Below are 56,132 nucleotides of genomic sequence, written 5' to 3' on the forward strand. Positions count from 1 at the left end.
GCCATTGGTGTTGATCTCGTCCCTGATATCTTGTGCGCGATAATCCGTCTGCGCGAGGAAGCCGCCGAACCTTTCCTCGGGGTAGTCGATGAAGACCGGCATCAGGATCTCGCCCTTGTAGGAAACGAGAATCGGCCGGTCGTTGGCGATGAATTCTGCTCCAAGGCTGAGAACGAACAGAATCAGGAACAGCCAGAGGGACCAGTAACCGCGACTGTTCGCCTTGAAATTCTGCCAGCGGCGAACGTTGGTCGGGGAAAAGAGGCCCCGGCGCGGCGGCTTTATCGTTGTCGGGGTTGACTTGGTTGCTGCATCCATCAGACATCCCTCCGCTCGAAATCGATACGCGGGTCGATCCAGGTATAGATCAGGTCCGAAATCAGGCCGACGACAAGGCCCAGCAACGAGAAGATATAAAGCGTCGCAAAAACGATCGGATAATCGCGTTGGACGACGGAGAGGTAGCTGAGGCGGCCGAGACCATCGAGCGAGAAGATGTTCTCGATCAGCAGCGAGCCGGTGAAGAAAGCGGAGATGAAAGCGCCAGGGAAACCGGCAATGACGATGAGCATGGCATTGCGGAAGACATGGCCGTAAAGAACCCGCCGCTCGCTCAGCCCCTTGGCGCGGGCCGTGATGACATATTGCTTCTTGATCTCCTCGATGAAGGAATTCTTGGTCAACAGCGTCGTGGTGGCAAAGGCGGCGAGCGACAGCGAAATCAGCGGCAGGACAAGGTGCCATAGATAGTCGATGATCTTCTGCCACCAACTGAGATCGGAAAAATTGTCGGAGACAAGGCCGCGGAGCGGAAACCAATCGAAGAAGGAGCCGCCTGCGAAAAGCACGATCAGCATGATGCCGAAGAGGAAGCTTGGAACGGCGTAGCCGATGATGATGACACCTGATGTCCAGACATCGAAGGTCGATCCATCCTGTATCGCCTTGCGAATGCCGAGCGGGATGGAGATGGCGTAGGAAAAAATCAGGATCCAGATACCGAGCGAGATCGACACCGGCAGCTTCTGCCCGATGAGATCGATCACCGTCGTATTGCGGAAGAAGCTTTCGCCGAAATCGAAGCGGATATAGTTCCACATCATCTGGCCGAAGCGCTCGAGCGGCGGCTTGTCGAAGCCGAACTGCTTGTCGAGCTTGGCGATCAGCTCCGGATCGAGCCCCTGGGCGCCGCGATATTTCGAACTACTGTCATCGGCGGCCTGCTGGCCGAGCAGATCTGTGCCGCCCGAGAGGCGGCCGGTAGCATTGTCGGCCTGGCCGGTCAACTGCGCGATGACCTGCTCGACGGGGCCACCGGGCGCAAATTGCACGATGGTAAAGGAGATCGCCATGATGCCGATGATGGTCGGGATCATCAGCAGCAGACGTCTGAGTATATAGGCGCCCATCAGCCCGTCACTCCCTCATCGAGGAATATGCCTGCTCTCGCCTCAACCCATCTGTCGTTCAAGTCGCTTGTTCCCTTCGGCCGGATACAGCCGGCGCAGTCATTTCATGCTGAAATTGCCGAATCGGCATCGCGCATTTGGAGCCCAGCCTGTTCATCATTGCAAGAGCCGCTCACTTGCCCGCGTTCTTCGACCACCATGTCTCGGGAAAGCCCATCGAATATTCTGGAAGGTTGGCTGGATGTTCGAATTTGTCCCAATAGGCGATGTGGAAGCTGGTGGCATAGAACAGCGGAACGACATAGTGGTGGGCCAGCAGCACGCGGTCGAGCGCCTTCGCCGAGGCATCTTTCTCGGCAACGTTCTTGGCAAGGATGACCTTGGTGATCAGCGCATCAATGCCGGGATCGACGATGCCGGCATAGTTGCGGGAGCCTTGGCGGTTGGCGGAAGACGAACCCCACATGTCGATCTGTTCGTTGCCCGGATTGAGTGTCTGGGCCCAAACACTCCAGATCATGTCATAGTCGAAGCTGCGGACGCGATTGATATATTGCGATGAATCGACCGTTCTCACCCGTGCGTCGATGCCAATTTTCTTCAGGTTCTGCACATAAGGCAGCACCCACTTTTCCACGAAGGGGCTGCCGAGAAGGATCTCGATGGTAAAGGGCTGTCCGGTCTTTGCGTTGACCATCTGGTTGCCCTTGATGACATAGCCCGCATCCTTGAGAAGTGCGATCGCCTTACGAAGATTGTCGCGAGACTTCTGCGGATCGCCTCCTACAGGATTGCTGTACGGGGTCGTAAAGACCTCGGGCGGCACCTTGTCCTTGATCTCGTTCAGAATATTCAGCTCTTCCCCCTCGGGTAGGCCGGAGGACGCAAGCTTGGTGCCGAAGAAATAGCTGTCGTCGCGCCGATACACGCCATAGGCGACCGTGCGGTTGATCTCCTCGAAATCGAAGGCATAGTTGAGCGCTTCGCGTACCCGCTGGTCCTTGAACTGATCACGGCGCATGTTCGGAACCAGAGCCTGCATCACGCCCGTCGCGCGCAGCGGATTGGGCAAGTCTTCGCGCTTGATGCGGCCATCCTTGGCAGCGGGGAAATCATAGCCCGTTACCCAACGGCTGGCCATGTTGTCCTGCCAGAAATCAACGTTGCCGCCGCGAAAGCCTTCGAATTCCACATCGTCGTCGCCGTAATAGGCGTAGGAGATCACTCCGAAATTGTTCTCGCCGACGTTCACGGGCAGGTTCTTGGCCCAATAGTCGTCCCGCAACTCATAGCGGATGGTCGAGCCTGGGGCGACGGCCGCGATCTTATAGGGGCCGGAGCCCATGACCGGCTCCAGTGTCGTGCGCGAAATATCACGCGGCTTTCCGTCCGGCCCGGTGCCTTCCCACCAATGTTTCGGCACGATGGGAAGAAGCTGCCCCAGGATGAACGGCAGTTCGCGATTATTCTTCGCGTCGAATGTGAAGGTCACATCGCGGTCGCCGGTCTTTTCAGCCCGCAACACGTGCGCGTAGTAGCTCGTCATAAATGGATTGAGTTCTTTGCCCTTCTCGAAGCTGAAGATCACATCTTCGGGGGTCACCGGCGTTCCGTCGGCCCATTTCGCCTCCGCCCGCAACCGGAACGTCGCCTTCGATATGTCGTCCGGATAGGATACGCCTTCCGCCAGCAGCCCATAGGACGAGGCGACCTCGTCGTCGGCCGATTTCAGCAAGGTGTCGAACACCAGTCCTATGCCGGTGACGGGGTTGCCCTTCAATAGAAGGGGATTGAGCGTGTCGAACGTGCCGTTGCTCGAAAGCTTCAGCTCGCCGCCCTTCGGCGCGTTGGGATTGACATAGTCGAAATGCTTGAAGCCAGGTTGGTATTTCAAGTCACCGAGAATGGCCGTCCCGATCCTGAACTGCGGCTCGTCGGCGTGGGACGGCGCCGGCAGGGCCAGCAGGCACAAAAGAGAAACAACCAAGCCTGCTTTCAAACGCGACAATGCCATCAATGGTCCTCTGATGATGTGGTTGGAATCAAGCATAGGCTAAATGAGGGCGAAAAACAGGACGGAATTGCTCATCTCTTCGCGAACCGGCCGATTTCCGTTCCCTGAAATCAGGCCTTTGCCGCCGCTTCTTCGAGGCGCTTGCGCAGCATCAGGCGCAATTCGCGAACAAGGCGCCGATCTGAAGCCGCTTCCGGCTCGTTGGCGGCGACGACCGCTATGCGTAGCAGTTCGAGAACGATCGCCGACATCAAGACTACGTCGTCCGTGATCGGTGGCTCGGCCCGCCGCAGGATGGCGGAAATCAGCGCCTTCAGCTCCGCTCGCGAACGCATCTTGCGATCCTTCGGCACGTCGCGGCGGGTCGCAAGCACCGGATATTCCGGAAACTCTTTGATGAAAGCCCCGAGCCTATCGAAGATCGCCTCGCCGCTATCGGCAGCAGAACGGCCGCCGCTCTTTTCCGCGATGTCCTGAAGCACCGCTTTCAGCCGCTCAAGCCGATCGATATGCAGCGCTTCGGCGAGCAGCGGCTTGGTGGGAAAGAATTGATAGAGCGAGCCAATCGACGAGTGCGCTTCAGCGGCGATCTCCGTCATCGTCGCGGCGTCATAGCCCTTCTGAACAAAGATTTTCGCCGCCGCTTCCAAAAGAACAGCAACGCGATCACGACCGCGGCGACGCTTTGGAATACGCGTCTGCGGCTCCTCGCTTGATTTTTGCGAGGATTCTCTCATATTTGTCATTGTGAGGATACCCTCATATATTCCGGAGCCCCCTGATGCCTCTTTACGATCCCCAAACTACCGCACTCATCTCCATCGATCTGCAGGGCCTTGTTCTCAGCCGCCCGCTCGCACCCCACTCTGCGCAGCAGATCGTCGAGAACACGGCCGCCATCGCCAGGAAACTGAAAGCCGACGGCGGAACCACAGTCTTTGTGACCGTTGGATTTTCCTCAGACTATGCTGACGCTGTCAACCAGCCTGTGGACGAAAGCTTCAGCTTTCCGGAGGGAGGTTTGCCGCCAGCTGCTCTGGCAGCCCCTGCCCAAATTGCTGCGATGACGCCTGACGTCGCCATCGTAAAGCGCCAATGGAGCGCCTTTTACGGCACCGAACTCGACCTGCAATTGCGCCGCCGCGGCGTCAAAACGGTGATCCTCACGGGTGTCGCGACCAATTTCGGTGTCGAATCAACAATTCGCGATGCCTACGCAGCCAATTATGCCGTCCTCGTCGCCGAGGACGCGGTGACGACCTTTTCGCAGGAAATGCAGGATTTCGCCTGCACAAAGGTGTTGCCGCGGCTATCACGCATCCGCAAGACGGCGGAAATTCTGGCCAACTGATCATGCGCTTAGCGGTCCGGGCAGGCAAAATGCGGCGGTTCATTAGCATCAAGCGATAGAACACGGATTCACCAAAATCGCCTTTCAAGGTAGATTGGCGCGGAAATCATTTCGGCCACCGCCGACAGCCATTCAAGGAACCACATGATTCCCCTCCTGGTTCGGACCCTCAACACCCTCAGCAAATATGCCCTCGCCGCGACGATCGGCGCGGGTCTCGTCAGTAGCGAGGGAGCGGCACAGCAAGTGACCCCGACGCCAGGCAGCGCCAAAGCAATTTTCGGGGCTGTGACACTGCCCACCCAGGGACCGCCGCTATCGATCGGCTTCTACGCCAAGGGCTGCCTTTCCGGGGCCGTGGCGCTGCCGGCCGATGGACCGACCTGGCAGGCAATGCGCCTGTCGCGCAACCGCCGGTGGGGACGGCCGGAGATGATCGCGCTCATCGAACGCCTGTCGCGCGACGCCGCCAAATATGACGGCTGGCCGGGTCTTCTGGTGGGCGACATCTCACAGCCGCGCGGCGGGCCGATGTTCAACGGCCATGCCTCGCATCAGATCGGTCTCGACGCGGATGTCTGGCTGACGCCGATGCCGGCGCGGACGCTGACCACGGCCGAGCGCGAAAGCCTGCCTTTCACCACCATGCTCGAAAAGAACAAGTTCCTGACGGTCGACGACAAGGTTTGGACCACATCGCGCGCCCGCCTCCTTATGCGCGCCGCCAGCTATCCCGAAGTCGAACGCATTTTCGTCAATCCGGCAATCAAGAAGAAAATGTGCGAGACTTGGACTGGCGACCGCGCCAATCTCGGCAAGCTTCGCCCGGAATACGGCCATGACTCACATTTCCATATCCGCCTCCGTTGCCCCACCGGTTCCGCCGGCTGCAAGCCACAGCCACCTGTTGCCGCCGGCGATGGCTGCGACAAGCCGCTCGCCTGGTGGTTTACGCCCGAGCCGTGGGCCAAGCCGAAGCCCGGTGCAAAGCCACCGGCAAAGCCGCGCGAGGTCATGGTTTCCGATCTGCCGAAGGCCTGCCAGACGGTGCTCGACGCATCTCCCGTCGCCTCGGCCGCTGTGGCTACCTTCGGCGCCAAGGCCGCTGCGGGGCCGGCCGCTACCAGCGCAATACCGGTTTCCAGCGCCGGAACAGGCAGCACACCGCCCGACAGCATCCCGCAGCAGTAATGGCGGCAGGGCCGTTGCAACCGGCTTGACCCGTCTTTCAAAGGGGTGATTCTTGGTATAGAAGGCGGATAAATCGATTATAGGTCTATTGCGTTAAAAGTCTGGGGCGGAGTGGGAGTTCATGGCCGGCGGCAAATGCATCGCGCTGATCGCGCATGATCAGAAGAAGGATGCAATGGCGGAATTTGCGCGCCGCAATCAGGATTCGCTCGCGGATTCGCATATCGTTGCCACCGGCACCACCGGCGGTCGCGTCCTCGATGTTTGCCCCGGCCTCAAAGTCACCCGCATGAAAAGCGGTCCGCTCGGTGGCGATCAGCAGATCGGCGCCATGATCGCGACCGGCGAGATCGATATGCTCGTCTTCTTCATCGACCCGCTCACCCCGATGCCACACGATGTCGACGTCAAGGCATTGACGCGGCTGGCCGTTCTCTATGACATTCCAATGGCTCTCAACGAAGCCACCGCAAAACGCCTGATCAAAACACTGAACCATTAATCCGCCTTACGGCGGCTGACCACGGACCTCGCCATGCCCAAGCTCAATCACAGCGAAGCCCCTATGCCCTTTCCTATCCTGATCGGCGATATCGGGGGAACCAACGCGCGCTTTTCCATCCTCGTCGATGCCTATGCAGAGCCAAAGTATTTCCCGAATGTGCAAACCGCCGATTTCGAGACGATCGACGAGGCGATTCAACAGGGCGTCCTCGACAAGACCTCAATAAAGCCGCGTTCGGCGATCCTTGCCATGGCCGGGCCGGTTCGGGGCGATGAAATTCCGCTGACCAATTGCGACTGGGTGATCCGCCCGAACACCATGATCGCCAATCTCGGCCTCGAGGACGTGCTCATCATCAATGATTTCGAAGCCCAGGCGTTGGCGATCGCTGGCGTGTCCGAGGAGCATCGTGCGACCGTCGGCGAAACATCGGAAGACATGATCGCCTCTCGCGCGGTACTCGGGCCGGGCACCGGCCTCGGCGTCGCCGGCCTCATCCATGCCCAGCATACCTGGATCCCCGTGCCGGGCGAGGGCGGACATATCGATCTCGGACCGCGCAGCCCGCGTGATTTTCAGATCTGGCCGCACCTGGAGCCCATCGAGGGCCGGATCTCCGCCGAGCAGATCCTTTGCGGCCGTGGACTGCAGAACCTCTATCACGCGATCTGCAAGACCGACGGCATAGAACCTATGCTCGCCCAACCCGCCGATATCACGACCCATGCGCTCGCCGGCACCAACGCTCAGGCCGAAGAGACCGTGACACTGTTCGTCACCTATCTTGGTCGCGTCGCCGGCGACATTGCCTTGATCTTCATGGCGCGCGGCGGCGTCTATCTTTCCGGCGGCATCTCGCAGAAGATCCTGCCGGCGCTGCACAAGCCGGAATTCCGCGCCGCTTTCGAAGACAAGGCGCCGCATAGCGCGCTGTTGAAATCGATCCCGACGCATGTGGTTACCCATCCGCTCGCCGCACTAGCAGGCCTCTCCGCCTATGCCCGCATGCCGGCCAATTTCGGCCTGGCGACCGAGGGCCGCCGCTGGCGGCGTTGATCCAGAGTACAGCACCACATCGCTACACACGGCGATGGGTTTCGATTCAGGCTTCCTGAACGACGAGCATGCGCCGCTGCTGGCGTACCGCAAGGGCTACGTCGATTGGCACGGTGCCGAATGGCGCCAGCCGGCGGACCCTGCCCGATGGATCGAATATTCGGTGGTCTGGTTCTCGCAGCAGGTAACGCATGTGCTCGGTATGGACCGAGCTGCACGACTACGCGGTTAAGTTTCGGTACGGCAATGCCGACTTCTCGGGCGCCCCCGGAAAGAACAATGGGCTCGACCACGTCTGGATCGGCTCTTCACTGAAGATTTCCCCACTCGAACAGACCGCCTTTCTCGGAAAGCTCGTCTTTCGACAACTGCCGGTGAGCCCACAGGCTTTCGACGTGACAAAGCGGATCATCGAAGTTGCACCGCTGAGCAACGGCTGGGACATTCACGGCAAGACTGGTTCGGCGCGTCCCGGGGGAGCCGCCGATAAAGCCTATCCTTACGGACGGTTCGTCGGATGGGCGGAGAAGGGCGATCGCCGGCTTGTATTCGCGCGGCTCACCCAGGACGAAAAGAAGGAGCCGCAGACACCCGGAGTACGAGCACGTGACGCCTTTTTGAAGGAGCAGCCTTCCCTTATAATGCAGGTGGCTCCTTGACCTGCCTCTTAACCAGAGCGGCAAGCCATAACTAGCCAAAGCCGTCCTAACTCTTTATAGACCCGCGGTAACAGTGCCATATACGGCCGCTTGGTTTGAGACAGGAAGCCGATTTTTGAAGTCGCCCGACACCAAAAACATTAGCGTCGACAGCGAAGCCATTACCGGCATGCTAAAGCGCATCATTGCCGAGAACGGCCGCGATCACATTCGTGGCTATGCTACCGCGATCACCTGTCTGATCGTTGTAGCACTGTCGACGGCCTATATCGGCTATATCGTCAAATCGGTTATCGACAGCGCCTTTATCGCGCGCAACATCGTGGACGCCTGGCGAATTTGCTTCAGCATTTTCATCGTTTTTGTCTTGCGCGGTTTTGCGGGATATTTCCAATCGGTCATCCTGTCCAAGATCGGCAACAATATCATCGCCCGCTATCAGCGTCGCCTCTACTCACATCTGATGACCCTGTCGATTGGCTTCTTCAGCGAAGCCCGTTCCGCGCAGCTTGCGGCCCGGATCAGCCAGAACGTTTCGGGCATTCGTGACGTCATGAATCTTACGATCACGTCGACGGCGCGAGACTTACTGACCTTCGTGTCGCTGCTTTGCGTCATGGTCTTCCAGGATCCGGTGCTCAGTATCGCGTTTATTGTCGTCGCACCGCCGCTCTTCCTGACGCTACGCTATATTTCCAAGCGCCTGCGCGCTGCCACGCGCGATGCGATCGTCCTGAATAGCCATGTCCTGGGTGCGATGCAGGAAACCATACAGGGCATTTCCATCGTCAAGGCGTTCACGATGGAAGAGGAGCTGGAGAACAAGATCAGCAAGCTGATCAACGCAGCCGAGCACCGGCAGAACCGCATCGCACGGCTATCGGAACGCAACGGGCCGCTCATCGAGACCGTCGCCGGATTTGCGATCGCCAGCCTCTTTGCCTATGCCGCCTATCGGTCAATTTATGACAATGTCTCGCCGGGTGTGTTTTTTTCCTTCGCCACCTCGCTGCTACTCGCCTACGATCCGGCTCGCCGCCTCGCCAAGCTGCAGGTGCAGCTAGAACGTGCCGTAGTCAATGCACGCATGATCTATGAACTGCTCGATTTGGAACCACGCCAGCGCGACCTACCGGATGCGAAGCCGCTCGCCATCACCGAGGCCCGCATCGAGTTTCGCGACGTTGACTTCGCCTATGGCGACGAGACTGTTCTATGCGGCGTGAGTTTCATCGCCGAGGGCGGCGAGACGACGGCATTGGTCGGCCCTTCCGGTGCCGGCAAGTCCACCGTCATCAATCTTATTCCACGCTTCTACGATCCCAAGGCCGGCAGCATTTTCATCGACGGGCAGGACATCGCCCATGTCACGAAGCAGTCGCTGCGCGAACAGCTCGCCTATGTCTCGCAGCAGCCCTACCTCTTCGAAGGTACGATCCGCGACAATATTCGTTACGGCCGCCCAGAAGCGACGAATGCCGAAGTGGAGGAAGCAGCCCGCCTCGCCTACGCCCACGATTTCATCCTGGCGCAGCCCCAGGGTTACGACACGCCGGTCGGAGAAAACGGCGTGACCCTTTCCGGCGGCCAGCGCCAGCGCCTGTCGATCGCCCGTGCGTTGGTGCGCAATGCGCCGATTCTGCTTTTGGACGAAGCGACATCGGCGCTCGATACCGAATCGGAAGCAGCCGTGCAGAAGGCGTTGGACGAAGCTATGAGCGGCCGCACCGTCGTCGTTATCGCCCATCGCCTGTCGACGGTGGTACGGGCGGAAAAGATCATTGTGATGCAGTACGGGCGTATCGTCGAAGAGGGCAACCACGAGACGCTTGCGACGGCCGACAATGGCCTTTACGCTCGCCTCAACAACCTCCAGCGGCCGGCCGTTTCCAGCAATTCCCGCAAATAAGACGATTGAGAAGACATGAGTGATGACGCGATGAAGCTGGTGGTGGTTGGCGCGGCGGGCCGTATGGGCCAGGCCCTGATCCGCCTTATCCACACCACCGAGAGTGCCACGCTGCACGCCGCCATCGCACGTCCCGGTTCTGCCTTCATCGGCAAGGACGCGGGCGAGATTGCCGGGTTGGGCCTGATCGGCGTTCCGGTCACCGACGATCCGCTTTCAGCCTTCCTGCATGCCGAAGGCGTGATCGACTTCACCACACCGGCAACCAGTGTCGCCTTCGCGGGCCTCGCCGCGCAGGCGCGCATCGTCCACATCATCGGTACGACCGGCTGTTTGGCGGCAGACGAAACCAAGTTCAAGGCAGCCTCGCGCCACGCCCGCATTGTCAAATCGGGCAATATGGGCCTCGGCATCAACCTCTTGAGCGTCCTTGTCGAGCAGGCGGCCCGAGCGCTTTCGCCGGCCGATTGGGACATCGAAGTCCTGGAGATGCACCATAAGCACAAGGTCGACGCGCCCTCGGGAACGGCGCTTCTGCTCGGCCAGGCAGCGGCAAAGGGGCGCGGCATCGATCTCGGCGAAAATTCTGTGCGCGCGCGCGACGGCCAAACCGGTCCTCGCCCCACCGGTACGATCGGCTTTGCGACCCTGCGCGGCGGCGGCGTGATCGGCGACCATTCGGTCATCTTTGCCGGCGAAAGCGAGCGTCTGACGCTCTCTCACAGCGCCGGCGATCGTTCGCTATTTGCCCGCGGGGCGCTTCAGGCCGCCCTTTGGGCGCGCGACAAGAATCCCGGCCTTTATTCCATGCTCGACGTTCTCGGGCTTTCCACACGTTGATCCCATCCTATCAAGGAGGAATATTTTATGAGCGGTACTCTCGTCCTCGTTCGCCATGGGCAGAGCGACTGGAATTTGAAGAATCTCTTTACCGGCTGGAAGGACCCCGACCTGACCGAGCTCGGCATCGAAGAAGCCAAGACCGGCGGCAAGGCACTTGCCGAGTACGGCATCAAGTTCGACATCGCCTTTACCTCCGTACTGGTCCGGGCCCAGCATACGCTTGACATCATCCTCGACAGCGTCGGCCAGACCGGCCTGAAGACCATCAAGGATCAGGCGCTGAATGAGCGCGACTACGGCGATCTTTCGGGCCTGAACAAGGATGACGCCCGCGCCAAATGGGGTGAGGAACAGGTGCATATATGGCGCCGCTCCTACGACGTTCCGCCGCCCGGCGGCGAAAGCCTGCGCGACACCGGCGCCCGCGTATGGCCTTATTACCTGACAGAAATCCTGCCCCGCGTTCTTGCTGGTCAGAAAGTGCTGGTCGCCGCCCACGGCAACTCGCTACGCTCGCTGGTCATGGTCCTCGACCGCCTCAGCAAGGAACAGATCCTCGCGCTCAACCTCGCAACCGGCGTGCCGATGGTCTACAAGCTCAACGCCGACTCCACCGTCGCCTCCAAGGAAGTGCTCGGCGACATGTCGAACGCGCACTGAGCGCCGATAATTTGCGAAATGCCCCTCACCCTAGCCCTCTCCCCGTAAACGGGGCGAGGGGACGATTTCTTCTGCGGCGAGCTCTCGCTCCTTCGAAACCTCAATTCTCGATGGTAAAGCGCACCCTGTCGGCAGCGAAGCGTGAAATTGAATATTGCACCGGAACATTGTCGAGATCCGAATTGAGCGCCCGTGTGACGAGCACGATGGCGCCCGGGGATAGTTGCAGGTCAGCCAGATCGCCTTCGTCGGCATGCGTCGCGGTGATCTCTGTGGTGACGCGCACATAATCCGGCACGCCAAGCTCTCGAAATGCCTTGGTGATCGATCCGGTCGTCCTATAAACCTCGGCAATAGCGCCGAAGCGATCCGCCGGGAACCAGCTTGTCGCACGCGACACCGGACGATGATCCGCCTGACCGATCGTTTCCAGACGCACAAGCCGCGTGCCGTTCTTGATATTGAGCTGTCGAGCCAATTCCGTGCTCGCTGCCTCCTCTGTAGCGGCAAGTAGGACACTGCGTGTCTCGCGCACCTGATCGCCAATGCCCTGCGAAAATCGCGTCCGCTTCGAAATCGGGAAACTCAGGCGCTCCTTGCGCTCGATCAACGTTCCACGCCCCTGCACGGCCCTGACGATCCCTTCCTGCGCCAGTGCCGCAAGCGCGCTTCGGATCGTGTGCCTGTTGACCCCAAACTGTAGTGCCAGCACCGTTTCCGGCGGCACCATGCCCGTGTCGTCGAAATCGCCATGATTGATCGACGTGCGAATCCGGTCGGCGATCTGCCGCCAGAGCGCCACGCCCGTCTGTCTTTGTACCTTCTGTCCCGCCATATTATCCGCTTGCTGTGTCACACGCTTGTCATGTCCTACCAATAAAGATAAAACTACCTTGTATGGTTGTCTATATCAATAGACATTTTGAGGATAACGCGATGAATTCAGCACAGAGGCAAGAGGCGGAGGCGCAGGAGCGCCGCGAACGCAAGCGCGCCACCGATCTTTTGGCCCGGGCCGAACGCGACGAGCTCGATGCGGCCTGGGAAGCACTGCTCAACAAGCCGACGGTTCAGCCAGTACGCGGGCCGGAAACCGGGCTCGTCATGGTGCGCGGGCGCATCGGCGGCGGCGGTTCGCCCTTCAACCTCGGGGAGGTTACGGTGACGCGTGCCACCGTCAAGCTTGCCTCAGGCGCGGTCGGCCATGCGCATGCACTCGGCACTGACCGCGAAAAGGTGCGGCTTGCGGCGATCTTCGATGCACTTTGGCATCAGCCTGCCACCAAGGAATACGTCGAGAAGACGATCCTGCTGCCGGTCACCGATCGAATTGCCGAATACGACCGCAAACGAGCTGAGGAAACGGCCGCCACCCGCGTCGATTTCTTCACCATGGTCCGCGGAGAAGATTAATGAGCCTTTCCAACACCCCCACGATACCCGGCGATGATACGCTGACCGGCGGTTTTGCCGATCCGGTATTCGGCGCGCAAAGCGTCTTCAAGATGATGATGGACGCGATGGCGCGGCCCGGAATCATCCAGACGGTCATTTTGGACATCGCCCCGCCCGGCCCGCTCGACATCGCCGCGGGCGCGATCGGCCTCACTCTTTGCGATCATGATACGCCAGTCTGGCTGTCGGCCGGTCTCGCCAAGTCGCCCATGCCGGAATGGCTGAGCTTTCAGACCGGTGCAGCGGTGACCTCGGAAAGGATCGAAGCGCGCTTCGCCTTCATCGAAGCCGGCGTGGCGCTCTCTTCGCTCAACCAGTTCGCCGTCGGCACGCAGGAATATCCCGATCGCTCGACGACATTGGTATTGGAAATCGCGGCCCTCGAGGGCGGCAAGGAATTGGCGCTCTCCGGCCCCGGCATTGCCGATATCCGCATGATCGCTCCGATCGGCCTGCCGGATACATTCTTGCGCATCTGGAACGACAACCGTGCGCTTTTCCCGCGCGGTGTCGATCTCGTTCTGACGGCGGGACGGCAATTCCTTTGCCTGCCGCGTACCACCAAGATCATCGCGACGGAGATGTAACGCATGTATGTTGCCGTTAAAGGCGGCGAAGCCGCCATCGCCAATGCCCACCGGCTGCTCGCCGATCGTCGCCGCGGCGATCGTTCGCTGCCGGCACTCGGCATCGACCAGATCGTCGCGCAGCTGGCGCTCGCCGTCGACCGCGTGATGGCCGAGGCCTCACTTTATGACCGTACGCTGGCCGCGCTTGCCGTTCGCCAGGCGCGCGGCGACATGATCGAAGCGATTTTCCTGCTGCGCGCCTATCGCACGACGCTGCCGCGCTTCGGCTATTCCCGGCCGCTGGACACGTCGGCGATGAAAATCGAACGCCGCATCTCCGCTACCTACAAGGACCTCCCGGGCGGCCAGCTTCTCGGCCCCACGTTCGACTATACCCACCGTCTGCTCGATCCGGACCTGCTCACCGATACGCCGGTGGACGAGCCGATGCAGCGGCCGGCGGAAGAAGGCCGCGTGATGCGGGTCTCCGAAATTTTGGGCCAGGAAGGGCTAATCGAAGGCGACGGCGAGATGCCGATCGACCACGAGACCGGCGACCTGACGCGCGAGCCGATGGAATTCCCGATGACCCGCGATCTGCGCCTGCAGGCGCTGGCTCGCGGCGACGAAGGCTTCCTGTTGGCGCTCGGCTATTCGACCCAGCGTGGCTATGGTCGCACCCACCCCTTCACCGGCGAGATCCGCATTGGTGAAGTGGAGGTCGAACTCGACGTGCCCGAACTCGGCTTTGCCGTCTCGCTCGGCTCGATCCAGGTCACCGAATGTCAGATGGTAAACCAATTCAAAGGCTCGGCCAAGGCGCCGCCGCAGTTTACCCGCGGTTACGGCCTCGTGTTCGGCCAGAGCGAACGCAAGGCTATGGCGATGTCGCTGGTCGATCGGGCGCTCCGCGCCGACGAACTCGGCGAGGATATCGTCGCGCCCGCCCAAGACGAGGAATTCGTCATCTCCCACTCCGACAATGTCCAAGCGACCGGCTTCGTCGAACATCTGAAGCTGCCGCACTATGTCGACTTCCAGGCCGAACTCGACCTGGTGCGCCGCATGCGGCGCGACTTCGAGGCCGCCCGCGATGGCGGCAAGGATCCCATGACGGAGGCAGCCGAATGACCGAACTCGCCACCTACAATTTCGCCTATCTCGACGAACAGACCAAGCGCATGATCCGCCGCGCCATCCTGAAGGCGATCGCCATTCCCGGCTATCAGGTACCCTTCGCCTCGCGCGAAATGCCGATGCCCTACGGCTGGGGCACCGGCGGCGTGCAGCTGACGGCAGCGATCATCGGACCCTACGATGTCCTGAAGGTTATCGATCAGGGGGCCGACGACACGACCAACGCCGTGTCTATACGCGCGTTCTTCCAGAAAGTGGCTAACGTCGCAGTCACCACCCGAACTGACGAAGCCACCATCATCCAGACGCGCCACCGCATCCCGGAAGCCAAGCTCGGCCCCAACCAGGTACTGGTCTACCAGGTGCCGATCCCGGAACCCCTGCGCTTCCTGGAGCCGCGCGAGACCGAGACCCGGAAGATGCATGCGCTCGAGGAATACGGTCTCATGCATGTGAAGCTTTACGAGGATATCGCCCGCAACGGCCGCATCGCCACCACCTACGCGTATCCGGTCAAGGTCTCCGGCCGCTACGTGATGGACCCGTCGCCGACGCCGAAATTCGACAATCCGAAAATGCACATGTCGGATGCGCTGCAGCTTTTCGGCGCCGGCCGCGAGAAGCGTATTTATGCCGTGCCGCCTTACACCGAGGTCGTCAGCCTCGATTTCGAGGATCATCCCTTCGAAGTGCAGCGCTTCGACAAGCCCTGCGCGCTTTGCGGTGCCGAGCAGGTCTATCTGGACGAAGTGATCCTCGATGATAAGGGTGGCCGGATGTTTGTCTGCTCCGACACCGATTTCTGCGAGGACCGTCGCGCCCATGGCCATATGGGTACAATGTTGGCACCCAACAAGGAGGCCGCCGAATGAGTGCCACGCCACTCCTCAAGGTCAAGGATATCTCGAAATTCTACGGCAGCCGCATCGGATGCCGAAACGTGTCCTTCGACCTTTGGCCCGGTGAAGTGCTGGCGATCGTCGGCGAATCCGGTTCAGGCAAGACGACGCTGCTCAACTGCATCTCGACCCGGCTGCTGCCGACCACCGGCAGCGTCGAATATCATATGCGCGACGAGACCTATCGCGAGCTCTTCCGCATGAACGAGGCCGAGCGCCGCTTCCTGATGCGCACCGACTGGGGCTTCGTCCATCAGAACCCGGCCGACGGCCTGCGCATGACGGTCTCGGCCGGCGCCAATGTCGGCGAGCGGCTGATGGCGATCGGCAACCGGCACTACGGCAATATCCGCGCCACGGCGGTAGACTGGCTGGAACGCGTCGAAATCGACGCCGACCGCATCGACGATCAGCCGCGCGCCTTCTCCGGCGGCATGCGCCAGCGCCTGCAGATCGCCCGCAATCTGGTGACCGGCCCGCGCCTAGTATTCATGGATGAGCCAACCGGCGGCCTCGACGTTTCCGTTCAGGCCCGCCTGCTCGATCTCGTGCGCGGCCTCGTCAACGATCTCGGCCTGTCGGCGATCATCGTCACGCACGACCTCGCCGTCGCCCGCCTGCTGTCACACCGCATGATGGTGATGAAGGACGGCGTGGTGATCGAACACGGTCTCACGGACCGCGTGCTCGACGATCCACGCGAGCCCTATACGCAACTGCTCGTCTCCTCGATCCTGCAGGTTTAAGGCCATGGCAACTCCCCTCGTCGTTTCCGAAGTCTTCAAAAGCTTCACCATGCACCTGCGCGACGGCATCCGCCTGCCGGTCGTCGCCGATGTCTCCTTCTCCGTTGCCTCGGGCGAATGCGTCGTACTCGGCGGCCCTTCGGGCATCGGCAAGAGCTCGCTCCTGAAGATGATCTACGGCAATTATGCCGTAGACAGCGGCCAGATCCTCGTGGTGCACAAGGACAGGATCGTCGATCTCGCCGCCGCCGATCCGCGCACCGTGCTGGAAGTTCGCCGCTATACAATGGGTTATGTCAGCCAGTTCCTGCGAACCGTGCCGCGCGTTGCGGCCATCGATGTCGTTGCCGAACCGCTGTTGGCGCGCGGCGAAAGTGCCGATAGCGCCCGAGAAAAGGCGGCCAGCTTGCTGACGCAACTCAACCTGCCGGAAGAGCTCTGGCAATTGCCGCCCGCCACTTTCTCCGGCGGTGAGCAGCAGCGCGTCAACATCGCCCGCGGCTTCATAACCGATCACGCCATTCTGCTGCTCGACGAGCCGACCGCCTCTCTCGACGCCAAGAACCGCGCCGTCGTGGTCGACATGATCGAACGCAAGAAAAAGGCGGGCGTCGCGCTGCTCGGCATCTTCCATGACGAGGAAGTACGCGAGGCTGTCGGCAGCCGCATTCTCGATGTCTCGCAATTCTCACCCAGAAAGTCAGCCGCATGAACCGCCAATTGGGCGAAACGCCCTTCATCAGCCCGACCGCCACCGTCAAGAACTCGACGCTCGGCCGCTATACCGAAGTCGCTGACCGCTGCCGCATCGATGAAACCGAGATCGGCGACTATTCCTATATCATGCAGGACGGCGCCGCCTGGTGCACGACGATCGGCAAGTTCGTCAACATTGCCGCGGCGGTGCGGATTAACGCCACAAATCATCCGACCTGGCGGGCGACGCTGCATCACTTCACCTATCGCGCAGCGGACTATTGGCCGGATGCCGATATGGAGAAGGATTTCTTCACCTGGCGGCGCGACCACCGCGTGACCATCGGCAACGATGTCTGGATCGGCCACGGCGCCACCATCCTTCCAGGCGTCATCGTTGGCAACGGCGCAGTCATCGGAGCCGGCGCGGTCGTCTCCAAGGACGTCGCCCCCTATACGATCGTCGGCGGCGTGCCGGCCAAGCTCATCCGCCAGCGCTTCACCGAATCAGTCGGCGCGCGCATGGACAAGCTTGCCTGGTGGAATTGGGATCATGCCACGCTGCGTACTGCACTTGACGACTTCCGCGCCCTTTCCGCGGAGGATTTCTTGGTCCGCTACGGCGCGTGACGCCTCCGCGCAACAGGCGCAATCATCGCTCAAATCTGCCTCGAAGCCCGAAAATCCTTCGCGATTTTCGGGCTTCTTCGTTGCCGTTGCGAAAGGCCCAAATGACGGTGGATTGTAACAGCAGTTACATAAATCTGACATCGGAGCTTCATGAACCGGGGCTAATGCGTTGCCTATGCTCAGCGCATGACCGCCTCGAAGGCCTCTTCGAAGCGAAGGATCATGCGCCTGTCCAGATGGTCCCGCGGCGCCGATCTCAATGTTTGCAGTGGAACCAGCCAGCCGTGAAAGGGAAGACCTCATGTTCGAGCTGAAGAATGTCTCGCGCCGATTCGGAAACAAGCTCGCCGTCGATTCCGTGACGCTGGACATTCCACAAGGACAGATGGTCGGCGTCATCGGCCGTTCGGGCGCCGGCAAATCCACGCTACTGCGAATGATCAACCGGCTCGCTGATCCGAGCTCCGGCTCGATCCACTTTGCCGGCACCGAAGTTTCCAAATTGCGCGGCCGGGCATTGCGTAGCTGGCAGCGCGATTGCGCCATGATCTTTCAGCAGTTCAACCTGGTTCCTCGCCTCGACGTGCTCACCAACGTCATGCTCGGCCGCTTGAATCAGCGCTCCACCATGCTGAGCCTGCTTGCCATTTTCAGCCGCGAAGAGCGCATCGAAGCCATCGCAGCGCTTGAACGCCTCGGCATCGAGCAGACCGCCTTGCAGATGGCCGGCACGCTATCGGGGGGCCAGCAGCAGCGCGTTGCCATCGCCCGCGCCCTTATGCAGCAGCCGAAAATGATGCTCGCCGATGAGCCGATCGCCTCGCTCGATCCGTTGAACGCGAAGATCGTCATGGATGCGCTTCGCGACATCAACGAGCGCGAGGGCATCACCGTCATCACCAACCTGCACACACTCGATACGGCGCGCAACTATTGCGAACGCATCGTCGGTATGGCGGCCGGCCGCGTTGTCTTCGACGGCAAGCCCGCGGAGCTGACGGCCGAGGCCGTCAAGGAAATCTACGGCACCGACAAGGACGGTGCCGGCATCGACGAGACGATGACGTCGACCGCTATCAATCTTTCCGATCCGTCCGCGCAAGGCGCGGCAAGCCCATCTGCCGGCCCGCAACCGCTGGCACTGGCCGGTCTCTGAGGGAGCCGGCCGCGATCGAAGGCCCGCGTTAAGGGCGTATTTCTTTTAGACCGAAGACATCCGGGGACACCGGCTAATCAGGAGACGAACCCATGTTGAAGAAGACCCTTCTCGCAGCCGCAGCGCTTCTCGCGCTCGCTGGTGGCGCTGCCGCTCAGGACATCAAAGAATTCCGCGTTGGTATTCTCGGTGGCGAAAACGAAGCTGACCGCCTGCGCAACTATGCTTGCCTCGCCGACCACCTGAAGGAAGCCTTCGGTTTCGAAAAGGTTTCGCTTTTCCCGGCTGCCGACTATGACGGCGTTATCCAGGGCCTGCTCGGCGGCACGCTCGACTTCGCCGAACTCGGCGCTTCCGGTTACGCCGGCACCGTCATCAAGGACCCGAAGGCCGTTACCCCGATCCTGACCACACAGCAGACGGATGGCTCAACCGGCTACTACTCGATCGGTCTTGCTCTGAAGTCCTCCGGCATCAAGACGATCAACGACGCCAAGGGCAAGAAGCTCGGCTACGCCGATCCGGACTCCACGTCTGGCTACCTCGTTCCGCTGACGCAGATCCCGAAGACCACCGGCATGCCGAACGACAAGTTCTTCGCTTCGACCCAGTTCAACGGCGGTCACGAGAACAACCTGCTCGCCGCCTATGACGGCAAGGTCGACGTTGCTGTTGACGACTCTTCGGGCCTCGGCGATTTCAAGGACGGCTTCACCTCCGGTACCTTCCGCAAGGAAGTCGACAAGGGCGCCGTTGACCCGAACAAGCTCGTCGAAGTCTGGCGCTCGCCGCTGATCCCGAACGGCCCGCTCGTCGTTCGCAACGCGCTCGGCACCGAATGGCAGGCCAAGCTGACCGACTTCTTCCTGAAGCTCCCGACCACCGACGCCAAGTGCTTCTCGGCAATCGAAGGCGGCGACTTCAAGGGCTACGTCAAGGTTTCCCCGGATTTCTACAACGCCATTATCGACGTTCGTAGGGCTGCCATCGGCGGCTGATGCCTATCCAGACAGAAGGGGCGGCCGGCGCCGGCCGCCCCTTTTCCTATCACAAGGACAGGACTTTCATGACGATTGCCGATACTCAGCCACAGATGCAAAGCGCGCCCCAGAGCGCCAAGGATATCGGCGACGCATGGAGCAGGATGGTGGCCCGCCGCCGTCTCTACACCGTCATCGGCCTAGCGATACTGATCTTCGCCTTCGTGAGCTCCGTACGTTTTGCCGACCAAAGTAATGCCGGTCATTTCTTCGACCGTCTGCCGCATCTTTTCGATTTCCTGAGCTGGCTCATACCCAAGGATTGGGCCGACGTCTATCGCGCGCTATTCGACCTGCCGAGCCCCAACGGCGCAGGCGGCGTCGGTGGTGAGGAATTCAACTTTCCGAACGGCCGCGTCTATGTCTGGGGCGATTTCTACATCCCCGAATATTTCGAGCTGATGCTCATAACGATCAATGTGGCGCTGGTCTCCACCTTCATCGGTTTCGTCTTCGCACTGCCCCTCAGCTTCTTTGCCGCACGGAACATGTCGCCGTCGCACCCGCTGCGCCTTGTGACGAAACGCTTCATGGAACTGCTGCGCGCCTTCCCCGAGATCGTCATCGCCGGCCTGTTTTCGGCGATCCTGTCGATCGGCCCGATCGCTGCCATCATCGCCGTCGGCCTGCACACGATCGGCGCGCTCGGCAAGCTCTTCTATGAGGTGGTCGAGAATATCGACATGAAGCCCGACGAAGGCATGAAGGCAGTCGGCGCAAGCTGGACAGAGCGCGTTCGCTTCGCTGCCCTGCCGCAAGTGCTGCCGAACTTCATGTCCTATACGCTGCTGCGCTTGGAAATCAATGTCCGCGCCTCGACCATAATCGGCGCCGTCGGCGGCGGCGGTATCGGCGAAGAACTGAAGCTCTCGATCTCGCGCGGCTTTGGCGCCAAGACAGTAGCCCTCGTGCTGCTGCTCTTCGTGACGGTCATCGCCGTCGACCAATTTTCCGCATGGCTCCGTCGCCGCCTCGTCGGCGAACATGCCTTCCTTCTGCAACATTGAGGTGGGCCATGTCCGTCATCGACGCAAGCCGCATGCAAGAAATCGAAGCACGCTACCCGGAAATCTTGCACCGATCGTTCCACCAGCGTTTCGGCGCGTTGCTGATCTTCATCGGCGTGATCCTCTACGGTATCTACGCCGTCTGGTTCTTCGACCTGCCGAGGGTCATCGCGGAAGCCCATTGGGAGCGCGTGGGCATCTATTTGAGCGAATGGATCAGCTACGACGTGCAGCCGGAATTCCGCATTTCCGCTGACAAGATCAGCGTCAAATATCCCCGTTATTCGCCGCTTGGCGACGATCCGCATCCGGATTGGGTCACCAACAATCCTGACGGCAGCCTGACGGTCTCCGTCAGCAGCACCAGCCGCACGGTGACGATTACGAAGACGCAGGCGATCCTGACGGCACATGGCGTCACCGTTCCGATCGATATCACGGGCGATTCGCCGAAGGTTCTCGGCTCAGAGCCGGTACCGTCCTGGGTTACCGTCTATGACGACAACATCCTCGCCAATATGGGCTTTGCCGGCGACGTCAGCATTTCCACGGACCGCGTGAAGATCCGCAAGCGCTTCCTCGGCTGGGCCAACTTCATCTTCGATACGCAATCGCCCTTCTTCGACAAACCGGCGAGCGAAGTCATCGGCCTGATCGTTGCAGGCCCGCGGCTGAAGGCGAATGAATCCAACCTGTCGCTCGCTTTCGACAATTTCTGGAACAACACCGCCTGGCAGCACGGCGATGTCATCACGAAGCTGTTCCAGACCATCGTCATGGCCTTCCTCGGTACGCTGCTAGGTTCGCTTGCAGCCTTTCCGTTGGCCTTCATGGCGGCGCGCAACATTACGCCGAACCGGGTGCTCAACCAGATATTGAAGCGCTTCTTCGACTTCCTGCGTTCGGTCGACATGCTGATCTGGGCGCTGTTCCTGACCCGCGCCTTCGGCCCCGGCCCGCTCGCCGGCAGCGGCGCGATCTTCCTGACGGAGACCGGCACGCTCGGCAAACTCTACTCCGAAGGGCTGGAGAATATCGACAACAAGCCGCGCGAAGGCGTCAAGTCCACCGGCTCCTCGACGGTCCTCGTTCATCGCTATGGCATCATGCCGCAGATCGTTCCCGTCATCGTCAGCCAGACGCTCTACCAATGGGAATCGAATGTACGCGGCGCCACAATTATCGGCGCGGTCGGTGCCGGCGGCATCGGCCTGAAGCTCTGGGAAGCCATGCGTACCAACGCCAATTGGGAAAACGTCGCCTATATGGTGCTGCTGATCTTGATCGTCGTCTTCCTGTTCGACATGGCGTCCAATGCACTGCGCAGGCGCTTGATGGGGACGCACACCGGGTGAAAAAAGGCTACTGAAAGCCGCGTTCTATCATCATTTTGTCACGGGAATCCGTTAGCGCAGGCGCGGGCACGACAGGATCGGTCGCGCCGGCCTTAGCCGGATTCGATTCGCCCCCGTCTGGCTTCACTTGCGGTTTGCCGCCAAATCACCGAACAATGTTTCGCGCAGCCGATTTTTCCAAGGAATATAGCCTTGCGCTACGCTCTCTATTTTACTCCGCCGAAAGCCGATCCTTTGACGGCGCTTGCCGCCCGCTGGCTTGGCCGTGACGCTTTTTCAGGCGAGATTTTTTCCGATAAGGCCATCGGCTTCGTGCCGGAGGACCACGCCGAGATCATTGCCGAGCCGAGCCGCTACGGATTTCACGCCACGCTGAAGGCGCCCTTCGAGCTAGCAACGTCGGTCACCGAGCGCGATCTTGTGGACGTGGCCACCGATTTTGCCGTGCGCACGCCGGCCTTTGCCATTCCTGAGCTCGTGCTCGGCCAGCTCGGTCACTTTTTCGCGCTCGTTCCGGCGATGGTCTATCAGCCGCTGCAGGACTTCGCCGCGCAGGTGGTCAAGACCTTCGAGCCATTTCGCGCCGCCCTTTCCGATCATGATATTGCACGGCGCAAGCCGGAAGGGTTGACCGAACCGCAACGTGCCAATCTGTTGCGCTGGGGCTATCCTTATGTGCTGGACGAATTCCGCTTCCATATGACATTGACAGGCAGGGTCACGTCAGAGCGACAAGCCGGCATCCATGACCTGCTGCGCGACCGCTTCTCCGACCATATCGGCAAACCGCTCACCATTTCGGGCCTTGCCGTTTTCGTCGAAGAAGAGCGTGGTGCGCCCTTTACCGTCCGTTCCTGGCTGCCGCTTGCCGGCGCCCAAAGCTGAAAGACATGACATGACCAAAGAAACCGTCCTCTCCAACGCCCGCATCGTCCTCGAAGACAAGGTTCTTCAGGGGTCGGTACTGATCCGCGACGGGCGGATTGCCGAATTTTCCGAGGGCAAATCCGATATCGGCGAGGATTTCGAAGGCGACTATCTGATTCCCGGCCTTGTCGAGCTGCATACGGACCATCTGGAGGCGCACTATTCGCCACGTCCTGGCGTACGCTGGAACAAGACGGCGGCTATCCAAGCGCATGACGCCCAGATCGTCACTTCGGGTATCACCACCGTGTTCGACTGCCTGCGCATGGGTTCGGATGAAGACGGCGGCTTCGAAAAAGGCGAAATGCGCGACATGGCCGACGCCATCCAGGCAGCACAACGCGAGGACCGTCTGCGCGCCGATCACCTGATCCACCTGCGCTGCGAAGTGTCCTCCGACAACGTGCTCGATCATTTCCAGGACTTCGAGAAAGATCCTTACGTCCGCCTGGTTTCGCTGATGGACCATGCGCCGGGCCAGCGCCAGTTCCAGACCATGGATCAGTACATCTTCTACTATCAGAAGAAGCGCGGCCTGAGCGACGAGGCCTTCGCCCGTTTCGTAGCTAAGCGCCAGGAAGAATCGGCCAAATACGCGACGCCGCACCGCGACGCGATTTCGAAGGTCTGCACTGAACGTGGCATCACCATCGCCAGCCATGACGACGCCACGCTCGCCCATGTCGACGAGGCTGTTGCCTACGGCGTCCGGCTGGCGGAATTCCCGACTAGCATCGACGCCGCTAAAGCTTCGCATGGCGCCGGCATGAGCGTGCTGATGGGCGCGCCGAACATCGTACGCGGCAAGTCACATTCCGGCAATATCGCTGCCCGCGATCTCGCCGACCTCGGCGTGCTCGACGTGCTGTCTTCGGACTATGTACCGCTCAGCCTGCTGCATGCCCCCTTCATCCTTGCCGACGAGGTCGAGGGCATTTCGCTGCCGCGGGCCATCGCCATGGTGACGGCCACGCCTGCGAGGACCGTCAGCCTGAACGACCGCGGCCGCATTGCCGAAGGTCTGCGCGCGGATCTCGTGCGCGTCCGTCGCGATCAGGGCGTGCCGGTGACGCGCTCAGTCTGGCGGGAAGGGCGGCGAGTGGCATGACACTCGACACCAAAATCGAGCCGGCTAAGAATCTGGCAGCCGACACGGCCGGCACCCTGGCCGTCGTGGTAGGCCCCAGCGGTGCCGGCAAGGATACGCTGATGAATCTCGCAGCCCGGCATTTCGCAGGCCGGGCCGATGTTCATTTCGTCCGCCGCATCATCACCCGTGAGGGCGATGCCGGCAACGAAGATCACATGAGCGTTTCGGACGCCGATTTCGACGCCATGCAGCACGCCGATGCCTTTGCGGTCTCCTGGGAGGCACATGGGCTGAAATACGGCATTCCGGCTGACGTCGCCGGTGAGCTTAAGCGTGGCACTCTGGTCATTGCCAATGGCTCCCGCTCGGCGTTGCATCACTTCCAGACCGCATTTCCGCGGCTGAAGGTCATCAACATCACGGCGCGGCGCGAGGTATTGGCAGAACGGCTGATGGCCCGCGGTCGCGAAAGCCGCGAAGATGTGCTGAAGCGGCTGGAACGCAGCTCACTTTCCGTCAACGGCAGTTACGACGTCGCCAATATCGACAATAGCGGCACACTTGAAGACGCCGAGCGGGCGATTATTTCCGTGCTGGAAGCGCTGATCCGGAGGTAAGCGTCCGGTGTTCCACCCGGAACATCCTGACCGCACCTAACTATGCATGGCAATCCGCTCTGTCGCCGCCTCATGCCCAGGTGCCTTGGCGGACAAACGTCAATGCCTCGATGCACGAGGTGGTCGGTTACCGCCACCCGAGGTTCGAGGCTCCGGCCTTTCAGGCCTCCGCACCTCACCATAGGACTGGTCTCTCTGCGGCGCCCTATACTGTTTCAGTGCGCCTCGTCCCAATTGTTGGCGGCGCGAGCGTCCACCTTCAGCGGCACGGACATATTGACCGCCGGCATGGCGGCATTTTCCATTACCGAGACGATGATCGGCGTAGAGCGCTCAACATCGGCGTCTTCGACTTCGAAGATCAATTCGTCGTGCACCTGCAAGAGCATGCGCACGCGATCGGCGAGGCCAGCCGCTACAAGCGCCGGCTCCATCTTGATCATGGCGCGGCGGATGACGTCGGCCGCCGAACCCTGGATCGGAGCATTGATCGAGGCGCGTTCATTAAAGGCGCGCACGGACGGATTGGAGGAGCGGATTTCCGGAAAATGGACGCGGCGGCCGAAGATGGTCTCGACATAACCCTTATCGCGCGCTGCCGCCTTGGTGCTTTCCATATAGTCGCGAATGCCGGGGAAGCGCTCGAAATACCGCTTGATATAGTCACCCGCCTCCGAGCGCTCAATCGAAAGCTGGTTGGCAAGACCAAAGGCCGAAATGCCGTAGATAATGCCGAAATTGATCGCCTTGGCGCGACGGCGAACTTCACTCGGCATGCCTTCGATCGGCACGCTGAACATTTCCGAGGCCGTCATGGCGTGAATGTCGACGCCGTCGGCGAAGGCCTGCTCAAGCTGCGGAATGTTGGCGACATGCGCCAGCACGCGTAGTTCGATCTGGCTATAGTCGGCCGAGATCAGCTTGTGGCCCGGCGTCGAGATGAAAGCCGTGCGGATCTTGCGGCCTTCGGCCGTGCGAACCGGAATGTTTTGCAGGTTCGGCTCGGAGGAGGATAGGCGTCCGGTCGTGGTCGAAGCCAGCGAATAGGAGGTGTGGACGCGCTTGGTTTCGGGGTGGACGTAGCCCGGCAAGGCGTCGGTATAAGTGGATTTCAGCTTGGTTAGCTGGCGCCAATCGACGATCTTGCGCGGCAGCTCGAGGCCGGCGGCGGCCAGATCTTCCAGCACTTGCGCGGAAGTCGACCATTGCCCAGTCTTGGTTTTATTGCCGCCGGCAAGGCCCATCTTTCCGAAGAGAATATCGCCGAGTTGTTTCGGCGAGCCGATGTTGAAGCGTTCGCCGGCCAGCCTGTAAATCTCGTCCTCCAGGGCAGCGGCACCCTGCGCCAGCTCGCCGGAGAGGCGCGACAGGATCTGCCGGTCGATCGTGATGCCGCGTTCTTCCATGTGAGCGAGAACCGGCACCAGCGGCCGTTCCAGGCGCTCATAAACGCTGGTGAGCTTTTCCGCTGCCAGCCGCGGCTTCAGCACCAGCCAGAGCCGCAGCGTCACATCCGCATCTTCAGCGGCATAGGCCGTGGCCCGGTCGATATCGACGAGATCGAAAGTGACGTTCGATTTGCCGCTGCCGGCGACATCCTTGTAAGCGATGGGCTTATGGCCGAGCCAGCGCTCCGACAGGCTGTCCATGCCGTGCGTGCCGTTGGCGCCGCCATCCAGCACGTAGGAAAGCAGCATGGTATCGTCGAAGGCTTTTAGCTCGATGCCATAGCGCTTCATCAGCAGATAGTCGTATTTCAGGTTCTGCGCGATCTTGAGGATGGAAATGTCTTCCAGCAGATCCTTCAGCCGCGGCAAGGCATCGCGCAGCGGTATCTGATTATCCGCCAGCCCGCCGCCGAGCAGATCGCCGACGCCGTTTTTGTGACCGAGTGGCACATAGGCGGCTCGAATGACCGCACCCGAAGGATCTTTTCGATTATCGGCGATGGCGAACGAAAAGCCGACGATTTCTGCCTGCATCGCGTCGAGCGACGTCGTCTCCGTATCGAAGGCGACGATGCCGGTCTCGCGCGCGTCAGCAATCCACTGGTCAAGGACGGCCAGATCACGAATAGTTACATAGGTCGAGTGATCGATGGGTGCGGTGGCGAAGCTTGCCGCCCGTTCCTTGGCAAGTTCGGCCGGCTCCGCGGCACTTTCAGACGCCATGCGCGACTTGACCACGGGTGCGGGCACGGAGGCGCCCTCGGCCACGACCCGGCCGCCTGCAACGAGATCGACATTTTCAGCGACATCGAGATCGGGACCATGGGCGGTATCGCCCCACTCGACCTTGACCTCGGATGCTTCGATCGCCGCCGCGTCACAATTGCAGGCATCGGCGACACGGCGCGTCAGCGAGGTGAATTCCATCGCCTTCAGGAAGCCGATCAGTTTCGGGCCATTCTGCGGTTCGAGCACTAGGGCGTCGAGCGACAGCTCCAACGGCACATCGGTCCTCAGCGTCACCAACTGCCTGGAAATTCGGGCCAGCTCGGCATTGGCGACGATATTTTCGCGGCGCTTCTGCTGCTTGATTTCGCCGGCACGGGCAAGCAGCGTGTCAAGATCGCCAAACTCTTCCAACAACTGCGCCGCCGTCTTCGGGCCGATGCCGGGAATGCCGGGCACGTTGTCAATCGAATCGCCGGTCATGGCCTGCAGATCGATCATCTTTTCCGGTGGCACGCCCCATTTCTCGATGACATCGGGTATACCGATCTGCTTGTCCTTCATGCTGTCATACATGTGGACCATGGGGGTGACGAGCTGCATCAGATCCTTGTCGGAGGAGATGATGGTGACATCGGCGCCGTTTGCCTCCGCCTGACGAGCATAGGTGGCGATGATGTCGTCTGCCTCAAAGCCGTCCGTCTCGATGCAAGGCAGGTTGAAGGCGCGCGTCGCCTCGCGGATGAGCCCGAATTGCGGGATCAGCTCTTCCGGCGGTGCGCTCCGGTTGGCCTTGTAGGCGTTGTAGATGTCCTTGCGGAAAGTCTTCGAGGAATAGTCAAAGATGACGGCGAAATGCGTCGGCGTGTCGCCGACCGAAGTATCGCGCGCCGAAGTCAGCAACTTCCACAGCATGTTGCAGAAACCGGAGACGGCGCCGACGGGCAATCCATCGGATTTGCGCGTCAGCGGCGGCAGGGCATGGAAGGCCCGGAAAATGAAACCGGAGCCGTCGACGAGGAAGAGATGATCACCATTTTTCATGGCAACATGGATAGCGTGGTGCATCTCCAACGTCCATATAAAGTTCCACTAGGCGATGTGCGAAAACGGCCAAAATCTCTCACCGAAACGTTACTATTTTTTAATCAATCTAATCTGCCGATTCCCTTGAAAAACCATATTCGGAGTATCATGTTTTAGTCACCGGCGATTGATTACGCCGAGGGTCTGGCAACCGGCCTGTCCCCCGCCATGTCAGACTTGGACAAAGGCCTATCCCCCTCTCCGGGCCTTTGTCCCCCCTTCAAAGCCGTCATGGTCCCCCCTCCAGGCCATGGCGGCTTTTCTATTAGAATTCATTCACATAGCTAGCAAAACAACGCACCGAATACCACCAGAATTTAGCCGTCCTCGGACGGGTCCACCCAAGATTTGCTGATTGTCTTACTCCAAAATACGGGCATACTTACAATCATGGGATTTAACCGGATGGACTCTGCGGCTTACCTTGCCAATCAAATGGCGAAGGGGTTTGCCCGCTCGTTGCAACAACGGGCGGCGGGGCTTGGTTTTTCGCCCGGCCAGTTCCCGATATTGCTCGAATTGTGGTCCGAAGATGGGCTGACGCAGAAGCAATTGCTGGAGCGCGTTGACATCGAACAGGCGACGATGGCCAATACCTTGTCGCGCATGGAGCGCGATGGGCTGGTGGAACGCCGTCCGCATCCATCCGACAAACGCGCGCAACTGATCTTCCTGACCGGCAGGGCCTCCGCCATGCAGACTGAAGCCGTCGAAGCGGCGATGGCGGCAGACCGGGAGCTGTTCAGAGGCTTCCGCACCTTCGAGCGCGAGTTGCTGCTTGAATATGTCCGGCGCATCCTGGAAAATGCCAAGCATCTCTAGCGTACCGTGTCTTGTCTGATTGGTCCGCATCCGGAAATTTTCAATTTTCCTGCCTCGAAACCGGATCTGCTTTGGTCTATCGTCCGGCCAATTTCTATGTAAGGAGTCGGATATGACCGATGTATCGCCCGTTCTCGACCGCGCCGATCAGAACCTTCCATCCAGCCTCGATAACCTTTTCGAACTGCTGCGCATCAAATCCATATCGACCGATCCAGCCTTCAAGGCGGAGTGCCGTAGGGCGGCGGAATGGCTGGTCGCCTATCTGAGCTCGCTCGACTTCAAGGCCTCGGTGCGCGACACGCCCGGCCATCCGATGGTCGTAGCCCATCACGACGCGGCAAGCGCCGATGCGCCGCATGTTCTTTTCTATGGCCACTACGACGTGCAGCCGGTCGATCCGCTCGAGCTTTGGGAGAGCGATCCTTTCGCGCCTGCCATCAAGGACATGGGCAACGGCCGCAAGATCCTGACCGGCCGCGGTACCTCCGACGACAAAGGCCAGTTGATGACCTTCGTCGAAGCCGTTCGCGCCTATAAGGAAATCAAGGGTGCGCTTCCGGTCCGCATCACCATCCTGTTCGAAGGCGAAGAGGAATCCGGCTCACCGTCGCTGAAGCCTTTCCTCGAAGCCAATGCCGCCGAGCTAAAGGCGGACTTTGCATTGGTCTGCGACACCGGCATGTGGGACGGCGATACGCCGGCGATTTCGGCCGGCTTGCGCGGCCTCGTTGGTGAAGAAGTCACGATCGATGCCGCCGACCGCGACCTGCATTCCGGCATGTTCGGCGGCGCCGCCGCCAACCCGATCCATATCCTCACCGACATTCTCGCCGGCCTGCATGACGAGACCGGCCGCATTACGCTCGACGGCTTCTATGATGGCGTCGAGGAAACGCCAAGCAACATCAAGGCCTCATGGGAATCGCTCGGCATGACGACGGAGAAATTCCTCGGCGAAGTGGGCCTCTCCATTCCGTCGGGCGAAAAGGGCCGTTCGGTCATGGAGCTCATCTGGGCGCGGCCGACGGCCGAGGTCAACGGCATCACTGGCGGCTATACGGGCGCCGGCTTCAAGACCGTGATCGCTGCCAAGGCGTCGGCGAAGGTATCGTTCCGCCTCGTCGGGCAGCAGAACCCGACTGCAATCCGCGAGAGCTTCCGCGCTTATGTCCGCTCGAAGGTTCCCGCCGACTGCTCAGTAGAATTCCATGCGCATGGCGCCTCGCCCGCGATCCAGTTGTCCTACGACTCGCCGGTGCTGACCAAGGCGAAGAATGCCCTTTCCAACGAGTGGCAGAAGCCGGCTATCGTTATCGGCATGGGCGGATCGATCCCGATCGTCGGCGACTTCCAAAAGATGCTCGGCATGGAATCCCTGCTCGTCGGCTTTGGCCTCGCTGATGACCGTATCCATTCGCCGAACGAGAAATACGAGCTGAGATCCTATCACAAGGGCATCCGCTCCTGGATCCGCATCCTCGACGCGCTCGTTGCTTAAGCTGTCGAACGGGGACGCGTGACTGAGATTGCGGGTCCTCCCCTTGTTTTCCTCTTCGCTGCAGTTTGCTACCATTCGCTGTGGCCAGCAATGATTGCACCTATATCAATTTCGATTCGACAAACACCGACAATTCTTGTAGGCCTTGATTAAACGATTAATCAGTTTTTTATCAATTGGTGCAACGACCAGATGGCATCCACGCGCACCGGACCCAATCTCAGCAGGATTGCAGCCTCGCTCGGCGTCTCCGTCGCCACGGTGTCCAATGCCCTTTCCGGCAAGGGACGTGTTTCGGCAGAGCTGGTGGAACGAATCCGCGCCACAGCTGCCGCGCTCGGCTATGTGCCGAGCCAGGCGGGCCGCGCGTTAAGGACCGGGCGGAGCGGCGTACTCGGCCTGGTTCTGCCCGATATTTCCAATCCGCTCTTTCCGCAGATCGCTCAAGCGGTCGAATATTCCGCCTCCGTCGCCGGCTACGGCATACTGATCGCCGATTCCCGCGGTGATGTCGGCATGCAGACCGAAGCGATAAACCGGCTGGTGGAGCGTGGTGTCGACGGCATCGTGATCGTGCCGCGACGCGGCACGCGCATCGCCGACGCCGGCTGCCCGGTGGCTGTCATCGATACGCCCTCAACGCCGGGCAATACAGTCTCCGCCGACCACTGGCAGGGTGGCCGCGAGATCGGCAGACATCTCCGCGATCTCGGACATCGCAAGATCCTGCTGATCGGCGCAAGCAGCACCTCGAATGTGCAGAACGATCGCATTGGTGGGTTCAAATCCGCCCTCGACGCGACCATAAAAACCGAAGTTCTCTGGATAGAAAAACTGGAAGAGCAGAACGGCCCGGGCTGCCTGTTGGGACTGGCGGATAAGGCGCAGCGAGGATTTACCGCCTTTGCCGCGCTCTCCGACCTGCATGCATTGCGCGCACTCACCGAATTGCAGCGGGCCGGCATTGCCGTGCCGGACATTGCCACAGTCACCGGTTTCGACGATCTCATCTGGTCGGCGGTCGTCACTCCCGCGCTCACCACAATGCGCATGGACATGGAGACGATCGCCGAGATCGCCGTCACGGCGCTGGTCAATGCCATCGAGAATGGCGGGCCGACCGAAAAAGGGGAGCTGGATGAAGCGGCTGCGGACGAGCCGCTGCCCGGCGGCCGGCTCGTCAGCGCAGAGAAATCGCGGGTACCGATGCGGCTTGTCATCCGTCAATCCTCCGGCCCACCCGGGCCGGCAAGAACGAACCTCTTAGCGGAGAACTCCTGACATGAAACGACTGCTTCTGGCTTCGGCCACCTTGCTTGCTCTCTCGTCGCTTGGCGCGCAAGCAGAGGAACGGACTCTCACTATCTCCGTCTATGCCTTCGCCCAAGACGATTACAAAAAGCTCGTCTACGATCCCTTCGAAGCCAAGTGCGGCTGCAAGCTGGTGGTCGAAACCGGCAATAGTGTCGAGCGTTTGGCGAAGATGCAGGAAAACAAGGCCAATCCGGTCATCGATATGGCCGTCATTTCCATGGCGGACGCCCTGCAGGCCTCTCGCGCCGGCCTGATCGACAAGATCGACACCTCGAAGCTCAGCAACTTCAACAAGCTCTACAACGTCGCCAAGGACCCGAATGGCGACGGCACGAGTGTCGGCTACACCTTCTATGCCACTTCGATCGCCTATCGTCCGGACAAGATGAAGATCGATTCCTGGACCGATCTCCTGAAGCCGGAATACGTCGGCCACATCGCTTGGCCGAATGTCACCACCAATCAAGGCCCGCCAGCGCTCTACATGCTGGGCCTCGCTCTCGGAAAGAATACACCCGACCTCGCCGCCCCAATCGGTGCTATCGGCGAACACAAGGGCGATATCGTTACCTTCTATGAGAAATCCTCGCAGCTCGTGCAACTGATGCAGCAGGAAGAAATTTGGGCCGCCCCGATCGGCCGCTTCTCCTGGGCCGGCTTCACCAAGCTCGATGTGCCCGTCGCCTGGGCGACACCGAAGGAAGGCCAGACGGGCGGCATGAACGTCATGGTCGTCACCAAGGGCTCGAAGAACCAGGATCTCGCCATGCAGTTCATGGACTTCTGGCTCTCGACCGAGGTCCAGACGTCGCTCGCCATGAAGCTTGTCGACAGCCCCGCGAACAAGGAAGTGAAGCTGCCCGAGAATGTCGCCAACAACCTGACTTACGGCGAAGACATAGCAAAAAGCCTGAAGCTCATTCCATCCGCCATCGCCCTCGACCAGCGAGATGGCTGGGTCAAGGAATGGAATGACAAGGTCGGCCAGTAAGGCGTCGGGATATCGCCCCCGCCGCTTTTATCCACTTCCTTTTCGTGAAGGTTAGCCTCGATGTTCCAGAATAGGGCCGAAGCTCTAGCGCTTGCCCTGCCCGCAGCGGTGTTCGTCGCGGTGGTCTTTCTTGCGCCGGTGCTGTTCCTGCTGTCGGAGGGCTTTCATATCGCCCCCGGCGGTTGGACGCTTTCGGCCTATACCGCCTTCTTCTCGGAGGCGCTGAACCAGACGGTTTTCCTGCGTACGCTGAGACTCGGCGTCGAAGTCACCGCCGTTTCGGCAGTCATCGGCTACGCGGCCGCTTTCAGCATCGTCAACCTGCCGCCGAAGGGAAAGGGCCGCATGGTCGGCCTGGTGATATTGCCGCTCATGATTTCGCCGGTGGCGCGCACCTATGCCTGGATCGTCATCCTCGGCCGCACCGGCATCGTCAATAAGGTGGTTCACGGCCTTGGTTTGAGCAGCGAGCCGCTGCGCATGCTGTTCAGTGAAACTGCCGTCTTCATCGGGCTCCTTCAGCTCTTCCTGCCGTTGATGATCCTGTCGCTAATCAGCGCGCTCGAGAACATGCCGAGGGACGCCATTCCTGCGGCACGAGTCCTCGGCGCCAACTGGTTCCAGGTATTCTGGAAAGTGGTGCTGCCGCTGACACGGGAAGGCTTGGTGATCGGTGGGACGCTGGTCTTCACCGGCTCGCTGACGGCCTATATCACGCCGGCCATTCTCGGCGGCTCAAAGGTGCTGATGCTTGAAACGCTGCTCTATCAGCGAATCTCGGTCTCCAACGACTATGTTTCTGCAAGTGTCATCGCCTTCATCCTCATCGTCATGAGTTTCGGCGCCAATCTGCTGCTGAAACGTCTTGCCACGGCGAGGAACCGGACATGATGCGCCGCCTATTTTCTCCGCTCGTCCTTTTCCTGCTGCTGGTCTTCCTGATCGGCCCGTTTATCATCATCGTCGCAGCCTCCTTGTCCGGCGGAGAGACGCTGGCCTTTCCGCCGGAGGGCCTTTCGCTGCGCTGGGTGGTGAAAGTCTTCACCGTCGACAGCTTTCGCGCCAGCTTCGCCATGTCGATGTTTCTGGCGATCGGCGGCACATTGCTTGCGCTGATCCTCGGCGTTCCGGCGGCCTACGCGCTGTCGCGCTACAAGCTGCCGGGCGGCGAAACGATCCGCACGATGGTCTCCATACCGATCATCGTGCCAGGCATCATCGTCGGCTTGGCGATCCTGCGCTACCTCGTCGTGCCCTTCTCCTTCGACATAACGCTGGCGCTGTTCTTTGCGCATACGGCGCTGGTGCTGCCCTATGCCGTGCGTGTTGTCTCGGCCAGCCTCAACAACCTGCGCTCCGATATGGAAGAGGCGGCAGTGCTCCTCGGTTCGTCGCGGCCCGGCGCCTTTTTCTGCGTGGTGCTGCCGAATATTCGCAGCGGCGTGCTCGCCGCCTTCATCCTCGGCTTCGTCACCAGTTTCAATCAGGTGCCGGTGTCGCTTTTTCTGGCCAAGCCCGGCGTGCAGACGCTGCCGATCGACATGCTCGGCTATATGGAAACAACTTACGATCCTTCCGTCGCCGCTCTTTCGGCGCTGCTCGCCTTCCTCTCTATCGGCATCGTCTTTCTTGCCGAGCGCTTCCTAGGATTTTCCCGCTATGTCTGACCCCTCCTACCTCAAGCTGGACAGGCTGACGCTCGCCTATGGCGACACGGTCGCGGTCAAGGACCTCAACCTGTCGATCGGCAAAGGCGAACTTGTGGCCCTGCTCGGCCCCTCCGGCTGCGGCAAGACGACGACGATGCGGGCGATTGCTGGGCTGCTCACGCCAGCCTCCGGCAATATCAACCTCGACGGCGCCGACATCACCCGCGTCTCGGCCAACAGGCGCGCGGTCGGCCTCGTCTTCCAATCCTACGCGCTGTTTCCACATCTGACCGTCTATGAAAACGTCGCCTTCGGCCTGCGCCTCAAGGGCATACGCGGCAATGAGCTGGACGCCCGCGTCGGTGCCGGCTTGAAATCGGTGGGGCTCGCCAGCTTCTCCGGCCGCAAACCCGCCGAATTGTCCGGTGGCCAGCAGCAGCGCGTGGCGCTGGCGCGATCCATGGTAATGGAGCCGAAGGTATTGTTGCTCGATGAGCCGCTATCCAATCTGGACGCCCGTCTGCGCCTGGAAATGCGCACCGAATTGCAGCGAGTCCAGAAGGAAACCGGCGTGACGATGATCTTCGTCACCCATGACCAGGTTGAAGCTCTGGCCCTCGCCGACCGTATCATCGTCATGCTCAACGGCGGCATCGAACAGATCGGCACGCCGGAGGATATCTACAACCGACCAATTTCGGCCTTCGTTGCCGATTTCGTCGGCTTCGAAAATGTCTTCGCTCTGGAGAACGGCAAGCTGAAGACGGCGAGCGGCGCCGTCACCCCTTCCGCTCCGGCGCCATCGTCTGCGGCGGGCCTGGCCTGGCGGCCACACACAGTGACCCTGGGTTCTGGTCCTTTCCAGGGCACCGTGCGCGGCACGTCTTTTGCGGGCAACAGCCGCGAATACCTGCTGGACACGCCGCTTGGGCCAATCAAGGCCGAAGTGGACGCGGCTGTGGCAGTGCACGCCATGGGCAGCCAGCTTGCCTTCGACCTGCCAGTCGCAGCCGCGGCATCGCTCGCGAAATACAGGTAAAGCCATGGGGATCTGGATCGATACCGATATGGGCTTTGACGATATCGCCGCCATTCTGGTGGTGGCGCATTCGAGCCTCTTGATCGACGGCGTTTCGCTGGTGAGCGGCAATGCCCCGCTTACTCAGGTGCGCGCCAATGCAGCCAGTGCCGCTGCCGCTTTCGACTGGGAATTTCCCATCCATACCGGTCGCGAATTGCCGGTGCTTTGCAAGCTGGAAACGGCGCAGCACATTCTTGGACAAAGCGGCATATCGACCACGGGCAAGAGCCTGCCGCCCGTGGGTGAACTGCCGGCAAGCGACGCCTTCACCGCCCTTTGTGATTGGCTGGAGGACGGCACGGAGCGGAAGCGCATCCTGGCGCTCGGGCCGCTTACCAATATCGCCGCGCTGGCGCTGGCCCGGCCCGACCTCACCACGCGCATTGACGAACTGACTTGGATGGGCGGCGGCGTGACCTCAGGCAATCATACCGCGTCGGCCGAATTCAACGCCTTTGCCGATCCGGAAGCACTTGCGATCGTGCTGGCCCACGGCCTACCGCTGCGGATGGTCGATCTCGATATCTGCCGAAAGGTGCTGGCGCGGCCTGACGATGTCGACCGCGTGCGCCAGGTTGGTGGCAAAAACGCTGAACTGCTCGGCGATCTCCTCGGCGGCTACGTCAACATCGCCACCAGCCGCGGCCGTCTCGCCATGGCAATCTACGATCCGACCGCCGCCGCCATCTTCATCGCGCCTGAAATAGCGCGAATCCAGCACGCTCGAATCGATGTCGAGCTGCAGGGGCAGCACACCCGCGGGCGCACCGTCGTCGAGACACGCGCCTCCCATGTCGAATTCAACGCCCATTTTGCCGCCGAGATTGACGCCGAAAAAGCGCGCGCCATTGTTTTCGAGGCAATGATCAACGAGGCACGCCGATGACCCAACATTCCCTAAGCGAGCCCGCCGATCTCAATTTGCCCGAATTGCGCGCCCATGCGGTCGCCGCTGCCCGCGGCGACGCGCCTTTCGACCTGCTGATTGTGGGCGGTCGTCTGGTCGACATGGTGACCGGCAAGATCCGCGCAGCTGATATCGGCATCGTCGGTGCGCTGATTGCGAGTGTCCATGCGCCGGGCAGTCGCGCGGATGCGGCTCAGACGATCGACGCCGGAGGCGCCTTTGTCTCCCCTGGCCTCATCGATACACATATGCACATCGAAAGCTCGATGGTGACGCCGGCGGCCTATACCGAAGCCGTGTTGCCGCACGGCGTCACGACCGTCGCCTGGGATCCGCATGAATTCGGCAATGTGCATGGTCTGGACGGCATACGCTGGGCGATCGAGGCGACGCGAGCGCTGCCGCTTCGTGTCATCCCGCTCGCGCCTTCCTGCGTGCCCTCGGCGCCCGGCCTAGAGTTGCCGGGCGCCGATTTCGATGCTTCCGCGATGGCCGACATGCTGGCTTGGCCCGAAATCGGCGGCGTCGCCGAGGTCATGACGATGCGCGGCGTCATCGACGGCGATCCGCGGGCGAGCGCGATCGTCAATGCCGGGCTGCAATCTGGCAAGCTACTATGCGGCCATGCCCGCGGGCTGGAAGGCGCCGATCTCAACGCGTTCATGGCGGCCGGCGTCTCGTCCGACCACGAACTCACCTCCGGCGCCGATCTTCTCTCCAAACTATCGGCAGGCATGACGATCGAGCTGCGCGGTTCGCACGATCATCTGCTCAAGCAATTCGTCGAGGTCATCAACAATCTCGGCTTCATGCCGCAGACGGTAACGCTCTGCACAGATGACGTCTTTCCCGACGAACTGCATTTCGACGGCGGCCTAGACGACGTTGTCCGCCGCCTGGTGCGCGACGGGCTGAAGGCCGAATGGGCGTTAAGGGCAGCGACGTTGAATGCCGCGACGCGGCTCGGTCGCCGCGATCTCGGCCTTATCGCCGCCGGCCGCCGCGCCGACATCGTGCTTTTTGAGGATCTCCACACTTTCAAAGGCATTCAGGTGATTGCCAGCGGCAAGATCGTTGCCGAGGCCGGCAAGGTCATCGGCGCGGTCGGCCAACTCGATACCACGCCGTTGCGGAATTCGGTCAAGCTTGCGCCTCTCAGCGAAGACGATTTCCGCGTGCCGGCTATCGGCAATCGCGTGCGCCTCGCAACGATCGACAAGCCACGCTTCACGCAATGGGGCGAGGTTGAAGCTGATGTGATGAACGGATTTGTGGTGCCGCCGGACGGGACCACCTTGATCGCCGTCGCGCATCGCCACGGCAAGGCAGATGGTCGACCGCGTGTCGGGTTTCTAACCGGCTGGGGCGAATGGCGCGGCGCCTTCTGCACGACGGTCTCCCATGACAGCCACAATCTCACGGTATTTGGCGGCAACATCAGGGACATGACGGTTGCGGCCAATGCCGTCATCGCCGCCGGCGGCGGCATGGCCGTTGCTTCGAACGGCCAAGTCGACATGCTGTTGCCCCTGCCCGTCTCCGGGCTGGTTGCGACAACGCCACTCGAAGAAACCGCCCAAGCCTTCCGCTCCATCCGCAAGGCGATGGAAAAAATTGTCGACTGGCGACCACCTTACCTCGTTTTCAAGGCCTGCTTCGGCGCCACGCTCGCTTGCAATATCGGGCCGCATCAGACGGATCGCGGCATTGGCGATGTCGTGACCGGCGAGGTGCTCGAAACGCCAGTCATAGCTGCGGCTTAGCCGAAGGCGGAGATCATCGAGGACTGTCTTGTCACACGCCTCGGCGCAGATGCTGTCTGACGAAACGCGTGACTTCCTCGCTCAACTCGCGATCCTCGGGCGCTCCCATAAAACCGCCATGCGGCATGGCTTCGAAGACATGGAGTTCGGCATGAATTTCTGCGCGGCGTAAGAAACGATGCATGCGTACGGCGTTGGACAGGAAAGTCTCGCGTCCCACTTTGCAGAAAAGTCGGCGGGAAGCCCTTCGAAAAGTCGCCGAAGAGCGGTGACAGATAGGGATGGGCGAGATCCGCTCCCTGCGCATAGAGCAGGTTGTTCGGCATCAGCGACCCCGGTAGCACGACATCCACCAGTCGATTGACGTGAAAGCTATCCCCCGACTCCGTCAGATCCAGTTCCGGCGAGAGAAGAACCAGCGCGGCTGGCAGCGACAAGCCTTCATCACGGGCTCGCAATGTCATCGCAGCTGCAAGATTGCCACCGACCGAAAGTCCTCCGATGACGATATTCTCCGGCCTATATTGGCTCAGCACATCGCAATAGACCATCATGCAATCGTCGAGCGCCGCCGGATAGGGATGCTCCGGCGGCAAGTTTGTCGGTGAATGGATACTAACGTCTTGATTGTTATCAAGGCGCCGCAATCGGCCAGGTTCGCAGCGCCGCATCTAGCGCATCGAGGCTTCGCGACCATGAGGCTCCGGGATCCGGAGCGCTGTGCGAGAAGCCGCCCGCCAGCTCCAGCGTCACGAACGCCATGAAGAATCCGCCCAACAGCCGGACGGCGTGAACCTGCTCGACATCCGGAAATAGCTGCGCAGGACGGCCCGCCTCATCTGCGAGATCATCGGGCCTGCGCTTCCGCTCGCCTCATCCGAAGGCAGAGGGTGTCTCGCGGCAGCGAAACGACCGGGATGCTCACGTGCATAGTCGCGATATAAGCGCAGCCAGCGCCGCCTTGCCCGTTCGGCCGGCTAGCGCTTCGGCCGAACGGGCAATTTCACTCAGCGCCAGCCGCGCGATCCTGCTTTTCAAGTCGTCGAAGCTCTCTATGTGCGAATAGAGGCTCGCCTGCTTGACGTTGAAGTGCTTTGCCAGCGCCGCTCCGGTGATGTGCGCGAACCCGATCTCGTCAGCCATCTCGGCCCCGGCCTGAACAAGCCGTTCCGCAGTCAGTCCAGCACGCGCCAATTCTTTTTCCTAATGGGCGGTAGCCTCGAGTGGACTGAGCGAACGCAAAGAGCAATCCTGATGGCGCAGGGCCCTCTCAACCTGAGCTCCGCTCGGCCTACTCCCCTGCGGAGGGAGAAGGTGTTTCACTCCACTTCCAATTCCTGCTCCACCAGCGTCGTCCAGAATGCCACGCCGGATGCGATGGTGTCGTCGTTGAAGTCATAGCCCGTGTTGTGATGCAACGCACCGTTGACGGCCGGGCCGTTGCCCAGCCAGACGTAGCAGCCGGGGGCCCTCTGGCCGAAGAAGGCGAAATCGTCGCCGGCGGTGGAGGGCGGAAAACGGGTGATAACTTTGTCGCCGAAAGCGCTCGCGGCCGCTTTCAGCGCCCGCGCGGTTGCGCCCGCATCGTTGACCACGGGCGGGATGCGGCGCTCGAACTGGTAGTCGACCGCGATGCCGTACATGGCCGCCGTACCCTGAGCCAGGCGGCCGATTTCCTGTTCGAGCTGATCACGGACTTCGGGCGTATAGGCGCGTGCTGTGCCGCCGATGTCGACCGTATCAGGAATGACGTTCAGGGCCTTGGGGTCGCCGGCCTGCAGCGAACAGGCGCTGACGACGGCAGGCTGCAGCGGATCGACAACGCGGCCGACGACGGTCTGCAGCGAGGCGAGGAACGTCGCCGCCGCTGTGATCGGATCCTTGCCAAGATGTGGCTTGGCGCCATGCGTGCCGGTGCCACGAAAGGTGATGCGCCAGCTGTCCGAAGACGCAAGCTGCGGACCTTCGACAACGGCCATCTCGTCGACGGCAAGACCGGGCATATTGTGCAGGCCGTAAACGGCGTCGCAGGGGAAGAGATCGAAGAGCCCGTCCTCTACCATGCGCCGCGCTCCGCCACGGCCTTCCTCGGCCGGCTGAAAAATGAAATGTACTGTGCCGGAAAAGCCGCGGGTGGCGGCCAGATACCGGGCGGCACCAAGAAGCATCGTGGTGTGGCCGTCATGGCCACAGGCATGCATCTTGCCGGGAATGGTGGATTTATGGGGCCGGTTGCCCTTCTCCGGCATGGCGAGGGCATCCATGTCGGCGCGAAGGCCGATACGGCGGGTGCCGTTGCCGACCTGCAAAGTACCGACGACGCCGGTCTTGCCGAGGCCGCGATGGACCGTGATGCCCGCTTCCGCGAGCAATGTCGCAACGATACCGCTGGTGCGCTCCTCCTCGAACCCAAGTTCGGGGTGAGCGTGCAGGTTATGGCGGAGGGATGTCAGGAACGGCAGGTCCTGGGCAAACTGCTCGGGGAGAGACATGGGGATTCCTTCGGCATCGGAGACGATCGCCAGGCGGCGATCATTCCTTTCTTTCCGAAAGGAACGACGGTTTCAACTGGAAAGAGGTTATCTGCCCGTCGCATCGAAGACATGCGCCTTGCCGAGCACACTGACATGAACGGTGCTGCCGATCTCCGGCAGGCCGACGCTGGAACTTTTGATAGAGAGCGGTGCCGCGCCTGCGGCTTTGGCAAGGGTAAGCGTCACCGTGCAGACCGCGCCGCCGAATTCGACGTCGATGACGTTGGCGGCGCATATGGCGTCAGAAGCTGTACCATTCGTCATGCTGAACCGCAGTTGCTCGGGGCGCAGCATGATTTCCGCTCGTCCCCGACGGCCGTTTGCGTCGGTCGGGATGCGGCCCAGCACACTATCGGCGAAACCGTCCCCAAGCTCGGCCGGCAGCAGGATGGCGTCACCCAGGAAGGTCGCCGTCTCCCGGTCGATAGGATTGAGATAGAGCGTCTGCGGCGTTCCGGCCTGCACCAATTTACCGCCCCGCAACACCGCCACTTGATCGGCAAAGGAGAGCGCTTCAGCCTGGTCGTGCGTCACCAGGATCGTGGTGATGCCGGCATTGCGCAACACGCGAGCGACGGCTTTGCGCATGTTTTCGCGCAGGCCCGTATCAAGCGCGGAAAAGGGCTCGTCGAGCAGCATCAGTCCGGGCTTGCGGCCGAGCGCGCGGGCAAGCGCCACGCGCTGCTGCTGGCCGCCCGAGAGCTGGTGCGGACGGCGGTCGAGCATGCCGCGGTCGAGCTCCACCATATCGATGAGCGCGTTGATCTCTTTGGCGCGATCTGCCTGCCCGCGCTCCATGCCGAAGCCGATATTGTCCGCCACGCTCAAATGCGGAAACAACGCGCCGTCCTGAGAAACGATGCCAATGCCGCGACGGTGGGCGGGCACTGCGGCCGGACCGTCGGCTAGCGTTTCGCCTTCCAGCATCACCTGACCGACATCCGGCATCTCGAAGCCGGCAATAATGCGCAGCAATGTCGTCTTGCCGGAGCCGGAGGGGCCGACAACGGCGGTACGGCTTCCGGCCGCGACCGTAAGGTCGATATTATCGAGCGCGTGCACCGGGCCATAGCGCTTGCTGATGTTCTTGATCGCCAGAAAAGTCATTGTCCGGCCGTCCGCTTGGATTGCACGTAGAGGAGAAGGGTGAGCGGCAGTGACAGCACCACCATCATGAAGGCATAGGGTGCGGCGGAGACATAATCGATCTCGCCGGTCAGCGACCAGAACTTTGTCGCCAGCGTCACCGTGCCATTCGGCGACAACATCAGCGTCGCCGTCAGTTCATTGGTGATGCCGAGCGCGGCAAGAGCGACGCTCGCCGCAAAACCGGGAGCGGCAAGGCGCATGGTGATCTGCCGAACCGCCTGGCCCGGCGTGCGGCCGAGCGCCATGGCGGCGCGCTCGAGCTCGACGGGGGCCTGGGCGATGCTGGAGCGCAAGCCCACCATGGCGCGCGGCAGGAACAGCAGGACATAGGCGAGAAGCAGTGTCGCAAAAGTTTGATAGAGTGGCAGGATTAGCCGCACGGTGATCGAAACCAGCGCCAGTGCGACCACGGCACCCGGCAACGATCCGACATAATAATGGCAAGCTTCCAGGATTCGCTGCAGCCGGCCTGGCGCGCGCACCGAGAGCCATGCCATCGGGGCGGCGGCTACGGTGGTCAGTAGGCCGCCCACAACAGCTAGGCCAAGGGTCTGCAGCAAAGCGGAACCGACGGCATCCATCCGCCAAATGCCGATGCCACCGAGATAAAGCCAGCGCGCCAGCGTCACGAACGGCACGCCGAGCGTAAGCGCCGCCGTTGCCAGCGGAAGCGCAATGGCCGGGACGACGAACCAGCCGAGAAGTCTCCTGTCTGCAGGGCGGGCTGCACCGGAGCCGACGCGGGCGTAACGCTCGTTGCCGCGCACCAGCACCTCGATACCGAGCAGCAAAAGACAGCAGAAAACCAGAACACCGCCGAGCATGTTGGCGGCCGGGCTGTTATAGGCGGATTGGAATTGATCCACGATCGCGGTCGAGAACGTGTCGAAGCGGATCATCACGTAGAGACCGTATTCCGCCAACAGATGCAGGCCGATCAGCAGCGAGCCGCCGCAGATGGCGAGGCGAAGTTGCGGCAGGATCGCCCGGAAGAAGACACGCCAGGGACCGAGGCCGAGCGAGGCGGCGGCATCCTCGATCGCCGGGTCGAGGCGGCGCAACGCTGCGGCCACCGGCAGATAGAGAAAAGGATAGTAGGCAAGAACGGAAACAAGCACGCCGCTCCAGAGTCCGCGCATCCCAGGCGCCAGGCTGACCCAGGCATAGCTGTGCACGAAAGCAGGCACGGCAAGCGGCGCGACCGCCAGCCAGGACCACAGGCGAGCGCCGGGGATATTCGTGCGCTCGGTCAGCCAGGCGAGCGTGACTGCAAGCAGGATGCAGAGCGGGATGGTGCAGACTTCAAGCAGGACGGTATTGGTCAGCAATTCGCCGACACGACTGCGAAAGACGAGCGCGACGACGTCGTGCCAGCCGGTCTCGACGGTGACCCAGACAATGAAGCCGAGCGGCACTAGGCTCAGAAGAGCGACGGCGGATGCGAGGGCGACGACAGAAGCATGCGGAACACGGCCGCGAGGCCCAGCCGTCCATCGCGTAGCAGCGGCCTGACCGGCCGGCGCGGCATATGTGTTCTTCTGCAGCAAAATCTCAGCTGCCTTTCACGCCCTGAATTAGGAGGGCAATCGCCACTGGAGGGCGGTTGCCTGGTTCGAAATAGCCAAATGACTATCCGCATGCCCCCCTAGCAGGGCATGCGCACCGGTTGCAAGGACTTAGATCAAACCCGCTTCCGTCATCAGATCGCTGACTTTCTTGCTGTTCAGCTTGGAAGGCTCGACCTTCGGTGCCTGCAGGTCGGCGAGCGGCACCAGCTTCGGGTTCGACTGAGCGCCGTTGCCCACCGCATATTCATAGGAATCGCCGTCGCGCAGAACGGCCTGGCCGCCCTTGCTGGTGATCCACTTTAAGAAGGCCTGGGCTTCCTTCTGATGCTGGCTGGAAGCGAGAACGCCGCCACCGGAAATGCTGACGAAAGCGCCCGGATCCTGGTTCTTGAAGTAGTGCAGCGCAACGTTCTTGCTGTTTTCAGCCGTCTTCGCCTGATCGCCGAACCAATAGTAGTGATAGATAACCGCGCCTTCGATTTCGCCCGCGTTGACAGCCTTCATGGCGACGCTGTTGCCCTTGTAGGGCGTGGCGTTTTCCTTCAGTGCTTTCAGCCAGGACTTGGTGACGTCCTCGCCCTTCAACTCGAGAAGCGCGCTGACGATTGCCTGGAAGTCGGCGCCGGCCGGCGATGCACCCCAACGGCCCTTCCACTTGGGATCGGCGAGGTCGAGCAATGACTTCGGCAAGTCGCTCTCCTTCAGCTTCGTCTTGTCATAGGCGAAAACCGTGGAGCGGGCGGCAACCCCGACCCAATTGCCATCGGCCGCCTTGAAGGTTTCCGGCACCTGCGCCAGCGTATCGGCGTTCACGGGTGCGAAAAGCTTGTTGGTGTCGACCAGCGCCATGCCCGGAGAATTTTCGGTCAGGAATACGTCGGCGGGGGATGCAGCGCCTTCTTCGACGATCTGATTGGCAAATTGCATATCGCTGCCGTTGCGGATCGTCACCTTAATGCCGGTTTCCTTTGTGAAGCCATCAGCCCAGGCCTGTGTTAGGGCCTCGTGCTGCGCATTGTAGACGACGATACTTTCGGAACCGGCGGCATTGGCTGCAAACGGAGCAGCGGCGAGGCCTGCGGCAAGCGCCAGGGCGCTGGTGAGATGGGTAAAGGATAAAGTCATAGGCGTCCTCTCGCTTGATAACCCCGTCTTTGACGGCAATGCGATAGCCTATATTTTTCTTGACTATAATTTTCAAGTTTCAGCGTGCATCTTTTTATCACAAAAGTTTGAAAAGAGAGTCAAGATTTAGAGGAAGGCTCACCACCAGCCAGATCCAGCCAGGCGCGGACGGCGTGCGAGAGATAGCCGCCGCGCCGCCAGATCCAGGCCATGTGCCACTCCATCGAAGGATCGACGACCAAGGCATGGCTGACGCCGGCGCGGCTGCGCTGTTCTGCGATCATTCGCGGCAGGAAGCCCACGCCGAGGCCGGCGGCGACCAGTTCGATAATGAAATTGATCTGACTCGAGCGCGCAACGATTTCCGGCTCGAAACCGGCGGCGCGGCATGCATCCTGGATGACGCTGTTCAACGCAAAGCCGCTTTCGAACAGGATGAAGGGATTGTCCTTGAGCCCGGCGAGCTGCGCCGTCTTGCGACCTTCGAGCGGGTGCCCTGCGGGCAGGAGCACATGTATCGGCTCCCGGCGTACGCTCTGCCATTCGAAAACCTCCGGCGCGGGCAGCAGCGAAACCCCGAGATCCACCTCTCCCGACAGCACCACCTCCTCCAGCCGCTTTGCCCCCTGCTCCACCAGCTTGATCTCGATACCGGGATAGCGGCTGCGAAAGGCGGCAAAGAGCGGGGCAAACAGCACATCGTTGCCGATTGGCGGCAGGCCGAGCCTGAGCGTGCCGCGCGAAAGCCCCCGCAACTCAGCGAGTTCAGCGACGAGATCGTCGCGACCGGCCAGAACCGCGAGAGCACGGCGATAGACCACTTCGCCGGCATCGGTCAGCGTCGTGCGATGGCCGATACGGTTGAGCAAAGGCAGGCCAAGCTCGTCCTCCAACTGACGGACGGCCTTGCTGACGGCGGATTGGGTCGTAAACACCACCTTGGCCGCTTCCGAAAAGCCGCCCTGACGCACAACTTCGACAAAAGCACGCAGTGTCCGAAGCTCCATACCTATTCCATATCAGACTGGACTTCATGAAAACAATTCATTTTTCTCATAAGTCGCAAGGATCTATATCTGCGTCATCAATCTCCCCAGGTGTTCATCGATGCGCATCGACCTGCAAAACCGCCCCGGACTGAGCCGTCTTGCCCAGATCATGCTGTTGGTCGCATTCTGGCAAGCCGGTGAGGAGATCGCGCGCGTCACTCACGCGTCTGTCCCAGGCCCGATCGTTGGCATGCTGCTGGTGCTCTGCCTCCTTGCCACCGGCAAGGTCGGTATCAGCAGCTTGCGGCGCGGTGCGGAATGGTTTCTGGCCGAAATGCTGCTGTTCTTTGTTCCGGCGGTCCTTGCGGTCCTCGATCATCGCGAGTTCATCGGCCTCATCGGATTGAAGATCATCGCCGTGATCCTGCTTGGCACGATCATCGTCATGAGTGTCACGGCGCTGGCGATCGATATTGGGTATCGGCTGATGATGCGCCGGGAAGGCCCTCGCCATGTTCTCCGCTGAAGCCGCCGCTCAGACCCTTTTCTGGCCGGTTGCGACGATCGTCCTCTATTACCTCTCGAAAGCGCTCTATCGCCGCTGGCCGGTGGTTTGGCTGTCGCCACTGTTTGCCGCGCCGGCCATCCTGGTCACGATCGCCATCGTCCTGCATGCGAGCTATCAGGACTATATGCGCGACACACGTTGGCTATTGGCACTGCTCGGCCCGGCAACCGTTGCCTTTGCCGTGCCCATCTACGAGCAGCGCGCGCTCATCAAGCGCTATTGGCCAATCCTGCTTGCCGGCGTCACCGTCGGCAGTACGACGGCAATGGTATCGGCCTGGGGGCTCGCCAGCCTCTTCGGCCTGGATGAAAGCCTGCGCCTTAGCCTGATGCCACGTTCGATCAGCACGCCTTTCGCCATGGTCGTCTCCGGCGACATCGGCGGCGTGCCCAACCTGACGGCAGTGTTCGTGGTCATCACCGGTCTTTTCGGCGCCGTCGCCGGGCAGATGTTGTTGCGCCTACTGCCGCTGCAATCCAGCATGGCGCGCGGTGCGTTGTTCGGCATGGGCGCGCACGGTGTCGGCGTCGCTAAGGCGCACGAGATCGGCCGTGAGGAGGGATCGATTGCCGGGCTGGTCATGGTGTTGGTCGGCCTGACCAATGTGCTTGCCGCACCTCTGATTGCATGGGCGATGCACGCCGCCTGACCCCAGGGAAAAAGCCGCGGCGCTGTCGCGCCGCCGCTCTTCTTGATGCTCCAAGAGTTCGATCAGTTGTCGCGGGTCTCGAGCGTCTTGCTGAAGAAGATCGCAACGAGCGTGCAGACGACGCCGGAAAGCAGGTAGAGGCTGGTATAGACCAGGCCGAACTGGCTGGAGAGGGCTAGCGCGACGAAGGGCGCAAAGCCGGCGCCGATCAGCCAGGAGAGGTCCGAGGTCAATGCCGAGCCGCTGTAACGATAGTTCCGGCTGAAGCGCGAGGCGCTGGCGCCAGCAGCCTGGCCGAAGGAGAGGCCAAGCAGCGTGAAGCCGAGAACCACGTAGATATGACGGCCGGTAACACCGCCGTCGAGCAGCCAGGGCGCGACGAAAGCGAAGATCGCGATCAATACGGCGCCGACGGCAAGCTGGTTGCGGCGGCCGATACGGTCCGCGAGCAGCCCGGAACAGACGATCGCGACGATACCACAGATCGCGCCGAGGAACTCCACCAACAGGAACGAACCTGGGGTCTGCGCGCTGTAAAGCGTTACCCAGCCAAGCGGGAAGACCGTGACCAGATGGAAGGTCGCGAAGCTTGCGAGCGGCACGAAAGCGCCAATCAGCACATCGCGGCCATGCACGCGCAGCAGCTCGGACATTCTGACCGGCTCCAGCTCATGGCGCTCCAGCAGCGCGCCGAATTCCGGCGTGGCGACCAGACGAAGCCGGGCGAAGAGGGCCACGACATTGACCATGAAGGCGCAGAAGAACGGGTAGCGCCAACCAAACTCCAGGAAATCGACCGTCGAGAGGTTTGCAACGAAATATGCGAAAAGAGCACTCGCCAGCATGAAGCCGATCGGCGCGCCGAGCTGCGGGATCATCGCATACCAACCGCGACGATTGGTCGGCGCGTTCAGCGCCAGCAGAGAGGCAAGACCGTCCCAGGCGCCGCCGAGCGCAAGGCCCTGACAGATGCGCAGGATCGAAAGCAGGATGATTGCATAGACGCCGACGTCGTTGAATCCAGGCAGGAAGCTCATTGCCGCCGTGGACCCACCGAGTAGAACCATTGCGATCGTCAGCTTGACACCGCGGCCATAGTTGCGGTCGATCGCCATGAAGATGAACGAGCCGACGGGACGGGCGATGAAGGCAAGCGAAAAAACCAAAAAAGAAAGCAGCGTTCCGGGCAGCGGATCGACGAAGGGGAAAATCAACTTCGGGAAAACCAAGACCGATGCGATGGCGTAGACGAAGAAATCGAAAAACTCGGACGTGCGACCGATGATCACGCCGATGGCAATACTGCCTGGGTCGACAGCGGCGCGAGCATGCATTTCGCGGGCGTCGCGTTCTAAACCTGCAGATGTTGGGTTTAATGATTCATGCGAGACGCTGACCATATGCGGGAGCCTCCTTCTCCGGACGCAAACTCCTCCACGAATTCGCGTACAGATAAGATGTTTATCAAACTTGCGGACTTATCAAGTCTCGCGCGTGGATTAATTCGCAAATTGGCGGTCTGGCGGGGTCAAATTCGGCCTTTGTAACGACGATGCGGGGTTGACGTGCTGCCGACGGTAGCCATATCCACCGATCTCGGTATATTAGCCACAACAAAAGCAACCGGCCGTTGGAAAAACCTACTGGATTTCTCAGGATTTTCCCGATAGGCGAAGTTGCGCGCGATACCGCATTGCACCCAAGCTTGCTGCGGTGCGACGAAACACCTCATACCGTTCACGACCGCCGTCCTTTAGTCGCGGTATGGTCAATAACAAAAAGAGCTTTGAGACGTGCTAAGACTATCGAAGATTTTCAGCCGCTTATCTGTCCTCCCGCTGATGTTGTCGCTCGCAGGCTGCAACATGGTGGTGATGGCTCCCTCCGGCGATGTCGCCGTGCAGCAGCGCGACCTTATCGTCGTCTCAACGGTTCTGATGCTGATCATCATCATACCCGTGATCTTCCTCACGCTGTTCTTCGCGTGGAAATATCGCCAATCGAACAACGCTGCACCCTATGATCCCGAATGGCATCATTCCACGCGTCTGGAACTGGTGATCTGGTCGGCGCCGCTGGCGATCATTATCGCGCTCGGCGCGGTGACCTGGATCAGCACCCACAAGTTGGACCCGTTTCGGCCCCTCGATCGCCTTCGCGAAGGCAAGCCGGTAACCACCACCACGAGGGCGCTCAATGTCGAAGTCGTGGCGCTCGATTGGAAATGGCTATTCTTCTATCCCGATCTTGGCATCGCCACGGTCAACGAACTTGCCGCGCCCGTGGATGCGCCCATCAACTTTAGGATCACGGCCTCTTCGGTGATGAACTCCTTCTTCGTCCCGGCCCTTGCGGGCCAGATTTACGCCATGCCCGGCATGGAGACGAAACTGCACGCAGTCATCAACAAGCCCGGCGAATATCAGGGCCTATCGGCCAACTACAGCGGCGCAGGCTTCTCCCATATGCGCTTCAAGTTTCATGGCCTGGGCCAAGCCGATTTCGACCAATGGGTTCAGCAGGTGAAGTCGACGGGCGGACCGCTTGGCCGTCAGGAATATCTGGCGCTTGCCAAACCAAGCCAACAGGAGCCCGTGCGCCACTTCAATGCGGTCGATAGCGGCCTCTTCGAGGCCATTCTCAATATGTGCGCCGATCCAAGCAAGATGTGCATCAGCCAAATGATGGATATCGACGCCAAGGGTGGTGCTGGCAAGGATAGCCAGGAAAATCGCAAACGCTTGGTCTATGACAACCGCAACGCCGAAGCCGGCGACGTCACGCCGGCGCCGCACGACATGCAGTCCATGCCCGGCATGGACATGGGCCATGGCTCAGGCGGTTCAGCCGCCCCGGCTCCCCAGCCGAGCAACTGAACCCCGCGCACTGCTGCGCCGCGTGTCCTTGGGGGCGCGCGAAGGTCGCAGCAGAAGTTTGAAATGGCGCATGTGCCTTTCCTTAAATCCCTGCCGATTTAAGGGGCTATGCGCGGCAACAAGACATTATAAGGACAGAGGCAATCCATGTTTTCCAACCCGGACCTCTATAAATTCATCTTCGGTCGGCTGACGCTCGACCAGATTCCCTATCACGAGCCTATCCTTGTCGTGACCTTCATCGGCGTTGCCGTCGGCGGTATCGCCGTTCTCGGCCTGCTGACCTATTTCCGCCTCTGGGGCTTTCTCTGGAAGGAATGGTTCACCAGCATCGATCACAAGAAGATCGGCATCATGTATATCGTGCTGGCGCTGATCATGCTGCTTCGCGGCTTCTCCGACGCGCTGCTGATGCGTATGCAGCAGGCGATCGCCTTCAACGGCTCGGATGGCTACTTGCCGCCGCATCACTACGACCAGATCTTCACCGCCCACGGCGTCATCATGATCTTCTTCGTGGCGATGCCGTTCGTTACGGGTCTGATGAACCTTGTCGTGCCGCTGCAGATCGGTGCACGCGACGTCTCCTTCCCCTTCCTCAACAACTTCTCGTTCTGGATGACGACGGCCGGCGCCATCGTCATCATGATCTCGCTCTTCATCGGCGAGTTCGCGAAGACCGGCTGGCTGGCTTATCCGCCGCTTTCCGGCATCGCCTACAGTCCCGATGTCGGCGTTGATTACTACATCTGGGGCCTGCAGGTCGCGGGTATCGGCACGACGCTTTCGGGCATCAATCTGATCGCCACCATCGTCAAGATGCGCGCGCCGGGCATGACCTTCATGAAGATGCCGGTCTTCACCTGGACGTCGCTCTGCACCAACATCCTGATCGTCGCGAGCTTCCCAATCCTGACCGCCACGCTCGCGCTGCTCACCCTCGATCGCTACGTCGGCACGAATTTCTTCACGAACGACCTCGGCGGCAATCCGATGATGTATGTCAACCTCATCTGGATCTGGGGTCACCCGGAGGTCTACATTTTGGTGCTGCCGGCTTTCGGCGTGTTCTCGGAAGTCGTCGCCACCTTCTGCGGCAAGCGCCTCTTCGGCTACGCCTCCATGGTCTACGCCACCTGCGTGATCATGATCCTCTCCTACCTCGTCTGGCTCCACCACTTCTTCACGATGGGCTCCGGCGCCAGCGTCAACTCCTTCTTCGGCATCACCACGATGATCATCTCGATCCCGACGGGCGCGAAGATGTTCAACTGGCTCTTCACCATGTATCGCGGCCGCATCCGCTACGAGGTACCGATGCTTTGGACGGTGGGCTTCATGGTGACCTTCGTCATCGGCGGCATGACCGGCGTCATGCTCGCGGTTCCGCCGGCCGACTTCGTGCTGCACAATTCGCTGTTCCTGATTGCCCACTTCCATAACGTGATCATCGGCGGCGTGCTGTTCGGCATGTTCGCGGGCGTCAATTACTGGTTCCCGAAAGCATTCGGCTTCAAGCTGGATCCCTTCTGGGGCAAGATGAGCTTCTGGTTCTGGCAGATCGGTTTCTGGTTTGCCTTCATGCCACTCTATATCCTCGGTCTGATGGGCGTCACCCGCCGCGTGAGCCAGTTCGACGATCCGTCGCTGCAGATCTACTTCGTGATCGCAGCCTTCGGCGCCGTCCTGATTGCTATCGGCATCGCCAGCTTCCTCATCCAGCTCGCCGTCAGCTTCATGAAGCGTGAAGAGCTTCGCGACCACACCGGCGACCCATGGAACGGCCGTACGCTGGAATGGTCCACCTCGTCGCCGCCGCCTGCCTACAACTTCGCCTTCACGCCGATCGTCTACGATCACGACGCCTGGTGGGACATGAAGAACCGCGGCTACAAACGCCCGACCGAGGGCTTCATCCCGATCCACATGCCGAAGAATACCGGCACGGGCATCATCCTCGGCATTCTCTCCATCGGCTTCGCATTCGGCATGATCTGGTACATGTGGTGGCTCGCCGCCATTACCTTCGTCGCAATGATCGCCATTACGATCGGCCATACCTTCAACTATAAGCGCGACTTCTATATCCCCGCCGATGAGGTCGTGAAGACCGAAGGCGAGCGTACGAAGCTGCTCGCAGGACAGGTATAAGACCCATGACGACCCACACCGTACCTCCCAAGCATGGTGAACCCTCCGCCTTCTATCTGACGGAGGAGCATCATCCCGAAGGCAGCACGATGCTTGGCTTCTGGATCTATATCATGAGCGACTGCCTGATCTTCGCAGTCCTCTTTGCTACCTATGCCGTGCTCGGCCGCAACTATGCGGCCGGTCCGTCGCCAGCCGACCTGTTCGAGCTGCCGGTCGTCGCGCTCAACACGACGATGCTGCTGCTTTCCTCCATCACCTATGGCTTCGCCATGCTGACGATGGATAAGAACAACAAGTCGGCGACGATGTTGTGGCTGGCGATCACCGGCCTTTTCGGCGCCGCCTTCATCTATTTCGAGCTCAACGAGTTCTACCACCTGATCCTGGAAGGCGCCGGCCCGCAGCGCAGCGCCTTCCTGTCGGCCTTCTTCACGCTAGTCGGCACGCACGGCCTGCACGTCACCACCGGCATCGTCTGGCTGATCACGCTGATGGTGCAGACTAGCCGGTACGGGCTGATCGCCGAAAACAAGCGCCGTCTGATGTGCCTGTCGATGTTCTGGCACTTCCTCGACGTTGTTTGGATCGGCGTATTTTCCTTTGTCTACCTCATGGGAGTTCTCGGATGAGCTCGAACGCCAATCCTTCGCATCATTCCGCCGGCGCCCACGGTCACGACCATGGCGGCCACGAGGCCGGCCACGGCACGTTCCAGAGCTACATGACGGGGTTCGTCCTGTCCGTCATCCTGACTGCGATTCCCTTCTGGCTGGTCATGGGCAAGGTCTTCTCCGATCCGGGCGTCACCGCGGCGATCGTCATGATCCTCGGCGCGATCCAGATCATCGTGCATATGATCTACTTCCTCCACATGAACACCCGCTCGGAAGGCGGCTGGAACATGATGGCGCTGATCTTCACCATCGTGATCGTCATCATCGCCCTTTCCGGTTCGCTCTGGGTCATGCATCACCTGAATTCAAACATGATGCCCATGTCGCCCGAGGTGATGCGCAACATGCCGTAACGACGTAGCGGCGGGTATCCCGATGGATGCCCGCCGCTCTTGCCGGCGTGAGATTTTCGCCGGGTACTGTGCAGCGCGTCCGATTGGATACACAAAGTCGCAGCAGCATTTTCTAGCTGCCATGATCTGTCCGAAAACCGCTTGGCATTTTTCGGGATCATTCGACAGCGCCTGCGATGGAGCTTTGCGCCTTGACCGATACCGATAGCGATATTCCTTCCGAAAAATCTCGCTCCATGCTCGCGCTTACCGTCTGGGTAATCCTGCTTCTGCTTTTGACCGCGGCGCTTGTCGCGCTCGGCACCTGGCAGGTGAAGCGGCTGTCCTGGAAGCTGGATCTGATCGCCCGCATCGATGCCCGTATCCACGCACCTTCCTCGCCCGCGCCCGGACCGGCCGAATGGCCTTCGATCGATGCCGCCGGCTACGAGTACAAGCATGTGCGAGCGACCGGCAGCTTCCTGAACGACAAGGAAACGCAGGTCTACGCGTCGACCGAACTCGGCCCCGGTTATTGGGTGCTGACACCGATGAGGGAGGCTGAGGGGACAATTGTCATCATCAACCGTGGTTTCGTGCCGACCGACAAGCGCAATCCGAATACCCGCCCCGCCGGTCAATTGGCCACGGAAACCACGGTCACCGGACTGCTGCGAATCAACGAACCGAAGGGCACGCTGCTGCGCTCCAACGTACCCGCGCAGGAGCGCTGGTATACCCGCGACGTTGCGGCGATTGCCGAGGCGCGCGGTCTCCAAAACGCAGCGCCCTATTTCATCGATGCGGACGATACGAAAAATCCGGGCGATCTGCCCGTCGGTGGACTGACTCAGATCGTCTTTCCGAATAATCATCTCGTCTATGCCATCACGTGGTATGGGCTCGCCGTGATGACGTTCGGCCTCGCCGCTTACCTCGTCTATTTCGAACGGCGGCGGGCGAAGGCGAGCCGCTAGAGTGCTATCTCGCAGCATTCGGAAAACGAAGCTGCCAGCGGCGGCCATCGCTGGTCATCTCCACGACGCCGAGCGGCTCGATGTCGATCGTCCAGAAAGCGGAGGGCGGCGCTTGCAGCACGTGGAGAATGGCGGCGCGAATGACGGTCGCATGCGTCACGGCGACGGTATGGCCGCCATCGCCGATGTGGCTCGTCATCCAATCGCCGACACGCGCAAACACGGCGCATAAGGGTTCGCCACCGTGCGGCGCCGCCTCCAAATCCAGCATCCAGAGCGATAGCGCCTCGGGATCGGTCTCATGGAGCTCGGTGATCGACCTGCCTTGCCAGCGCCCATAGTCGCATTCCCCCAAAGACGTCTCAGTCGTGGCGTCGAGCCCCATAGCCGCGACCGTCTGGCGGGCACGCAGAGCCGGGCTCGTCCACGCCCGGTCGACCGTTCGGATCTGTGCGGCAAGCGTGCCGGCTTGTTGCCCCCCCCTTGCCTCCAGCGGCTCGTCGGCCGGAAAGCGGCTCGTCCGATTGGCTTCGGTCGCCCCATGGCAAATCCAGCTCAAACGCGCTTTCATGACGCTCCATATCCGCAGGCCCTAAGGCACCGCCACTGCCTTCGATCACAGCAACGCGTTGATTGACAATCGTCTTTGCAGCCAGCTATAAGCTTAATCTTGCGGGTGTGGAAGCCGGTGAAATCCCGGCGCGGTCGCGCCACTGTAATCGAAGGGTGGATACCGCCCCTAGAGAGCCAGACCCTTCCCGTAAAAACCCTTCCGTAAATGGAACGCGCTCTTCTTAAGGGAAATAAAATGTCTGATACCACTTTTGTACCCACCACCACGACGCCGATCCCGCTTGGCGAAATCCTGCCTTGGGCAATCTTCGCCGGCCTCCTGATGATGCTGGCGATCTATTTCATTGGCGCCGAAGAAGGTGCGACAGCGTTGTTTTCCGGCTCCTATGTGCACGAATTCGTGCATGACGGGCGCCATCTGCTCGGATTCCCCTGCCACTAAGGGGTTAAGCCCATGGTTGGACGTCTTTTGCTCCGCGGCATGCTGGTCGGAGCCGCGGCTGGTATTCTCATTTTTGCCTTCGCCCATACGTTCGGCGAGCCGCTCGTCGATCGGGCGATCGCGTTTGAAGAGCAGGCGGCGCAGGCGGCAGGCGAAACGCCCGAACCGGAAATCGTCAGCCGCGCCACGCAGGCGGGCCTCGGCCTCTTCACCGGCATCATGATCTACGCAACAGCTGTCGGTGGGCTCTTTGCTCTGGTCTTCGCCTATGTCTACGGCCGGGTCAGCCCCTTTGGCGCGCGCGGGACAGCCTTGCTGCTCGCTATCGCCGCTTTCATCGCCATCTCCTTGGTTCCAGACATCAAATATCCGGCCAATCCGCCGGCAGTCGGCAATCCAGATACGATCGGCGCCAGAACCGAACTGTTCTTCGTGATGATCGTGGCCTCCATCGTCGCCATGGTTGCCGCAGTATCCCTCGCCCGTCAGTTGGCGACGCGCTATGGATCTTGGAACGGGGCGATATTTTCCGGCATCGCCTACATCCTGTTCATCGGCCTCGTTCAATACCTGCTGCCGGCGATCAACGAAGTGCCGGAGCAGTTTTCCGCCGTCGTGCTGTGGAGGTTCCGGATCACCTCACTCGGGATGCATGCGATTTTGTGGACGACGCTCGGCCTCGCCTTCGGCGCATGGGCCGAACGCGACCTGCCGCGGGTTCGCCTTGGCCGTACGGCCATACGCCGAGCCTGAAATGGCACGCCTGACACATCCCCCGCATGTCTTCGTGCGAGGGATAGCGTTGCCGAGGCCTGCCATTCTGCTTTCGGTCTTTTGTCTCATTTGCGCACTGGGCTTGCCTGCCAAGGCAGAGGCGCATAGTGGCAGTTTGTCCGGAAGTCATACGGGCATTCCGATACCAAGCTTGAGCCATGGCGAAATGGCCGTGATCGTCCCTTATTACGGGCGCATCATCGCGCTTGCCTCGTCGGCATCTGACACCGACGAGTCCTTCCGCCGCGTGCTGAATTTTGCCCAGATTCAGCGGGCCTATTGTCTTTGGGGCATTATGCCGGGAAGCGTTGGCGATGAGGACAGCCCCTTTAACGAATGTTCGCATGCCTACCTCGCCGCGGCCAAGATGGCGCTGCTGCAGATGCGGACGATGAAGAACGAAATGGTGCCCGCCGGCGACCTCGTCTCCGAGATCGACGGCGCGCTGGTGCGCAACAATCTATCGCTCATTCTCTGCCGCTTCAGCGAGGAAGGCTTCAACACGGCCGACCTGATCCGGCCACGGCTCACCGGCATCT

General features: G+C 60.8%; 57 protein-coding genes and 2 pseudogenes (2 of these 59 running past the window's edge). 43 read left to right on the forward strand and 16 right to left on the reverse strand.

Annotated elements, in window-relative coordinates; all coding sequences use genetic code 11:
* The 4 genes from PY650_RS13765 to PY650_RS13780 all read right to left on the reverse strand — a co-directional run.
* On the reverse strand, positions 1 to 318 hold the beginning of the coding sequence (locus tag PY650_RS13765) for an ABC transporter permease (RefSeq protein WP_285879850.1). It extends 834 nt beyond the left edge of the window; the window shows 318 of its 1,152 coding nt (coding positions 1-318); its start codon is at positions 316 to 318; the stop codon falls past the left edge of the window.
* Positions 318 to 1,409 (reverse strand): microcin C ABC transporter permease YejB, encoded by a 1,092-nt coding sequence (locus PY650_RS13770; protein WP_285879851.1) that lies wholly within the window; start codon positions 1,407 to 1,409, stop codon positions 318 to 320. The genes PY650_RS13765 and PY650_RS13770 overlap by 1 nt, the downstream gene beginning before the upstream one ends.
* A gap of 172 nt (positions 1,410 to 1,581) precedes the next feature.
* The gene (locus tag PY650_RS13775) at positions 1,582 to 3,423 is read right to left on the reverse strand and encodes an extracellular solute-binding protein (RefSeq protein WP_285879852.1); all 1,842 of its coding nucleotides are present in this window, start codon (positions 3,421 to 3,423) and stop codon (positions 1,582 to 1,584) included.
* A 110-nt stretch (positions 3,424 to 3,533) separates the two neighbouring features.
* Entirely contained in the window at positions 3,534 to 4,169 is a 636-nt protein-coding gene (locus tag PY650_RS13780) for a TetR/AcrR family transcriptional regulator (RefSeq protein ID WP_285879853.1), read from the reverse strand.
* Positions 4,170 to 4,204: 35 nt separating this feature from the next.
* On the opposite strand from PY650_RS13780, the gene PY650_RS13785 reads away from it, so the two are divergent.
* The 9 genes from PY650_RS13785 to PY650_RS13825 all read left to right on the forward strand — a co-directional run bounded on the left by PY650_RS13785 (position 4,205) and on the right by PY650_RS13825 (position 11,597).
* Positions 4,205 to 4,774, forward strand: a complete 570-nt coding sequence (locus PY650_RS13785; RefSeq protein ID WP_285879854.1) for a hydrolase — start codon at positions 4,205 to 4,207, stop codon at positions 4,772 to 4,774.
* Positions 4,775 to 4,918: 144 nt separating this feature from the next.
* Positions 4,919 to 5,965, forward strand: a complete 1,047-nt coding sequence (gene mepA, locus PY650_RS13790) for a penicillin-insensitive murein endopeptidase (RefSeq protein WP_285879856.1) — start codon at positions 4,919 to 4,921, stop codon at positions 5,963 to 5,965.
* Between the two features lie 121 nt (positions 5,966 to 6,086).
* Entirely contained in the window at positions 6,087 to 6,467 is a 381-nt protein-coding gene (locus PY650_RS13795; protein ID WP_285879857.1) for a methylglyoxal synthase, read from the forward strand.
* A gap of 33 nt (positions 6,468 to 6,500) precedes the next feature.
* Positions 6,501 to 7,526 carry a glucokinase gene (locus PY650_RS13800; protein ID WP_285879858.1) on the forward strand — a complete coding sequence of 342 codons (1,026 nt, stop codon included), beginning with the start codon at positions 6,501 to 6,503 and terminating at the stop codon, positions 7,524 to 7,526.
* 34 nt (positions 7,527 to 7,560) lie between these two features.
* A complete protein-coding gene (locus PY650_RS13805) occupies positions 7,561 to 7,758 on the forward strand; it encodes a penicillin-binding transpeptidase domain-containing protein (RefSeq protein WP_285879859.1) in 198 nt (65 codons plus the stop codon).
* Positions 7,718 to 8,185 (forward strand): penicillin-binding transpeptidase domain-containing protein, encoded by a 468-nt coding sequence (locus tag PY650_RS13810; RefSeq protein WP_285879860.1) that lies wholly within the window; start codon positions 7,718 to 7,720, stop codon positions 8,183 to 8,185. The genes PY650_RS13805 and PY650_RS13810 overlap by 41 nt, the downstream gene beginning before the upstream one ends.
* 169 nt (positions 8,186 to 8,354) lie before the next feature.
* Positions 8,355 to 10,094, forward strand: a complete 1,740-nt coding sequence (locus PY650_RS13815) for an ABC transporter ATP-binding protein (RefSeq protein ID WP_432761527.1) — start codon at positions 8,355 to 8,357, stop codon at positions 10,092 to 10,094.
* 15 nt (positions 10,095 to 10,109) lie between these two features.
* On the forward strand, positions 10,110 to 10,934 hold the full coding sequence (gene dapB, locus PY650_RS13820) for a 4-hydroxy-tetrahydrodipicolinate reductase (RefSeq protein ID WP_285879862.1): 825 nt from the start codon (positions 10,110 to 10,112) through the stop codon (positions 10,932 to 10,934).
* A 27-nt stretch (positions 10,935 to 10,961) separates the two neighbouring features.
* Positions 10,962 to 11,597, forward strand: a complete 636-nt coding sequence (locus PY650_RS13825; RefSeq protein WP_285879863.1) for a 2,3-bisphosphoglycerate-dependent phosphoglycerate mutase — start codon at positions 10,962 to 10,964, stop codon at positions 11,595 to 11,597.
* 100 nt (positions 11,598 to 11,697) lie between these two features.
* Here the strand turns inward: PY650_RS13825 and phnF are convergent, their stop codons facing one another.
* On the reverse strand, positions 11,698 to 12,432 hold the full coding sequence (phnF, locus tag PY650_RS13830; protein WP_285879864.1) for a phosphonate metabolism transcriptional regulator PhnF: 735 nt from the start codon (positions 12,430 to 12,432) through the stop codon (positions 11,698 to 11,700).
* 101 nt (positions 12,433 to 12,533) lie between these two features.
* Between phnF and phnG the strand changes: the two genes are divergently transcribed.
* The 14 genes from phnG to phnN all read left to right on the forward strand — a co-directional run bounded on the left by phnG (position 12,534) and on the right by phnN (position 24,921).
* Complete coding sequence (phnG, locus tag PY650_RS13835; protein ID WP_285879865.1) at positions 12,534 to 13,010, forward strand: phosphonate C-P lyase system protein PhnG; 477 nt, start codon at positions 12,534 to 12,536, stop codon at positions 13,008 to 13,010.
* On the forward strand, positions 13,010 to 13,639 hold the full coding sequence (gene phnH / locus PY650_RS13840) for a phosphonate C-P lyase system protein PhnH (protein ID WP_285879867.1): 630 nt from the start codon (positions 13,010 to 13,012) through the stop codon (positions 13,637 to 13,639). The genes phnG and phnH overlap by 1 nt, the downstream gene beginning before the upstream one ends.
* 3 nt (positions 13,640 to 13,642) lie before the next feature.
* Positions 13,643 to 14,752 carry a carbon-phosphorus lyase complex subunit gene (locus PY650_RS13845; RefSeq protein WP_285879869.1) on the forward strand — a complete coding sequence of 370 codons (1,110 nt, stop codon included), beginning with the start codon at positions 13,643 to 13,645 and terminating at the stop codon, positions 14,750 to 14,752.
* Positions 14,749 to 15,630 carry an alpha-D-ribose 1-methylphosphonate 5-phosphate C-P-lyase PhnJ gene (locus PY650_RS13850; protein WP_285879870.1) on the forward strand — a complete coding sequence of 294 codons (882 nt, stop codon included), beginning with the start codon at positions 14,749 to 14,751 and terminating at the stop codon, positions 15,628 to 15,630. Before PY650_RS13845 ends, PY650_RS13850 begins: the two co-directional genes overlap by 4 nt.
* Entirely contained in the window at positions 15,627 to 16,403 is a 777-nt protein-coding gene (phnK, locus tag PY650_RS13855) for a phosphonate C-P lyase system protein PhnK (protein ID WP_285879872.1), read from the forward strand. Before PY650_RS13850 ends, phnK begins: the two co-directional genes overlap by 4 nt.
* A gap of 4 nt (positions 16,404 to 16,407) precedes the next feature.
* Complete coding sequence (gene phnL, locus PY650_RS13860; protein WP_285879874.1) at positions 16,408 to 17,115, forward strand: phosphonate C-P lyase system protein PhnL; 708 nt, start codon at positions 16,408 to 16,410, stop codon at positions 17,113 to 17,115.
* Positions 17,112 to 17,729 carry a DapH/DapD/GlmU-related protein gene (locus PY650_RS13865; RefSeq protein ID WP_285879875.1) on the forward strand — a complete coding sequence of 206 codons (618 nt, stop codon included), beginning with the start codon at positions 17,112 to 17,114 and terminating at the stop codon, positions 17,727 to 17,729. The genes phnL and PY650_RS13865 overlap by 4 nt, the downstream gene beginning before the upstream one ends.
* Positions 17,730 to 18,030: 301 nt before the next feature.
* Entirely contained in the window at positions 18,031 to 18,885 is an 855-nt protein-coding gene (phnC, locus tag PY650_RS13870) for a phosphonate ABC transporter ATP-binding protein (protein WP_285879876.1), read from the forward strand.
* Positions 18,886 to 18,977: 92 nt separating this feature from the next.
* On the forward strand, positions 18,978 to 19,883 hold the full coding sequence (gene phnD / locus PY650_RS13875) for a phosphonate ABC transporter substrate-binding protein (protein ID WP_285879877.1): 906 nt from the start codon (positions 18,978 to 18,980) through the stop codon (positions 19,881 to 19,883).
* A 68-nt stretch (positions 19,884 to 19,951) separates the two neighbouring features.
* Entirely contained in the window at positions 19,952 to 20,932 is a 981-nt protein-coding gene (phnE, locus tag PY650_RS13880; protein WP_285879921.1) for a phosphonate ABC transporter, permease protein PhnE, read from the forward strand.
* 8 nt (positions 20,933 to 20,940) lie between these two features.
* Entirely contained in the window at positions 20,941 to 22,287 is a 1,347-nt protein-coding gene (gene phnE, locus PY650_RS13885; protein WP_285879878.1) for a phosphonate ABC transporter, permease protein PhnE, read from the forward strand.
* Positions 22,288 to 22,479: 192 nt separating this feature from the next.
* A complete protein-coding gene (locus tag PY650_RS13890; protein ID WP_285879879.1) occupies positions 22,480 to 23,172 on the forward strand; it encodes a DUF1045 domain-containing protein in 693 nt (230 codons plus the stop codon).
* Between the two features lie 10 nt (positions 23,173 to 23,182).
* Positions 23,183 to 24,322 carry an alpha-D-ribose 1-methylphosphonate 5-triphosphate diphosphatase gene (locus tag PY650_RS13895; protein WP_285879880.1) on the forward strand — a complete coding sequence of 380 codons (1,140 nt, stop codon included), beginning with the start codon at positions 23,183 to 23,185 and terminating at the stop codon, positions 24,320 to 24,322.
* Positions 24,319 to 24,921, forward strand: a complete 603-nt coding sequence (gene phnN, locus PY650_RS13900) for a phosphonate metabolism protein/1,5-bisphosphokinase (PRPP-forming) PhnN (protein ID WP_285879881.1) — start codon at positions 24,319 to 24,321, stop codon at positions 24,919 to 24,921. Before PY650_RS13895 ends, phnN begins: the two co-directional genes overlap by 4 nt.
* A gap of 215 nt (positions 24,922 to 25,136) precedes the next feature.
* Here the strand turns inward: phnN and polA are convergent, their stop codons facing one another.
* Entirely contained in the window at positions 25,137 to 28,139 is a 3,003-nt protein-coding gene (gene polA / locus PY650_RS13905) for a DNA polymerase I (protein WP_285879923.1), read from the reverse strand.
* A 447-nt stretch (positions 28,140 to 28,586) separates the two neighbouring features.
* Here polA and PY650_RS13910 point away from each other — a divergent pair, with 447 nt between their 5' ends.
* From PY650_RS13910 to PY650_RS13955, 10 genes are all read left to right on the forward strand, one after another.
* Positions 28,587 to 29,003: a MarR family winged helix-turn-helix transcriptional regulator gene (locus PY650_RS13910; RefSeq protein WP_285879882.1), complete on the forward strand. Its 417-nt coding sequence runs from the start codon at positions 28,587 to 28,589 to the stop codon at positions 29,001 to 29,003.
* A gap of 112 nt (positions 29,004 to 29,115) precedes the next feature.
* Positions 29,116 to 30,504 carry a M20/M25/M40 family metallo-hydrolase gene (locus PY650_RS13915; RefSeq protein WP_285879883.1) on the forward strand — a complete coding sequence of 463 codons (1,389 nt, stop codon included), beginning with the start codon at positions 29,116 to 29,118 and terminating at the stop codon, positions 30,502 to 30,504.
* 192 nt (positions 30,505 to 30,696) lie between these two features.
* The gene (locus PY650_RS13920) at positions 30,697 to 31,785 is read left to right on the forward strand and encodes a LacI family DNA-binding transcriptional regulator (RefSeq protein ID WP_285879884.1); all 1,089 of its coding nucleotides are present in this window, start codon (positions 30,697 to 30,699) and stop codon (positions 31,783 to 31,785) included.
* Position 31,786: 1 nt separating this feature from the next.
* The gene (locus PY650_RS13925; protein ID WP_285879885.1) at positions 31,787 to 32,809 is read left to right on the forward strand and encodes a polyamine ABC transporter substrate-binding protein; all 1,023 of its coding nucleotides are present in this window, start codon (positions 31,787 to 31,789) and stop codon (positions 32,807 to 32,809) included.
* A 60-nt stretch (positions 32,810 to 32,869) separates the two neighbouring features.
* Positions 32,870 to 33,700, forward strand: coding sequence for an ABC transporter permease (locus PY650_RS13930; protein ID WP_285879887.1), 831 nt, complete (start codon positions 32,870 to 32,872; stop codon positions 33,698 to 33,700).
* The gene (locus PY650_RS13935) at positions 33,697 to 34,476 is read left to right on the forward strand and encodes an ABC transporter permease (RefSeq protein ID WP_285879889.1); all 780 of its coding nucleotides are present in this window, start codon (positions 33,697 to 33,699) and stop codon (positions 34,474 to 34,476) included. Before PY650_RS13930 ends, PY650_RS13935 begins: the two co-directional genes overlap by 4 nt.
* A complete protein-coding gene (locus PY650_RS13940) occupies positions 34,469 to 35,497 on the forward strand; it encodes an ABC transporter ATP-binding protein (RefSeq protein ID WP_285879890.1) in 1,029 nt (342 codons plus the stop codon). The genes PY650_RS13935 and PY650_RS13940 overlap by 8 nt, the downstream gene beginning before the upstream one ends.
* 4 nt (positions 35,498 to 35,501) lie before the next feature.
* Positions 35,502 to 36,425, forward strand: a complete 924-nt coding sequence (locus tag PY650_RS13945) for a nucleoside hydrolase (protein ID WP_285879891.1) — start codon at positions 35,502 to 35,504, stop codon at positions 36,423 to 36,425.
* Positions 36,422 to 38,209 carry an adenine deaminase gene (locus PY650_RS13950; protein WP_285879892.1) on the forward strand — a complete coding sequence of 596 codons (1,788 nt, stop codon included), beginning with the start codon at positions 36,422 to 36,424 and terminating at the stop codon, positions 38,207 to 38,209. The genes PY650_RS13945 and PY650_RS13950 overlap by 4 nt, the downstream gene beginning before the upstream one ends.
* A 28-nt stretch (positions 38,210 to 38,237) precedes the next feature.
* Positions 38,238 to 38,381: a hypothetical protein gene (locus PY650_RS13955; protein WP_285879928.1), complete on the forward strand. Its 144-nt coding sequence runs from the start codon at positions 38,238 to 38,240 to the stop codon at positions 38,379 to 38,381.
* 88 nt (positions 38,382 to 38,469) lie between these two features.
* Here PY650_RS13955 and PY650_RS13960 read toward each other — a convergent pair.
* The 8 genes and pseudogenes from PY650_RS13960 to PY650_RS13995 all read right to left on the reverse strand — a co-directional run.
* A pseudogene (locus PY650_RS13960) lies at positions 38,470 to 38,880 on the reverse strand (alpha/beta hydrolase fold domain-containing protein); the annotation flags it as partial.
* Positions 38,843 to 39,159, reverse strand: a pseudogene (locus PY650_RS37385) (TetR-like C-terminal domain-containing protein). The pseudogenes PY650_RS13960 and PY650_RS37385, both read right to left, overlap by 38 nt.
* Positions 39,131 to 39,403 (reverse strand): hypothetical protein, encoded by a 273-nt coding sequence (locus PY650_RS13970; protein ID WP_285879894.1) that lies wholly within the window; start codon positions 39,401 to 39,403, stop codon positions 39,131 to 39,133. The pseudogene PY650_RS37385 and the gene PY650_RS13970 overlap by 29 nt, the downstream one beginning before the upstream one ends.
* A gap of 125 nt (positions 39,404 to 39,528) precedes the next feature.
* Positions 39,529 to 40,701, reverse strand: coding sequence for a M20 aminoacylase family protein (locus PY650_RS13975; protein ID WP_285879895.1), 1,173 nt, complete (start codon positions 40,699 to 40,701; stop codon positions 39,529 to 39,531).
* Between the two features lie 87 nt (positions 40,702 to 40,788).
* Positions 40,789 to 41,850, reverse strand: coding sequence for an ABC transporter ATP-binding protein (locus tag PY650_RS13980; protein WP_285879896.1), 1,062 nt, complete (start codon positions 41,848 to 41,850; stop codon positions 40,789 to 40,791).
* Positions 41,847 to 43,436, reverse strand: a complete 1,590-nt coding sequence (locus tag PY650_RS13985) for an ABC transporter permease (RefSeq protein WP_432761528.1) — start codon at positions 43,434 to 43,436, stop codon at positions 41,847 to 41,849. Before PY650_RS13985 ends, PY650_RS13980 begins: the two co-directional genes overlap by 4 nt.
* A gap of 132 nt (positions 43,437 to 43,568) precedes the next feature.
* Positions 43,569 to 44,585 (reverse strand): iron ABC transporter substrate-binding protein, encoded by a 1,017-nt coding sequence (locus tag PY650_RS13990; protein WP_285879898.1) that lies wholly within the window; start codon positions 44,583 to 44,585, stop codon positions 43,569 to 43,571.
* Positions 44,586 to 44,704: 119 nt separating this feature from the next.
* On the reverse strand, positions 44,705 to 45,592 hold the full coding sequence (locus tag PY650_RS13995; protein ID WP_285879899.1) for a LysR family transcriptional regulator: 888 nt from the start codon (positions 45,590 to 45,592) through the stop codon (positions 44,705 to 44,707).
* Positions 45,593 to 45,668: 76 nt separating this feature from the next.
* Here PY650_RS13995 and PY650_RS14000 point away from each other — a divergent pair, with 76 nt between their 5' ends.
* The gene (locus PY650_RS14000; protein ID WP_432761529.1) at positions 45,669 to 46,100 is read left to right on the forward strand and encodes a CidA/LrgA family protein; all 432 of its coding nucleotides are present in this window, start codon (positions 45,669 to 45,671) and stop codon (positions 46,098 to 46,100) included.
* Complete coding sequence (locus PY650_RS14005) at positions 46,087 to 46,791, forward strand: LrgB family protein (RefSeq protein WP_285879901.1); 705 nt, start codon at positions 46,087 to 46,089, stop codon at positions 46,789 to 46,791. The genes PY650_RS14000 and PY650_RS14005 overlap by 14 nt, the downstream gene beginning before the upstream one ends.
* A gap of 62 nt (positions 46,792 to 46,853) precedes the next feature.
* Here PY650_RS14005 and PY650_RS14010 read toward each other — a convergent pair whose 3' ends face one another.
* Positions 46,854 to 48,191, reverse strand: a complete 1,338-nt coding sequence (locus PY650_RS14010; RefSeq protein ID WP_285879902.1) for an MFS transporter — start codon at positions 48,189 to 48,191, stop codon at positions 46,854 to 46,856.
* A gap of 393 nt (positions 48,192 to 48,584) precedes the next feature.
* Here PY650_RS14010 and cyoA point away from each other — a divergent pair, with 393 nt between their 5' ends.
* From cyoA to PY650_RS14035, 5 genes are all read left to right on the forward strand, one after another.
* Positions 48,585 to 49,667: a ubiquinol oxidase subunit II gene (gene cyoA, locus PY650_RS14015; RefSeq protein WP_285879903.1), complete on the forward strand. Its 1,083-nt coding sequence runs from the start codon at positions 48,585 to 48,587 to the stop codon at positions 49,665 to 49,667.
* A 147-nt stretch (positions 49,668 to 49,814) separates the two neighbouring features.
* Complete coding sequence (cyoB, locus tag PY650_RS14020) at positions 49,815 to 51,818, forward strand: cytochrome o ubiquinol oxidase subunit I (protein WP_285879904.1); 2,004 nt, start codon at positions 49,815 to 49,817, stop codon at positions 51,816 to 51,818.
* A gap of 5 nt (positions 51,819 to 51,823) precedes the next feature.
* A complete protein-coding gene (gene cyoC, locus PY650_RS14025) occupies positions 51,824 to 52,450 on the forward strand; it encodes a cytochrome o ubiquinol oxidase subunit III (RefSeq protein ID WP_285879905.1) in 627 nt (208 codons plus the stop codon).
* Positions 52,447 to 52,848: a cytochrome o ubiquinol oxidase subunit IV gene (gene cyoD / locus PY650_RS14030; RefSeq protein ID WP_285879906.1), complete on the forward strand. Its 402-nt coding sequence runs from the start codon at positions 52,447 to 52,449 to the stop codon at positions 52,846 to 52,848. Before cyoC ends, cyoD begins: the two co-directional genes overlap by 4 nt.
* Before the next feature lie 191 nt (positions 52,849 to 53,039).
* Complete coding sequence (locus PY650_RS14035; RefSeq protein WP_432761525.1) at positions 53,040 to 53,804, forward strand: SURF1 family protein; 765 nt, start codon at positions 53,040 to 53,042, stop codon at positions 53,802 to 53,804.
* Between the two features lie 4 nt (positions 53,805 to 53,808).
* Here PY650_RS14035 and PY650_RS14040 read toward each other — a convergent pair whose 3' ends face one another.
* Positions 53,809 to 54,375, reverse strand: a complete 567-nt coding sequence (locus PY650_RS14040) for a histidine phosphatase family protein (protein WP_285879908.1) — start codon at positions 54,373 to 54,375, stop codon at positions 53,809 to 53,811.
* A gap of 237 nt (positions 54,376 to 54,612) precedes the next feature.
* On the opposite strand from PY650_RS14040, the gene PY650_RS14045 reads away from it, so the two are divergent.
* The 3 genes in view from PY650_RS14045 to PY650_RS14055 are tightly spaced (at most 12 nt apart) and all read left to right on the forward strand, a layout consistent with a single transcriptional unit that may run on beyond the window.
* Complete coding sequence (locus PY650_RS14045; protein WP_285879909.1) at positions 54,613 to 54,819, forward strand: CbtB domain-containing protein; 207 nt, start codon at positions 54,613 to 54,615, stop codon at positions 54,817 to 54,819.
* A gap of 12 nt (positions 54,820 to 54,831) precedes the next feature.
* A complete protein-coding gene (locus PY650_RS14050; RefSeq protein ID WP_285879910.1) occupies positions 54,832 to 55,572 on the forward strand; it encodes a CbtA family protein in 741 nt (246 codons plus the stop codon).
* A gap of 1 nt (position 55,573) precedes the next feature.
* Positions 55,574 to 56,132 carry the 5' portion of a hypothetical protein gene (locus PY650_RS14055; protein ID WP_285879911.1) on the forward strand. 110 nt of this gene lie beyond the right edge of the window, so only the first 559 of its 669 coding nucleotides appear in the window; the start codon lies at positions 55,574 to 55,576; its stop codon lies beyond the right edge, outside the window.

The organism is Martinezella calliandrae (genome assembly GCF_030272695.1).
GTDB classification, from domain to species: Bacteria; Pseudomonadota; Alphaproteobacteria; order Rhizobiales; family Rhizobiaceae; genus Rhizobium; species Rhizobium calliandrae.

What these genes read in the sequence shown, in the direction of transcription:
- PY650_RS13770 (WP_285879851.1), bottom strand. Translation starts at nt 1,409, where the DNA reads ATGGGCGCCTATATACTCAGACGTCTGCTGCTGATGATCCCGACCATC.
- PY650_RS13775 (WP_285879852.1), bottom strand. Translation starts at nt 3,423, where the DNA reads ATGGCATTGTCGCGTTTGAAAGCAGGCTTGGTTGTTTCTCTTTTGTGC.
- PY650_RS13780 (WP_285879853.1), bottom strand. Translation starts at nt 4,169, where the DNA reads ATGACAAATATGAGAGAATCCTCGCAAAAATCAAGCGAGGAGCCGCAG.
- PY650_RS13785 (WP_285879854.1), top strand. Translation starts at nt 4,205, where the DNA reads ATGCCTCTTTACGATCCCCAAACTACCGCACTCATCTCCATCGATCTG.
- mepA (WP_285879856.1), top strand. Translation starts at nt 4,919, where the DNA reads ATGATTCCCCTCCTGGTTCGGACCCTCAACACCCTCAGCAAATATGCC.
- PY650_RS13795 (WP_285879857.1), top strand. Translation starts at nt 6,087, where the DNA reads ATGGCCGGCGGCAAATGCATCGCGCTGATCGCGCATGATCAGAAGAAG.
- PY650_RS13800 (WP_285879858.1), top strand. Translation starts at nt 6,501, where the DNA reads ATGCCCAAGCTCAATCACAGCGAAGCCCCTATGCCCTTTCCTATCCTG.
- PY650_RS13805 (WP_285879859.1), top strand. Translation starts at nt 7,561, where the DNA reads ATGGGTTTCGATTCAGGCTTCCTGAACGACGAGCATGCGCCGCTGCTG.
- PY650_RS13810 (WP_285879860.1), top strand. Translation starts at nt 7,718, where the DNA reads ATGTGCTCGGTATGGACCGAGCTGCACGACTACGCGGTTAAGTTTCGG.
- PY650_RS13815 (WP_432761527.1), top strand. Translation starts at nt 8,355, where the DNA reads ATGCTAAAGCGCATCATTGCCGAGAACGGCCGCGATCACATTCGTGGC.
- dapB (WP_285879862.1), top strand. Translation starts at nt 10,110, where the DNA reads ATGAGTGATGACGCGATGAAGCTGGTGGTGGTTGGCGCGGCGGGCCGT.
- PY650_RS13825 (WP_285879863.1), top strand. Translation starts at nt 10,962, where the DNA reads ATGAGCGGTACTCTCGTCCTCGTTCGCCATGGGCAGAGCGACTGGAAT.
- phnF (WP_285879864.1), bottom strand. Translation starts at nt 12,432, where the DNA reads ATGGCGGGACAGAAGGTACAAAGACAGACGGGCGTGGCGCTCTGGCGG.
- phnG (WP_285879865.1), top strand. Translation starts at nt 12,534, where the DNA reads ATGAATTCAGCACAGAGGCAAGAGGCGGAGGCGCAGGAGCGCCGCGAA.
- phnH (WP_285879867.1), top strand. Translation starts at nt 13,010, where the DNA reads ATGAGCCTTTCCAACACCCCCACGATACCCGGCGATGATACGCTGACC.
- PY650_RS13845 (WP_285879869.1), top strand. Translation starts at nt 13,643, where the DNA reads ATGTATGTTGCCGTTAAAGGCGGCGAAGCCGCCATCGCCAATGCCCAC.
- PY650_RS13850 (WP_285879870.1), top strand. Translation starts at nt 14,749, where the DNA reads ATGACCGAACTCGCCACCTACAATTTCGCCTATCTCGACGAACAGACC.
- phnK (WP_285879872.1), top strand. Translation starts at nt 15,627, where the DNA reads ATGAGTGCCACGCCACTCCTCAAGGTCAAGGATATCTCGAAATTCTAC.
- phnL (WP_285879874.1), top strand. Translation starts at nt 16,408, where the DNA reads ATGGCAACTCCCCTCGTCGTTTCCGAAGTCTTCAAAAGCTTCACCATG.
- PY650_RS13865 (WP_285879875.1), top strand. Translation starts at nt 17,112, where the DNA reads ATGAACCGCCAATTGGGCGAAACGCCCTTCATCAGCCCGACCGCCACC.
- phnC (WP_285879876.1), top strand. Translation starts at nt 18,031, where the DNA reads ATGTTCGAGCTGAAGAATGTCTCGCGCCGATTCGGAAACAAGCTCGCC.
- phnD (WP_285879877.1), top strand. Translation starts at nt 18,978, where the DNA reads ATGTTGAAGAAGACCCTTCTCGCAGCCGCAGCGCTTCTCGCGCTCGCT.
- phnE (WP_285879921.1), top strand. Translation starts at nt 19,952, where the DNA reads ATGACGATTGCCGATACTCAGCCACAGATGCAAAGCGCGCCCCAGAGC.
- phnE (WP_285879878.1), top strand. Translation starts at nt 20,941, where the DNA reads ATGTCCGTCATCGACGCAAGCCGCATGCAAGAAATCGAAGCACGCTAC.
- PY650_RS13895 (WP_285879880.1), top strand. Translation starts at nt 23,183, where the DNA reads ATGACCAAAGAAACCGTCCTCTCCAACGCCCGCATCGTCCTCGAAGAC.
- phnN (WP_285879881.1), top strand. Translation starts at nt 24,319, where the DNA reads ATGACACTCGACACCAAAATCGAGCCGGCTAAGAATCTGGCAGCCGAC.
- polA (WP_285879923.1), bottom strand. Translation starts at nt 28,139, where the DNA reads ATGAAAAATGGTGATCATCTCTTCCTCGTCGACGGCTCCGGTTTCATT.
- PY650_RS13910 (WP_285879882.1), top strand. Translation starts at nt 28,587, where the DNA reads ATGGACTCTGCGGCTTACCTTGCCAATCAAATGGCGAAGGGGTTTGCC.
- PY650_RS13915 (WP_285879883.1), top strand. Translation starts at nt 29,116, where the DNA reads ATGACCGATGTATCGCCCGTTCTCGACCGCGCCGATCAGAACCTTCCA.
- PY650_RS13920 (WP_285879884.1), top strand. Translation starts at nt 30,697, where the DNA reads ATGGCATCCACGCGCACCGGACCCAATCTCAGCAGGATTGCAGCCTCG.
- PY650_RS13925 (WP_285879885.1), top strand. Translation starts at nt 31,787, where the DNA reads ATGAAACGACTGCTTCTGGCTTCGGCCACCTTGCTTGCTCTCTCGTCG.
- PY650_RS13930 (WP_285879887.1), top strand. Translation starts at nt 32,870, where the DNA reads ATGTTCCAGAATAGGGCCGAAGCTCTAGCGCTTGCCCTGCCCGCAGCG.
- PY650_RS13935 (WP_285879889.1), top strand. Translation starts at nt 33,697, where the DNA reads ATGATGCGCCGCCTATTTTCTCCGCTCGTCCTTTTCCTGCTGCTGGTC.
- PY650_RS13940 (WP_285879890.1), top strand. Translation starts at nt 34,469, where the DNA reads ATGTCTGACCCCTCCTACCTCAAGCTGGACAGGCTGACGCTCGCCTAT.
- PY650_RS13945 (WP_285879891.1), top strand. Translation starts at nt 35,502, where the DNA reads ATGGGGATCTGGATCGATACCGATATGGGCTTTGACGATATCGCCGCC.
- PY650_RS13950 (WP_285879892.1), top strand. Translation starts at nt 36,422, where the DNA reads ATGACCCAACATTCCCTAAGCGAGCCCGCCGATCTCAATTTGCCCGAA.
- PY650_RS13975 (WP_285879895.1), bottom strand. Translation starts at nt 40,701, where the DNA reads ATGTCTCTCCCCGAGCAGTTTGCCCAGGACCTGCCGTTCCTGACATCC.
- PY650_RS13980 (WP_285879896.1), bottom strand. Translation starts at nt 41,850, where the DNA reads ATGACTTTTCTGGCGATCAAGAACATCAGCAAGCGCTATGGCCCGGTG.
- PY650_RS13990 (WP_285879898.1), bottom strand. Translation starts at nt 44,585, where the DNA reads ATGACTTTATCCTTTACCCATCTCACCAGCGCCCTGGCGCTTGCCGCA.
- PY650_RS13995 (WP_285879899.1), bottom strand. Translation starts at nt 45,592, where the DNA reads ATGGAGCTTCGGACACTGCGTGCTTTTGTCGAAGTTGTGCGTCAGGGC.
- PY650_RS14005 (WP_285879901.1), top strand. Translation starts at nt 46,087, where the DNA reads ATGTTCTCCGCTGAAGCCGCCGCTCAGACCCTTTTCTGGCCGGTTGCG.
- PY650_RS14010 (WP_285879902.1), bottom strand. Translation starts at nt 48,191, where the DNA reads ATGGTCAGCGTCTCGCATGAATCATTAAACCCAACATCTGCAGGTTTA.
- cyoB (WP_285879904.1), top strand. Translation starts at nt 49,815, where the DNA reads ATGTTTTCCAACCCGGACCTCTATAAATTCATCTTCGGTCGGCTGACG.
- cyoC (WP_285879905.1), top strand. Translation starts at nt 51,824, where the DNA reads ATGACGACCCACACCGTACCTCCCAAGCATGGTGAACCCTCCGCCTTC.
- cyoD (WP_285879906.1), top strand. Translation starts at nt 52,447, where the DNA reads ATGAGCTCGAACGCCAATCCTTCGCATCATTCCGCCGGCGCCCACGGT.
- PY650_RS14040 (WP_285879908.1), bottom strand. Translation starts at nt 54,375, where the DNA reads ATGAAAGCGCGTTTGAGCTGGATTTGCCATGGGGCGACCGAAGCCAAT.
- PY650_RS14045 (WP_285879909.1), top strand. Translation starts at nt 54,613, where the DNA reads ATGTCTGATACCACTTTTGTACCCACCACCACGACGCCGATCCCGCTT.
- PY650_RS14050 (WP_285879910.1), top strand. Translation starts at nt 54,832, where the DNA reads ATGGTTGGACGTCTTTTGCTCCGCGGCATGCTGGTCGGAGCCGCGGCT.